53 protein-coding genes and 1 pseudogene (2 of these 54 only partly in view) are annotated in these 56,313 nt (G+C 70.2%); 12 read left to right on the top strand and 42 right to left on the bottom strand.

Annotated features, from left to right (window positions below; genetic code table 11):
* Both AC0KXF_RS12885 and AC0KXF_RS12880 read right to left on the bottom strand, forming a co-directional pair.
* Positions 1-696: the 5' portion of a hypothetical protein gene (locus tag AC0KXF_RS12885; protein WP_473109559.1), read on the bottom strand. The gene continues 477 nt to the left of window position 1, outside the view; the window shows 696 of its 1,173 coding nt (coding positions 1-696); it begins with the start codon at positions 694-696; the stop codon falls past the left edge of the window.
* Positions 697-754: 58 nt separating this feature from the next.
* The gene (locus tag AC0KXF_RS12880) at positions 755-1,492 is read right to left on the bottom strand and encodes a maleate cis-trans isomerase family protein (protein ID WP_473109558.1); all 738 of its coding nucleotides are present in this window, start codon (positions 1,490-1,492) and stop codon (positions 755-757) included.
* A gap of 76 nt (positions 1,493-1,568) precedes the next feature.
* Between AC0KXF_RS12880 and AC0KXF_RS12875 the strand changes: the two genes are divergently transcribed.
* Positions 1,569-2,042 (top strand): RidA family protein, encoded by a 474-nt coding sequence (locus AC0KXF_RS12875; RefSeq protein WP_473109557.1) that lies wholly within the window; start codon positions 1,569-1,571, stop codon positions 2,040-2,042.
* A 19-nt stretch (positions 2,043-2,061) separates the two neighbouring features.
* Here AC0KXF_RS12875 and AC0KXF_RS12870 read toward each other — a convergent pair whose 3' ends face one another.
* The 4 genes and pseudogenes from AC0KXF_RS12870 to AC0KXF_RS12855 form a co-directional block, all read right to left on the bottom strand.
* Positions 2,062-2,787: a GntR family transcriptional regulator gene (locus AC0KXF_RS12870; protein ID WP_473109556.1), complete on the bottom strand. Its 726-nt coding sequence runs from the start codon at positions 2,785-2,787 to the stop codon at positions 2,062-2,064.
* A 75-nt stretch (positions 2,788-2,862) separates the two neighbouring features.
* Positions 2,863-3,549, bottom strand: coding sequence for a GntR family transcriptional regulator (locus tag AC0KXF_RS12865; RefSeq protein WP_473109555.1), 687 nt, complete (start codon positions 3,547-3,549; stop codon positions 2,863-2,865).
* Between the two features lie 169 nt (positions 3,550-3,718).
* Positions 3,719-3,958 carry a hypothetical protein gene (locus AC0KXF_RS12860; protein WP_473109568.1) on the bottom strand — a complete coding sequence of 80 codons (240 nt, stop codon included), beginning with the start codon at positions 3,956-3,958 and terminating at the stop codon, positions 3,719-3,721.
* Positions 3,951-4,103, bottom strand: a pseudogene (locus tag AC0KXF_RS12855) (30S ribosomal protein S14); the annotation flags it as partial. The pseudogene AC0KXF_RS12855 and the gene AC0KXF_RS12860, both read right to left, overlap by 8 nt.
* A gap of 213 nt (positions 4,104-4,316) precedes the next feature.
* Between AC0KXF_RS12855 and AC0KXF_RS12850 the strand changes: the two are divergent.
* From AC0KXF_RS12850 to AC0KXF_RS12835, 4 genes are all read left to right on the top strand, one after another.
* Positions 4,317-4,529, top strand: coding sequence for a heavy-metal-associated domain-containing protein (locus AC0KXF_RS12850; protein ID WP_473109554.1), 213 nt, complete (start codon positions 4,317-4,319; stop codon positions 4,527-4,529).
* A 68-nt stretch (positions 4,530-4,597) separates the two neighbouring features.
* Positions 4,598-5,539 (top strand): heavy-metal-associated domain-containing protein, encoded by a 942-nt coding sequence (locus tag AC0KXF_RS12845; protein ID WP_473109553.1) that lies wholly within the window; start codon positions 4,598-4,600, stop codon positions 5,537-5,539.
* A gap of 35 nt (positions 5,540-5,574) precedes the next feature.
* A complete protein-coding gene (locus AC0KXF_RS12840) occupies positions 5,575-7,869 on the top strand; it encodes a heavy metal translocating P-type ATPase (protein ID WP_473109552.1) in 2,295 nt (764 codons plus the stop codon).
* Positions 7,866-8,885 (top strand): cation diffusion facilitator family transporter, encoded by a 1,020-nt coding sequence (locus AC0KXF_RS12835; protein WP_473109551.1) that lies wholly within the window; start codon positions 7,866-7,868, stop codon positions 8,883-8,885. Before AC0KXF_RS12840 ends, AC0KXF_RS12835 begins: the two co-directional genes overlap by 4 nt.
* Before the next feature lie 205 nt (positions 8,886-9,090).
* Here the strand turns inward: AC0KXF_RS12835 and rpsN are convergent, their stop codons facing one another.
* The 4 genes from rpsN to AC0KXF_RS12815 all read right to left on the bottom strand — a co-directional run bounded on the left by rpsN (position 9,091) and on the right by AC0KXF_RS12815 (position 11,321).
* On the bottom strand, positions 9,091-9,396 hold the full coding sequence (rpsN, locus tag AC0KXF_RS12830) for a 30S ribosomal protein S14 (protein ID WP_017884002.1): 306 nt from the start codon (positions 9,394-9,396) through the stop codon (positions 9,091-9,093).
* 2 nt (positions 9,397-9,398) lie between these two features.
* The gene (gene rpmG / locus AC0KXF_RS12825; RefSeq protein WP_017884003.1) at positions 9,399-9,566 is read right to left on the bottom strand and encodes a 50S ribosomal protein L33; all 168 of its coding nucleotides are present in this window, start codon (positions 9,564-9,566) and stop codon (positions 9,399-9,401) included.
* Positions 9,566-9,802, bottom strand: a complete 237-nt coding sequence (gene rpmB, locus AC0KXF_RS12820; RefSeq protein WP_105805590.1) for a 50S ribosomal protein L28 — start codon at positions 9,800-9,802, stop codon at positions 9,566-9,568. Before rpmB ends, rpmG begins: the two co-directional genes overlap by 1 nt.
* A 238-nt stretch (positions 9,803-10,040) precedes the next feature.
* Positions 10,041-11,321 carry a dicarboxylate/amino acid:cation symporter gene (locus AC0KXF_RS12815; protein ID WP_473109550.1) on the bottom strand — a complete coding sequence of 427 codons (1,281 nt, stop codon included), beginning with the start codon at positions 11,319-11,321 and terminating at the stop codon, positions 10,041-10,043.
* Positions 11,322-11,489: 168 nt separating this feature from the next.
* On the opposite strand from AC0KXF_RS12815, the gene AC0KXF_RS12810 reads away from it, so the two are divergent.
* From AC0KXF_RS12810 to AC0KXF_RS12800, 3 genes are all read left to right on the top strand, one after another.
* The gene (locus AC0KXF_RS12810) at positions 11,490-12,524 is read left to right on the top strand and encodes an Ldh family oxidoreductase (protein ID WP_473109549.1); all 1,035 of its coding nucleotides are present in this window, start codon (positions 11,490-11,492) and stop codon (positions 12,522-12,524) included.
* Between the two features lie 191 nt (positions 12,525-12,715).
* On the top strand, positions 12,716-13,540 hold the full coding sequence (locus AC0KXF_RS12805) for an SGNH/GDSL hydrolase family protein (protein ID WP_473109548.1): 825 nt from the start codon (positions 12,716-12,718) through the stop codon (positions 13,538-13,540).
* A gap of 242 nt (positions 13,541-13,782) precedes the next feature.
* The gene (locus tag AC0KXF_RS12800; protein ID WP_473109547.1) at positions 13,783-17,481 is read left to right on the top strand and encodes an efflux RND transporter permease subunit; all 3,699 of its coding nucleotides are present in this window, start codon (positions 13,783-13,785) and stop codon (positions 17,479-17,481) included.
* Between the two features lie 99 nt (positions 17,482-17,580).
* Here AC0KXF_RS12800 and AC0KXF_RS12795 read toward each other — a convergent pair whose 3' ends face one another.
* From AC0KXF_RS12795 to AC0KXF_RS12770, 6 genes are all read right to left on the bottom strand, one after another.
* Complete coding sequence (locus AC0KXF_RS12795) at positions 17,581-18,138, bottom strand: hypothetical protein (protein WP_473109546.1); 558 nt, start codon at positions 18,136-18,138, stop codon at positions 17,581-17,583.
* Positions 18,139-18,325: 187 nt separating this feature from the next.
* Entirely contained in the window at positions 18,326-18,721 is a 396-nt protein-coding gene (locus AC0KXF_RS12790; RefSeq protein ID WP_473109545.1) for a Fur family transcriptional regulator, read from the bottom strand.
* A gap of 64 nt (positions 18,722-18,785) precedes the next feature.
* Entirely contained in the window at positions 18,786-19,592 is an 807-nt protein-coding gene (locus AC0KXF_RS12785) for a metal ABC transporter permease (protein WP_473109544.1), read from the bottom strand.
* A complete protein-coding gene (locus AC0KXF_RS12780) occupies positions 19,589-20,611 on the bottom strand; it encodes a metal ABC transporter permease (RefSeq protein ID WP_473109543.1) in 1,023 nt (340 codons plus the stop codon). Before AC0KXF_RS12780 ends, AC0KXF_RS12785 begins: the two co-directional genes overlap by 4 nt.
* Positions 20,611-21,438, bottom strand: coding sequence for a metal ABC transporter ATP-binding protein (locus tag AC0KXF_RS12775; protein WP_473109542.1), 828 nt, complete (start codon positions 21,436-21,438; stop codon positions 20,611-20,613). The genes AC0KXF_RS12780 and AC0KXF_RS12775 overlap by 1 nt, the downstream gene beginning before the upstream one ends.
* Positions 21,435-22,598, bottom strand: coding sequence for a metal ABC transporter substrate-binding protein (locus AC0KXF_RS12770; protein WP_473109541.1), 1,164 nt, complete (start codon positions 22,596-22,598; stop codon positions 21,435-21,437). The genes AC0KXF_RS12775 and AC0KXF_RS12770 overlap by 4 nt, the downstream gene beginning before the upstream one ends.
* A 264-nt stretch (positions 22,599-22,862) precedes the next feature.
* Here AC0KXF_RS12770 and AC0KXF_RS12765 point away from each other — a divergent pair, with 264 nt between their 5' ends.
* The gene (locus AC0KXF_RS12765; RefSeq protein ID WP_473109540.1) at positions 22,863-24,269 is read left to right on the top strand and encodes an amidase; all 1,407 of its coding nucleotides are present in this window, start codon (positions 22,863-22,865) and stop codon (positions 24,267-24,269) included.
* 200 nt (positions 24,270-24,469) lie between these two features.
* On the opposite strand, the gene AC0KXF_RS12760 is transcribed toward AC0KXF_RS12765, so the two are convergent.
* From AC0KXF_RS12760 to AC0KXF_RS12670, 19 genes are all read right to left on the bottom strand, one after another.
* Entirely contained in the window at positions 24,470-25,504 is a 1,035-nt protein-coding gene (locus tag AC0KXF_RS12760; RefSeq protein WP_473109539.1) for a Gfo/Idh/MocA family protein, read from the bottom strand.
* Positions 25,501-26,565 carry a Gfo/Idh/MocA family protein gene (locus AC0KXF_RS12755; RefSeq protein ID WP_473109538.1) on the bottom strand — a complete coding sequence of 355 codons (1,065 nt, stop codon included), beginning with the start codon at positions 26,563-26,565 and terminating at the stop codon, positions 25,501-25,503. The genes AC0KXF_RS12760 and AC0KXF_RS12755 overlap by 4 nt, the downstream gene beginning before the upstream one ends.
* A 47-nt stretch (positions 26,566-26,612) precedes the next feature.
* Entirely contained in the window at positions 26,613-27,398 is a 786-nt protein-coding gene (locus tag AC0KXF_RS12750; RefSeq protein WP_473109537.1) for an SDR family oxidoreductase, read from the bottom strand.
* An 11-nt stretch (positions 27,399-27,409) separates the two neighbouring features.
* Positions 27,410-28,450 carry a Gfo/Idh/MocA family protein gene (locus AC0KXF_RS12745; protein WP_473109536.1) on the bottom strand — a complete coding sequence of 347 codons (1,041 nt, stop codon included), beginning with the start codon at positions 28,448-28,450 and terminating at the stop codon, positions 27,410-27,412.
* Positions 28,447-29,331 carry a sugar phosphate isomerase/epimerase family protein gene (locus AC0KXF_RS12740; RefSeq protein WP_473109535.1) on the bottom strand — a complete coding sequence of 295 codons (885 nt, stop codon included), beginning with the start codon at positions 29,329-29,331 and terminating at the stop codon, positions 28,447-28,449. Before AC0KXF_RS12740 ends, AC0KXF_RS12745 begins: the two co-directional genes overlap by 4 nt.
* Positions 29,332-29,399: 68 nt before the next feature.
* Positions 29,400-30,623, bottom strand: a complete 1,224-nt coding sequence (locus AC0KXF_RS12735; protein WP_473109534.1) for a Gfo/Idh/MocA family protein — start codon at positions 30,621-30,623, stop codon at positions 29,400-29,402.
* A 177-nt stretch (positions 30,624-30,800) separates the two neighbouring features.
* On the bottom strand, positions 30,801-31,601 hold the full coding sequence (locus AC0KXF_RS12730) for an SDR family NAD(P)-dependent oxidoreductase (protein ID WP_473109533.1): 801 nt from the start codon (positions 31,599-31,601) through the stop codon (positions 30,801-30,803).
* Positions 31,602-31,663: 62 nt separating this feature from the next.
* Entirely contained in the window at positions 31,664-32,596 is a 933-nt protein-coding gene (locus tag AC0KXF_RS12725; RefSeq protein WP_473109532.1) for an ATP-binding cassette domain-containing protein, read from the bottom strand.
* Positions 32,593-33,639, bottom strand: a complete 1,047-nt coding sequence (locus AC0KXF_RS12720; RefSeq protein WP_473109530.1) for an ABC transporter permease — start codon at positions 33,637-33,639, stop codon at positions 32,593-32,595. Before AC0KXF_RS12720 ends, AC0KXF_RS12725 begins: the two co-directional genes overlap by 4 nt.
* Positions 33,640-33,659: 20 nt before the next feature.
* Positions 33,660-34,676, bottom strand: coding sequence for a substrate-binding domain-containing protein (locus tag AC0KXF_RS12715; protein ID WP_473109529.1), 1,017 nt, complete (start codon positions 34,674-34,676; stop codon positions 33,660-33,662).
* A gap of 199 nt (positions 34,677-34,875) precedes the next feature.
* On the bottom strand, positions 34,876-35,841 hold the full coding sequence (locus AC0KXF_RS12710; protein WP_473109528.1) for an NAD(P)-dependent oxidoreductase: 966 nt from the start codon (positions 35,839-35,841) through the stop codon (positions 34,876-34,878).
* Positions 35,838-36,629: an HpcH/HpaI aldolase family protein gene (locus tag AC0KXF_RS12705; RefSeq protein ID WP_473109527.1), complete on the bottom strand. Its 792-nt coding sequence runs from the start codon at positions 36,627-36,629 to the stop codon at positions 35,838-35,840. The genes AC0KXF_RS12710 and AC0KXF_RS12705 overlap by 4 nt, the downstream gene beginning before the upstream one ends.
* Positions 36,626-38,575: a 3D-(3,5/4)-trihydroxycyclohexane-1,2-dione acylhydrolase (decyclizing) gene (gene iolD / locus AC0KXF_RS12700; protein WP_473109526.1), complete on the bottom strand. Its 1,950-nt coding sequence runs from the start codon at positions 38,573-38,575 to the stop codon at positions 36,626-36,628. The genes AC0KXF_RS12705 and iolD (AC0KXF_RS12700) overlap by 4 nt, the downstream gene beginning before the upstream one ends.
* A gap of 210 nt (positions 38,576-38,785) precedes the next feature.
* Entirely contained in the window at positions 38,786-40,237 is a 1,452-nt protein-coding gene (locus AC0KXF_RS12695; RefSeq protein ID WP_473109525.1) for an aldehyde dehydrogenase family protein, read from the bottom strand.
* A gap of 143 nt (positions 40,238-40,380) precedes the next feature.
* Positions 40,381-41,427: a LacI family DNA-binding transcriptional regulator gene (locus AC0KXF_RS12690; protein WP_473110103.1), complete on the bottom strand. Its 1,047-nt coding sequence runs from the start codon at positions 41,425-41,427 to the stop codon at positions 40,381-40,383.
* Positions 41,428-41,695: 268 nt separating this feature from the next.
* The gene (locus tag AC0KXF_RS12685) at positions 41,696-41,878 is read right to left on the bottom strand and encodes a hypothetical protein (protein WP_473109523.1); all 183 of its coding nucleotides are present in this window, start codon (positions 41,876-41,878) and stop codon (positions 41,696-41,698) included.
* Between the two features lie 9 nt (positions 41,879-41,887).
* On the bottom strand, positions 41,888-42,664 hold the full coding sequence (locus tag AC0KXF_RS12680) for a TIM barrel protein (RefSeq protein WP_473109522.1): 777 nt from the start codon (positions 42,662-42,664) through the stop codon (positions 41,888-41,890).
* Positions 42,665-42,707: 43 nt separating this feature from the next.
* Positions 42,708-43,724, bottom strand: a complete 1,017-nt coding sequence (gene iolG, locus AC0KXF_RS12675; protein ID WP_473109521.1) for an inositol 2-dehydrogenase — start codon at positions 43,722-43,724, stop codon at positions 42,708-42,710.
* A gap of 140 nt (positions 43,725-43,864) precedes the next feature.
* Complete coding sequence (locus AC0KXF_RS12670) at positions 43,865-44,923, bottom strand: LacI family DNA-binding transcriptional regulator (protein ID WP_473109520.1); 1,059 nt, start codon at positions 44,921-44,923, stop codon at positions 43,865-43,867.
* 171 nt (positions 44,924-45,094) lie between these two features.
* On the opposite strand from AC0KXF_RS12670, the gene AC0KXF_RS12665 reads away from it, so the two are divergent.
* Both AC0KXF_RS12665 and AC0KXF_RS12660 read left to right on the top strand, forming a co-directional pair.
* The gene (locus AC0KXF_RS12665) at positions 45,095-46,291 is read left to right on the top strand and encodes a Gfo/Idh/MocA family protein (protein ID WP_473109519.1); all 1,197 of its coding nucleotides are present in this window, start codon (positions 45,095-45,097) and stop codon (positions 46,289-46,291) included.
* Between the two features lie 2 nt (positions 46,292-46,293).
* On the top strand, positions 46,294-47,295 hold the full coding sequence (locus AC0KXF_RS12660) for a sugar phosphate isomerase/epimerase family protein (RefSeq protein WP_473109518.1): 1,002 nt from the start codon (positions 46,294-46,296) through the stop codon (positions 47,293-47,295).
* 51 nt (positions 47,296-47,346) lie between these two features.
* On the opposite strand, the gene AC0KXF_RS12655 is transcribed toward AC0KXF_RS12660, so the two are convergent.
* A complete protein-coding gene (locus tag AC0KXF_RS12655; protein ID WP_473109517.1) occupies positions 47,347-48,837 on the bottom strand; it encodes a sugar porter family MFS transporter in 1,491 nt (496 codons plus the stop codon).
* A 120-nt stretch (positions 48,838-48,957) separates the two neighbouring features.
* Here AC0KXF_RS12655 and AC0KXF_RS12650 point away from each other — a divergent pair, with 120 nt between their 5' ends.
* Positions 48,958-49,725, top strand: a complete 768-nt coding sequence (locus tag AC0KXF_RS12650) for a sulfite exporter TauE/SafE family protein (RefSeq protein WP_473109516.1) — start codon at positions 48,958-48,960, stop codon at positions 49,723-49,725.
* Positions 49,726-49,763: 38 nt separating this feature from the next.
* Here the strand turns inward: AC0KXF_RS12650 and AC0KXF_RS12645 are convergent, their stop codons facing one another.
* From AC0KXF_RS12645 to AC0KXF_RS12620, 6 genes are all read right to left on the bottom strand, one after another.
* Entirely contained in the window at positions 49,764-50,636 is an 873-nt protein-coding gene (locus AC0KXF_RS12645; RefSeq protein ID WP_473109515.1) for a sugar phosphate isomerase/epimerase family protein, read from the bottom strand.
* Positions 50,637-50,661: 25 nt separating this feature from the next.
* Positions 50,662-51,678: a Gfo/Idh/MocA family protein gene (locus AC0KXF_RS12640; RefSeq protein ID WP_473109514.1), complete on the bottom strand. Its 1,017-nt coding sequence runs from the start codon at positions 51,676-51,678 to the stop codon at positions 50,662-50,664.
* Between the two features lie 101 nt (positions 51,679-51,779).
* Positions 51,780-52,706, bottom strand: a complete 927-nt coding sequence (locus AC0KXF_RS12635) for a sugar phosphate isomerase/epimerase family protein (RefSeq protein WP_473109513.1) — start codon at positions 52,704-52,706, stop codon at positions 51,780-51,782.
* A gap of 106 nt (positions 52,707-52,812) precedes the next feature.
* Positions 52,813-54,753, bottom strand: a complete 1,941-nt coding sequence (iolD, locus tag AC0KXF_RS12630) for a 3D-(3,5/4)-trihydroxycyclohexane-1,2-dione acylhydrolase (decyclizing) (RefSeq protein WP_473109512.1) — start codon at positions 54,751-54,753, stop codon at positions 52,813-52,815.
* 100 nt (positions 54,754-54,853) lie between these two features.
* Entirely contained in the window at positions 54,854-55,774 is a 921-nt protein-coding gene (gene iolB, locus AC0KXF_RS12625) for a 5-deoxy-glucuronate isomerase (protein ID WP_473109511.1), read from the bottom strand.
* Positions 55,775-55,797: 23 nt separating this feature from the next.
* Positions 55,798-56,313, bottom strand: partial view of a CoA-acylating methylmalonate-semialdehyde dehydrogenase gene (locus tag AC0KXF_RS12620; protein ID WP_473109510.1) — the 3' portion only. It continues 993 nt past the right edge of the window; the window shows 516 of its 1,509 coding nt (coding positions 994-1,509); its start codon lies off the right edge, out of view; it ends in the stop codon at positions 55,798-55,800.

Raw genomic sequence — 56,313 nt, 5'->3', positions numbered from 1 at the left:
CGACAGCCCGTGCGACAGCAGCAGCACTCCGAGCATGAGCACGCACAGCACGAGCCACGGCACACTCGTGAGGCCCGGCCCGGTCTCGCGATACCGTCCGCCCCGCTCCCCTCCGGCCCCGCCGACCGCCGCCGCGGCACCGCGAGGCCTCCTCCCGGCCGCGGGAAGCCGCAGCGCGGCAGCCGCCGCGATCGCGCACAGCACGGCGGCGCATGCGCCGAACGTTCCCGGAGCGAAGGCGAGGGCCGCCTGCACCCCGATCGGCGATCCGACGGCGGAGGCGCTCATCGTGACGAGACCGTAGACGCCGAGAGAACGTGCAAGGCGGCGCTCCTCCACGATAAGCGCGACGCCCTGCGTGCCGACCACAATCATCACGCCGAAACCGATGCCGCCCAGCATCGCACCGAGCAGCAGGACGACCGGCTCCTGAGCGAGACCGGCGAGCAGCGCGCCCGCCCCGAGCACGAGCAGCGAACCGGAGAGCACGAAGCGCATCGACCAGCGCCGCACGAGGGCCGGGACGAAGACCTGCACACCCATCACGAAGCCCATGAGCACCCCCACGAACAGGCTGCCGAGCGCCGGTGCCTCGGGCCTGGTCACGGGCACGAGCGAGTACAGCGAGAAGAACACCGCCATCCCCGCCGACACGGCGGCCATGAGCAGCATGAACGCGCCACCGGAGCGCGGCACGCCGCTCCCCGCGCCTTCTCCACCTCCCGTGCTCACGGGCGCAGACCGCAGCCGGCGCTCAAGCCTCGATGAGCCGCTGCCCCGGGCCGACGGCGTCGACGCCGAGCCTCCGCAGGGCCGCCCACACCGTCGCTTGATTCGCCGACACGATCGGCTTGCCGAGCTCCCGTTCGAGCGGGGCGATGAGATCGTAGCTCGGCAGGTTCGTGCAGCTCACCACGATCGCCTCAGCGTCGGGGTGGTCGACCGAGCGCACGAGTTCGGCGATGCGGGAGTACGGCACGGTCCAGATCTCACGATCGAGTCCGAGCGCCTCGTGCCGCAGCACCTCGACGCCGTGCTCGCCGAGGAAGCCGTCGAGGCGCGCCGACAGCTCCGGGAGGTAGGGGGTCGCCACAGAGACCCTGCGCGCGCCGAGGGCCTCGAGCGCCTCGACGATCGCCCCCGAGGTGGTGACCGCGTGCGCGGCCCCCGCCTCCCGCATCGCCTCGCGGATCCTCCGCTCCCCCGCGCGGCCCCGCACGAAGCTCGCGGAGGTGCAGGCGTACGCGACCGTCTCCACCCGACCGGCGGTCACGCTCCGAACGCCGGCGACGAGGTCGGCCTCGTCGGAGATCTCGAGCGCGAACTCGATCGTCACGGCATCGTCGACGAAGGGCGTCCTGGTGAGCAGCAGGTCGACCTCGGGCGGCGCCCAGCGCCACAGTTCCGCGTCGAGTTCGAGGTCGAACGGCGCCACCACTCCGACCGCGAGCCGCGGGTCCGGCCCCGCCGGCATGTCCGATGTCCGCTGCACTGCGCCTCCTCGGCAAGTATTGTTAGATTGTCAACATTCTAAACATCCGATCCTCATGATGGAAGAGGAGAACTCCGTGCACCTCACCGATCGGCAACTCGAGCGGATCGCCGCCCTGCTCCCGCCACCCCCACCGCCCGCCGCGAACTACGTCCCCGTGCGCGAGGCGGGCGGCTTCCTCCACGTCGCGGGCCAGACCCCCCACGTGCGCGGAGAACTGCGACTCCGCGGCGCCGTCGGCGACGGCCCGCACCACGTCAGCCCCGAACAGGCTCGCGAGCTCGCGGGCGAGGCGGCGCTCAACGCGATCGCGGCGATCGCGGACCATCTCGGCGACCTGCGCCGCCTCTCACACCTGGTTTCGGCGACCGTCTTCGTCGCCTCGGACCCCGCGTTCGCCCGTCACCCCTGGGTCGCCGACGGCGCGTCGGAGACCCTCGTCGAACTGTTCGGCGAGGCCGGCCGGCACGCTCGGGCCGCCGTCGGCGTCGCCTCGCTGCCGGACGGGGCGCCCGTCGAGGTGAGCGTCGTGGCCTACGCGGAGCCGTAGGCGGGGCGGATGGAACGGGCTACGAGGCGGCGGGCGCCGCGTCGCCCGCGGCCTCGCCACCCGCGGCCTCGTCAAAGCCCTGAATGATCATCTCGACGGCGCGATCCATGTGCTCGGCGAGCAGTCGGTTCAGCACCGGTACGTCGCTCTCCCGGATCGCGCGGGCGATCGCGCGGTGATCCGCGAGGCGGTCGACCACCGGGTAGACGCGGCTCTCGAAGGCGGCGAGGCACATGCGCGCCTCCGTGGCGAGTGTGTCGTACATCCGGTTGAGCCTCGGGCTGTGTGCCTCGGCGACCATGCACTCGTGGAACTCCACGTCGAGGCGCACCAGTTCGTCGACGTCGGCGTTCGCCGCCGCCCGCGCCTCGAGCACATCGCTCAGGTGATCGAGCGCGTCCGCCATCTCGGCGGTGCGCCCCGTCACGTCGATCACCTTGAGGCAGGCGGTCCGCTCGATAGCGATGCGCGCCGTGTAGATGTCGAAGATGTCATCGGGTCCGAGCCGGGCGACGAAGACGCCGCGGTTCGGGCGGCTCACCAGCAGGCCCTCCTGCGTCAGCCGCTGCATGGCCTCGCGCAGCACGCCCCGGCTCACCTGCAGCCGCCGGGAGAGTTCCGCCTCGACGAGCTGCTGCCCCTGCTTGAAGTGACCGCGGGCGATCGCCTCGCGCAGACGCCGTGCGATCAGGCTGGCGGTCGACTCCGCGCGGATCGGCGCGATCTCCTCTGCTCCCTCTCTCACGCGGTCCCCCTTCTCGGCTCTTCGCGCTGGCGGCCGGCGCCCCAGCAGTCTACCCGCGTGCCGGGCTCTCGCGGTTCAGTCCACGTCGGCTTGGCGCTGCGTGAGGATGTCGCGGAGACGGTCCTCGTTCTCATCGATGTGACGCAGCACGAGCGCCTCGGCCTCCTCGGTGCGCCGATCGAGGATCGCATCGACGATCTCGCGATGCCGGTCGACGATCGGCCCCTGCGGGTGCAGATACTCCTCGTCGGCGTGCGAGAGCACCGCGAAGTAGAAGATCAGCTCTTTGCAGATCGAATCGTAGAACGCCGACAGCCGCTCGGAATCGAGCAGGCCCACGATCGCCTGGTGCAGCGCGAGGTCGGCCGCGATGATCTGATCGGGCTTCAGCTCGGCCGCCGAATCCTGCAGGCGGCTCCACGCCTGGGCGAGGGCCTCGAGCTGGGCATCGCTCGCCCGCGCGCGCACCGCCGCCAGCTCGATGTGCCGTCGCGAACGGAACACGTCGGCGAGATCCTTCAGCGACGGCGTGCTCACGATCGCTCCGCGGTGCAGCTCGTACTTCACCAGCCGGCTTTGCTCGAGCAGCCGGATGCCCTCGCGCAGCGAGTTGCGGGAGATCTCGAGACGCTTCGCGAGCTGCGTCTCGCGCAGCGGCTCCCCCGCCTCGAGCACGCCCGTGACGATTAGCCCGCGCAGCCGGTCGGCGACGAGCTCAGCAGCGCTGGTCATCTGTATCGGCTCCACGCTGTATTCCGCCATGGACACAGGGTAGCACCGTCCGATCGTCGACAATTCCAGGGTCCGGGGCTGATCAAGGGTCTCGGAGCCGTCGCGCTGCCACGGCACGCGGCCACCGCGCAGCGGGGCGGAGCGATCCGTATCGACCGGGACCGAATCGACGGGACCGAGGGGTGAAGCCGATCCCCGCTCAGCTCCCGACGAACTCCGGCAGCCGATCCCTGCCGCGCGTCATCAGCGGCTCGATGACAAAATCGGAGAAGTCCGGTTCCCGCAGTTCCTCCGCGAACTCCGCGATGGTGGTCTGATAGAGCACCGGCACCCCCTCTTTGTCGAGGTACCAGCTGGCACAGCCGCCGATCGCCCAGATGCTGCGCTTCGCGATATCGCGCACCTTCTCGAGCCAGCGATCGGCCGCTTCCTGCGACACCGCGGGGCAGCTTCTGCAGGCCCACGCGTGCGGCCTCGCGACTCTCGTCGGTCCCGTTGGGGTCGACGAGGGCCTTCTTCAGCTCGGCGCGCTTCTCCGCGTAGCGGTCGACGATCGCCTGGCGCTGCTTGTTCTTCGCAATCATGCTTTTCTTCGCCTCGAACCGGCACGACCTCGTTCAGCCCGTGGCGGCGAGGTCGGGATCCGCGACGACCAGAGCCGCCTCCGCGGCGACGCCATCGAAGTAGTGGCGTCCACCTCTCCGGAACGCCTTGCGGGAATACCCCCCCTGGGTATAGTGTTCTCACTGTAGCAGCGCCGGGCACGGGGCCGGGCGCACCATCTGGAGGAGACAGACATGGCAACCACGAAGTACCAGGTCAGCGGGATGAGCTGCGGCCACTGCGAGGTCGCGATCCGCGGCGAGGTGGAGCAGGTCCCGGACGTCACCGGCATCGAGGTCAGCTCAGCCACAGGCAACCTCGCAGTGACCACCGACGGCGCCCCCGTCGACGACGCCGCGGTGCTCGCGGCCGTCGAGGAAGCCGGGTACGAGGCGAGCGTCGCCTAGCGGCGACAGCACGGCGTCGGCACCGACGACCGCCGCTCCCACCCGCTCGATCCAGTGAGAAGGACCCGATGAACACTCCCGCCAAGCTCGGCCTCTACGGCGTCGGCCTCGTCGCCGCCTTCGGCGCAGCATTCCTCGTCGCCGGAGCGGTCGTGCCCGAATCCGCGGTCGAGGCCCGCGCCGAGGCGACCACCGGGGGCCACGGCGGCCACGGCGAAGCCCCCGCCGAGACCGAGGCGGCCACCGCCTCGCTGCCGGGCCTGTCGCTCGCCGAGGGCGGTTACCAGCTCGGTCCCGTCTCAACCCCGCACGAGCTCGGCGAGGAGGGGGAGCTCAGCTTCTCGATCCTCGACGAGCACGGGGAGGCCGTGACCGAGTTCACCGAGGAGCACGAGAAGGACCTCCACCTCATCGTCGTCAGGAACGACGGCGCCGAGTTCCGCCACGTGCACCCGACGCTCGACGCCGAGGGCACCTGGTCGCTGCCCTGGTCCTGGTCGGAGGCGGGCACCTACCGCGTCTTCGCCGACTTCATCCCGGCCGAGAGCGGCGAGAAGCTCACTCTCACGCGCAGCCTGAACATCGGCGGCGACTTCGAGCCGGCGCACGGCCACGACGACGTGCGCACCGCGAAGGCGGGCGAGTTCGATGTCGAGCTGCAGGGCGACCTCTTCGTGGGCGGCGGATCCACCCTCACCCTCGAGGTGACCCGTGACGGCGAGCAGATCACCGAACTGCAGCCCTACCTCGGCGCGTTCGGGCACCTGGTCGCGCTGCGCGAGGGCGACCTCGCCTACCTGCACGTGCACCCTGAGGGGGAGGAGCCGAAGCCCGGCGACCTCTCGGGGCCCACGGTCGACTTCGCGACGGAGGCCCCGACCGCGGGCCGCTACCTCCTCTACTTCGACTTCCAGGTCGGCGACGAGGTCTACTCCGCTCCGTTCGCACTCACCACCGCGGAGGGCGATGCCCCCGCAGACGGCCACGACGACGGCGAAGACTCCCACTGACCCGGCGCGCGGCGCCCCACCAGAAGGACAGCGACATGTCAGCACCCGAAATGACCAGCGATGCCCCGGTCGACAGCTACGAGCTCGCGATCGGGGGCATGACCTGCTCGTCGTGCGCGATGCGCATCGAGAAGAAGCTCAACCGACTCGACGGCGTGGAGGCCTCGGTCAACTACGCGACCGAGAAGGCCAGGGTCACCGCCCCGCGCGGCCTCGACCCCCAGGCGCTCATCGCGGAGGTGGAGAAGACCGGCTACACCGCCGAGCTGCCGAAGCCGAAGACCCGGTCGGCCGACGCGGCCGCCGACGGCGACGAGGATCCCGCCGAAGATCGCGAGCTGACCGTGCTGCGCCAGCGCCTCATCGGCTCGATCGTGCTGTCGGTTCCGGTGATCCTCATGGCGATGATCCCCGCACTGCAGTTCACCTACTGGCAGTGGGCGTCGCTCGCCCTGGCCGCGCCCGTCATCGTATGGGCCGCCTGGCCCTTCCACCGCGCCGCCTGGATGAACCTGCGCCACGGCGCCGCGACGATGGACACGCTCGTTTCAGTCGGCACGACGGCGGCCTTCCTCTGGTCGCTCTTCGCGCTCTTCTTCGGCACCGCCGGCGAGCCCGGCATGACCCACGCGTTCGAGCTGTCGATCGCACCGAGCGATGGCGCCGCGAACATCTACCTCGAGGTCGCGGCCGGCGTGACGATGTTCATCCTCGCGGGCCGCTACTTCGAGAAGCGCTCCAAGCGCCAGGCGGGCGCCGCGCTGCGGGCGCTGCTCGAGCTCGGTGCGAAGGACGTCGCCATCGTGCGCGGTGGCGAGGAGGTCAGGATCCCGATCGAGGATCTCGCCGTGGGCGACGAGTTCGTCGTCCGCCCGGGCGAGAAGATCGCGACCGACGGAGTGATCGTCTCGGGCATGTCGGCGATCGACGCCTCGATGCTCACCGGCGAGTCGGTGCCCGTCGAGGCCGGGCCGGGCGACGCCGTCGCGGGCGCGACGGTGAACGCGAGCGGGCGGCTCGTCGTACGGGCGACCCGCGTCGGCTCCGATACGCAGCTCGCCCAGATGGCGAAGCTCGTCGAGGACGCGCAGTCGGGCAAGGCCGAGGTGCAGCGCCTCGCGGATCGGGTCTCGGGCATCTTCGTACCGATCGCGATCGCGATCGCCGTGGTCGCGCTCGGCGCGTGGCTCGGCGCCGGCTTCCCCGCGGCGAGCGCGTTCACGGCGGCCGTCGCCGTGCTCATCATCGCCTGCCCCTGCGCCCTGGGTCTCGCGACCCCCACCGCGCTGCTCGTGGGGACCGGTCGCGGTGCCCAGCTCGGAATCCTGATCAAGGGCCCTGAGGTGCTCGAATCGACCCGCCGCGTGAACACGATCGTGCTCGACAAGACGGGCACCGTCACCACGGGACGCATGACTCTCGTGGACGCGATCACTGCGGGCGACACGGATCGCGCCGAGCTGCTGCGCCTCGCCGGCGCCATCGAGGACGCCTCCGAGCACCCCATCGCCCAGGCGATCGCGAAGGGCGCGATCGAAGAGCTCGACATCGTGCTGCCGCCCGTCGAGGACTTCCGCAACGTCGAGGGACGGGGTGTCACCGGTGTGGTCGAGGGCCGCGCGCTGCTCGTGGGCCGGCAGTCACTGCTCGACGACTGGTCCATCGCCGAGGATCCCGAGATCCTCCGCCGCAAGCAGGCCGCCGAGGCGGAGGGCAAGACGGCCGTGCTCGTCGCCTGGGACGGCGCGCTGCGCGGGCTGCTCGTGGTGGCCGACACGGTGAAGCCCACGAGCGGCGAGGCGATCGCCCAGTTCCGCGAGATCGGCCTGTCACCGATCCTCCTCACCGGCGACAACGAGACCGTGGCGCGGCGCATCGCGGCCGAGGTCGGCATCACCGACGTCGTCGCCGAGGTGCTGCCGGGAGACAAAGCCGACGTCGTCTCGCGGCTGCAGTCGGAGGGCCGCGTCGTCGCGATGGTCGGCGACGGGGTCAACGACGCCGCGGCCCTCGCGCAGGCCGACCTCGGGCTCGCGATGGGCACGGGCACGGACGCCGCGATCGAGGCGTCCGACATCACGCTCGTGCGCGGGGACCTGCGCAGCGCGGCCGACGCGATCCGGCTCGCCCGGCGCACCCTGGGCACGATCAAGGGCAACCTGTTCTGGGCCTTCGCGTATAACGTGCTCGCGATCCCGCTGGCCGCGTTCGGCCTGCTCAACCCCATGCTCGCCGGTGCGGCGATGGCGTTCTCGAGCGTCTTCGTCGTCGGCAACAGCCTCCGCCTGCGCTCCTTCAAGAGCCGCGCGGTGGATAGCGTAGAGGCATGACCTCGCCCCACGACCACCACAGCCGTGACCACGGCCACGCCTTCAGCACCGGGCACCCGGCACGGCCCGAGACGAGCGAGGCGGGCGGCCACGGGCACAATCACGACCACGGGTTGGAGGGACACGCGACCGCCGGCGGCAAGCACCGCAAGAAGCTGATCCTCGTGCTCAGCATCACCGCCACCGTCTTCCTGGTGCAGGTCGTGGGCGCCCTCATCTCGGGATCGCTCGCGCTGCTCGCCGACGCGGGCCACATGCTGACCGACGCCACCGGCGTGCTCATCGCGCTCATCGCCACCTTCATCGCGGCGCTGCCGGCGACCTCGAAGCGCACCTACGGGCTCATGCGCGTCGAGGTGCTCTCTGCGATGATCAACGGCATCGTGCTCAGCGTGATCTGCATCGTCATCGTGTACAGCGCGATCCAGCGCATCGGCAGCGAGGTCGAGATCGAGACCGGGCCGATGCTCGGCGCGGCGATCATCGGCGCCGTCGCGAACCTCGTCTCCCTGCTCATCCTGCAATCGGGGCAGAAGGAGAGCATCAACGTGCGCGGCGCCTACCTCGAGGTGCTCGGCGACCTCATCGGCTCCGGCGCAGTCATTAACGCCGGCTTCATCATCATGTTCACGGGTTGGAACTGGGTGGACCAGGTCGCGGCATTCGCGATCGCGCTGCTCATCGCCCCGCGGGCCTACAGCCTGCTGAAGGACGTCGTGCGGATCCTGCTCGAGAGCACGCCGAAGGACGTCGACCTCGATCAGACGCGCGAGCATATGCTGTCGGTGCCGGGCGTGGAGCAGGTGCACGATCTGCATGCGTGGACCATCACCTCGGGCGTCAACGCGATGTCCGCCCACGTGGTCGTGGCCGAGGAGACGCTGGACTGGGAGCGGTACGACCGCATCCTCGACGAGCTGCACGCCTGCCTCGGGGAGCACTTCGACACCGAGCACTGCACGATCCAGCTCGAGCCCTCGCACCACGCGAGCCACGAGAACGACACACACGACTGAGCGCCCGTAGAGCAGCAGGAGCGGATCGCCGATCAGCTCCTGCCGATCGCAGACCGGATGCACGGAGGTCTCGGCGAGGGCGACTGAAGCGCACTGGCGGCAGCCCGCGCGTAGCGACGCGATCGCACCCCCGGAAACGACGAAGCGGGCGCGGATCCCGGAGGATCCGCGCCCGCTGGCCAGCCCGTGAAACGGGCCGGGAGACTTACCAGCTCGACTTGGTGATGCCGGGCAGCTCGCCCCGGTGCGCCATGTCGCGGAAACGCACACGCGAGACGCCGTACTTCGACAGCACGCCGCGGGGGCGGCCGTCGATGACGTCGCGGCTGCGCACGCGCACCGGCGAAGCGTTGCGGGGCAGCTTCTGCAGGCCCACGCGAGCGGCCTCGCGGCTCTCGTCGGTGCCGTTGGGGTCAACGAGCGCCTTCTTCAGCTCGGCGCGCTTCTCCGCGTAGCGGTCGACGATCGCCTGGCGCTGCTTGTTCTTCGCAATCATGCTCTTCTTCGCCATGATTAACGCTCCTCTCGGAACTCGACGTGCTTGCGGATGACCGGGTCGTACTTCTTGAGCACGAGGCGATCGGGAGTGTTACGACGGTTCTTCTTCGTCACGTAGGTGAACCCGGTGCCCGCGGTCGAGCGGAGCTTGATGATCGGACGTACGTCCTTGTCCTTCGCCATTAGAACTTCACCCCACGCTTCTGCAGATCAGCCACGACGGCGTCGATGCCGCGGGCATCGATCACCTTGATGCCCTTGGCCGACAGGGTGAGGGTCACCTTGCGGCCGAGCGACGGCACGTAGTAGGTCTTCTTCTGGATGTTCGGATCGAACCGACGCTTGGTGCGACGGTGCGAGTGCGAGATGTTGTGACCGAAGCCGGGAACGGCGCCGGTCACCTGGCACACTGCTGCCATGGTGTTTCCTCTCATACCGTGAGACCGGACGGCCTCACCCAAGATTTCTTGTCTGCAGGAACCCCGGCCTGACGAATCATTCCGGTCTCGAGCCGAGCGGCTCCCGCGGTCTGTGCACTGGGACGGCGCACAGCCAAAGATCGATCTTAGACGACGATCGCCGACCGCGCAACAATCGGGCGTGTCGCGGGGTGGATCCGGTCTGTAGTCACACGGGTTCGAGGGCGAGCGCGGGCGCTCAGGCCAGCGAGTGGCGCTGATCCGGATCCGGATCCAGTGTCTCGACGACCTCGTCGGCCTCCTCCTGGGCCTGCGCCCCGAGGCGGCCGCGGGAGAGACGGTTCACGATCATGGCGATCGCGCCGTCGCCGGTCACGTTGGTGGCCGTGCCGAAGCTGTCGAGCGCGATGTAGGCGGCGAACATGAGCCCGACCTCCATATCGCCGAAGCCGAGCATCTGCACGAGCAGGCCCGCCGCGGCCGCGATCGCGCCTCCAGGCACGCCGGGCGCCGCCACCATCATCACGCCGAGCATGAGGATGAAGGGGAAGTAGGCGCCGAACGACACGTCACCGCCCGTGAGCAGCAGCACCGCGATCGAGAAGCAGGTGATCTTCACCATCGAGCCCGAGAGATGGATCGTGGCGCACAGCGGCACCACGAAGCCCGCGACCGAGTCGGAGACGCCGTTCTTCTTGGTCGACGCGAGCGTGACGGGGATCGTGGCGGCCGACGACGAGGTGCCGAGAGCGGTGAAGTAGGCATCGCGCATGTTCCAGAGCGCGCGAAGCGGGTTGGCTCCGGCCATCGCGCCCGCCGCCGTGTACTGCAGCAGGAGCACGACGAAGGTCAGGGCGAACGAGACGATCACCACGAGCAGGAACTTCGTGACGACCTCGATCGCAGCCCCGCTCGCCGAGAGATCCATGAAGATACCGAAGATGAAGAGCGGCAGGGCAGGCACGATGATGCGCCGGATCAGCGACTCGATGATCGTGCGGAACTCGACCGCGCCGCGGAAGATCACGCGGCTGCGGAACGCGGTCAGGCCGATCCCGATGACGAACGCGAGCACGAGAGCGCTCATCACGTCGATCACGGGAGCGAGCACGATCTCGGTGGCGGAGTCGCCCGGCGCGGAGACGACCGAGAAGTAGGGGGCGAACCCCGATCCGCTTCCCTCGTCCAGTGATTCCACGCCGCCGGCCGACATCGACGCGGTGAAGAGCCAGCGGCTCACGACGTAGGCGAGCAGGCCCGCGATGATCGTCGAGCCGTACGCGATGACCGCGGTGATCCCGAGCCACTTGCCCGCGCCCTTGCCGAGCTCCGCGATCGCGGGGGTCACGAGACCGAAGATGATGAGCGGCACGGCGAAGCCGAGGAACCCCGAGAAGATCGAGTTGTAGGTGAGGAACACGCCTCCCAGCCAGTCGGGCATGACCGGGCCGAGCAGAATGCCGAGCAGGATCGCGACGACGATCCATCCGAGAAGAGGGACGGAGCGGAACAGTTTCATGGGGATCCTTCGGGCCTGCGGCGGAGCGGCTCGCGCGGGCTCGGCGGCTCCGGCGAGGTCGCGCCCCGAACCGGGGCGCTCCCGACAGTGTATGCGGCGCGGGAAGCAGGCCCTCTCTTGTATCTTGCAATAGACGGTCCTGCTCTCCCACGCACCCAGGAGGCCACTATGCGGACGGGCTCTGCTCCACCCCACGAGAAGACCGGCGAACGCATCCCGTTCGAGCATCTCGTCGAAGCCATCGAGACGGCGCTCTCCGACGCCGGAGCCTCGCCCGAGGTCGCCGCGATCCTCGCCCGCAACCACGCGGGGTGCGAGCGCGACGGCGCCCTCAGCCACGGGGTCTTCCGAGTGCCGCAGCACGTGGAGACCCTGCGCAGCGGCTATCTCGACAGCGCGGCCGAACCGCGGGTCGAAGTCGTCAGCCCCGGCTACATCAGGGTGGATGCCGCGAACGGCATCGCGCAGCTCGCGCTCAAGCGCGCACGCGGCGACATCATGCGGGCGGTCGAGGATCAGGGCGTCGCGGTCGTCGCGATCCGCGATTCCCATCATCACAGCGCCCTGTGGCCCGATCTCGAGCCGTTCGCCGAGGCCGGCACCGTAGCACTCACCGCGGTGACCGGCGGAGAGCCGAACGTCGCACCCGCTGGGGTCCGCGAACCGGTCTTCGGCACCAATCCGTTCGCCTTCGCAATCCCGGTCGACGGTGCTCGCCCGCTCATCGCGGACTTCGCGACCTCTTCGATGTCGTTCGGCGACGTCACCCTGGCGGCAAGCGCGGGCGGTGAAGTGCCGCCCGGCACCGGGGTCGACTCGGCCGGCAACGCGACCACCGAGGCCCGCGCCATCGTCGAAGGCGGCTCGCTGCTGCCGTTCGGCGGGCACAAGGGCGCGATGCTCTCGATGCTGGTCGAACTGCTGGCGTCCGGCCTCACAGGCGGCGACTTCTCGTTCGAGACCGGCGGCGAGAAGCCGGCCGACGCGCATTCCACGCGCACCGGCCAGTTCCTCCTCGTGCTCGATCCGGATCGCGGCGGCTCCGGTAGCGGCTTCGCAGCGCGCGCCGCGCAGCTGGTGCGAACGCTCCGAGAAGCGGGCATGGATCGCATGCCCGCCGATCACCGTTACCGGGCGCGAGCAGAAGCCGAGAGGCTCGGGATCCCGGTCACCGCCGCGATCCGCGAGCTGCTGGAGCGTTGAGGCGGATCCGGATCCGAATCCGAATCCGGACTGCACCCCTTCGCAGCCCCTGATCCGGCTCGCCTCGCTCGAGATACGGATTTCGCACCCCCGCTCGCGATCGGAGATACGAAATCCGTATCTCGGCGGAGGCGGCCGAGGATCCAACGCCCCTCAGGGGCCTGCGCACCGCCACCCCGTAGGCTGGAGCGGTGAACGAGCAGACCGGAGGCGCGACGGGCGAGCGGGGCGCGACGGGCGAGCGGGCCGCGATCCGCTACGTGGCGATCGGCGACAGTTTCACCGAGGGCGTGGGAGACGAGCAGCCCGACGGTTCGGTGCGCGGGTGGGCCGACCTCGTCGCGCAGGGCCTCGCCGACGCGACGGGCGCGCCGATCCAGTACGCCAACCTCGCGATCCGCGGCCGCCTGCTCGGTCCGATCATCGCCGAGCAGCTCGAGCCGGCGCTCGCCCTCGGGCCGACCCTCGTCACCTTCAACGGCGGCGGCAACGACATGCTGCGCCCCGGCACCGACCTCGCGTGGATCAGCACCGAGACCGAGCGCGCGCTGCGACGTATCCGCGAGGCGGGCGCGGAACCGCTGCTGCTCGCCGGCGCGAACCCCACCGCGGGGCTGCCCGGCGGCGCCCGCGTGCGCGCGAAGGGCGACGAGCTGGTGCGGGAGGCGCGGGGCATCGCCGAGCGGCTCGGGATCCGCTTCGCCGACAACTGGAGCGACGCCGAACTCGCCGGACGGCAGTACTGGTCGCACGACCGTCTGCACCTCGCGCCCATCGGCCACCGCCGCGTGGCAGCCAACGTGCTGCGCGCGCTCGGACACCCGGCACCGAGCGACTGGGTGATCGAGGCGTCGCCGATCCCGAACCCCTCACGCCGCGAGCAGCTGCGCTACACCCGCGAGCACGTCGTGCCGTGGGTGAAGCGGCGCCTCACCGGTCGCTCGAGCGGCGACGGGCGGACCGCCAAGTACAGCGAGTGGACCTGGATCGCGCCGCGCACCCGGCCCCGGGGCTGAGCAGTTCTCGCTGAGCGGTCCTCGCCGAGCCCCTCCGCAGCCCCGCCCGCACGTTCGGGGTTTCCCGATTCATACTTCGGGATGAGCCGAAATAGTACCCCGGCACGATGCGCCGCTCCCCCGCGCCCGCCAAGCTGGAAGCATCGACCGAGCCGTGCGCCATGCAGCCGCGGCGATCCGCCCGCAGCAGGCCACACGACCGCAGCCACCGGCTGCCCGGCCGGCTCACACCGAAAGAGCGCATGTCCTTTCTCACTCGCACCAGCCTCAAGAACCGCCTGATCGTCGGGCTCGCCACCATCGCGGTGGCCGTGCTCGGTCTCATCTCGATGGGCTCGCTCAAGCAGGAGCTCATGCCCTCCATGCAGGTGCCCGCCGCCTTCGTATCGGTGCAGTCCCAGGGCCTCGCCCCCGAGGAGATGGCGCGCACGGTCACCGAGCCGGCCGAGCAGGCGCTGCGCGCGGTGCCCGGGGTGACCCGGGTGACGTCGAGCACCTCGAGCGGCACCGCCGACATCACCGTCGAGTGGACGTTTGACGAGAGCGACGAGGAGACGATCCGCACCATCCGCGCGGCCGCCGACGGCCTGAAGCCGACCTTCCCCAGCGGCACCGAGGTGCAGGTCTTCTCGGGGGGCGCCGACGACATGCCCGCGATGATGCTCAGCGCCGGAACCTCGGGCGACGCGACGGCCTTCGCCGACGAGCTCGCCCGCGAGGTGGTGCCGGCCCTGCAGGGGCTGAACGGCGTGCAGAAGGTCGAGCTGGCCGGCAGGGAGGAGCAGCGGATCCTCATCGCGCTCCGCCCCGCCGATGTCGAGCGGCTGAAGATCGACCCCGCCCAGATCGCGCCCGCCCTCGAGACGCGCGGAGCCGCGCTCCCCGCCGGGCAGGCGGAGTCCGAGCAGGGCCGGCTGGCAGTGACCGTCGGCTCCTCGCTCGGCTCGGTCGAGGAGATCGCCGCACTGCCCTTCACCGCGACCGACGCCGACGGCAACGTCAGCCTCGTGCACCTCTCCGACTTCGCCGACGTGAGCACCGAGTCGGTGCCCGCCGACAGCATCTCGCGCGTCAACGGCAAGCCCGCACTCACACTGCAGGTGTTCCCCGCGCAGGGCGCCAACGTGATCGACATCTCGCACGCGGTGTCGGCCGAGCTCGACCGCCTGGCCCCCGAGCTCGGCGGGGAATTCGTCACCATCTTCGATCAGGCGCCCTTCATCGAGCAGTCGATCCACGATCTCTCGGTCGAGGGCGGCCTCGGCCTGCTGTTCGCGGTGCTCGTGATCCTCGCCTTCCTCGGTTCATGGCGCTCGACCGTCATCGCGGCCCTCTCGATCCCGCTGTCGCTGCTCATCACTCTCGTCGGACTGTGGTGGAGCGGCAACACCCTCAACATCCTCACCCTCGGCGCGCTCACCATCGCCATCGGGCGCGTGGTCGACGACTCGATCGTGGTGATCGAGAACATCAGCCGACGCCGCGGATCCGGACCGCTCACTGTCGCGGGGGTCGTCGCCTCCGTGCGCCAGGTGGCCGGCGCGATCACGGCGTCGACGCTCACCACCGTCGCCGTCTTCCTGCCCGTCGCATTCGTCTCCGGCATCGCCGGCCAGCTCTTCCGACCGTTCGCCGTGACGGTGACCGTTGCGCTGCTCGCCTCGCTGCTCGTCGCGCTCACGATCGTGCCGGTGCTCGCGTACTGGTTCATGCGCGGGCGGACGCGACGGTCCGTCGCCGCGGTTGCCTCGGCAGATCGGGCGGATGGGGCGGACCCGGCGGCCGAACCGGCGGCGGCCGCGGAGGATCCGGATCCCGCACCGCCGCACCACGACGACGAACTCGCCGAGACCCGCTCCGCTCCCGACCGTCTGCAGCGGGCGCTCATGCCCGCCCTGGGAGCCACGCGACGTCACCCCGTCATCACGCTCATCGCCTCGACACTCGTGCTCGCAGCGACGCTCGCGATGACCCCGTTCCTGCAGAGCGATTTCCTCGGGTCGTCGGGCAACGAGAGCCTGCAACTCACGCAGACGCCCGAGCAGACCGGCGATCGAGAGCAGCTCGTCACGGCGGCGGAGCCCGTGGAACGCGCCCTCGCCCGAGTGTCCGGCGTCCGCGATGTGATGACCTCGATCCCCGTCGGCGGCACCGCCGGCATGCCCACCGCGATCTCCTACGACGTGCAGCTCGAAGACGGGGCCGACGTCGAGACCGTCGGCGACGCCGTCGAACGCGCGCTCGAGAAGGTTCCCGACGCGGGCGATGTACAGCTGCTCACCCAGGACGCCTTCGTGGGCGGCCCGGGCGGGGGCGGCATCGCCCTCCAGATCCGCGGCAACGATCCCGCTGCGCTGCGCGAAGCCAGCGACCTGCTGGAGAAGCAGCTCGCGGACTCGTCGAGCGTGCAGTCCGTGCGCAGCGAACTCACCGGGGAACAGCCCGTCATGCGTGTGACCCTCGACGAGGATCGCGCCGCGCTGCTGGGCTTCGACCGCGCCCTCGTCGCCGACGCCGTGCGCGGCGCGCTCGAGGGCACGACGGTGGGCAGCATGATGCTCGATGGCCAGGAGCGCGACATCCTGCTGCGCACGCCGGGCGCGGATCGCACCGCGGAGGCCCTCGGCGCGATCGTGCTGCCGGTCACGCCTCAGCAGACGGCGCAGGCGCAGAAGCTCGCCGCGGATCAGCTGCAGGAGAAGGCCGAAGCGGAGGCTGAGACGCAGCGCGCCAACGCCGCCGCGGAACTCGCGGATCAGCTGAACGAGGCGGGAGCCCAGAGGTCGCAGCTCGTCGCCCAGCTCGGCGAGCTGAACACCCAGCTCGCGCAGCTGCGAAGTCTGCCCGTCGTACCCGAATCACCGCGGGATCCGGCCGAAGAGGCCGTCGCCCGAGCGCAGCAGGAGCGCGCGGAGCAGCTCGCGGCGATCGAGGGGGCGATCGCCGGCGCTCAGAGCGGTATCGAGGGGCTCGACGAGCAGATCTCGGCGCTGCACCAGGCCCAGGCCGATGCAGACGAGCAGTTCGCCCAGCAGGAGCAGGCCGAGGCCGAGCAGAAGGCCGCTGCGGCGGCGACCGGCACGGCCATCACCCTCGCCGACATCGCCACCGTCGAGGAGGAGCTCACCGCGCCGACGATCACCCGCGCCGACGGCGAGCGCCAGGTCGCTCTCACCGTGACCCCGCGCTCCGGCCAGCTCGACGCGGCCAACGCGGCCGTCGAGCAGGCGATCGCCACCGCGGAGCTGCCGCCCGGCGTGAGCTTCGAGCTGGGCGGAGTGAGCGCCGAGCAGGACGACGCCTTCGCGCAGCTCGGTGCCGCGATGCTCGCCGCGATCATGCTGGTGCTGCTCGTGATGGTCGCGACGTTCCGCAGCTTCCGCGGGCCGCTCGTGCTGCTGATCTCGATCCCGTTCGCCGCGACGGGCGCGATCCTGGGTCTGCTGCTGACCAACACCCCGCTCGGACTGCCCGCGCTGATCGGACTGCTCATGCTCATCGGTATCGTCGTGACGAACGCGATCGTGCTCATGGATCTCGTGAACCGCCTGCGCGCGGCGGGGGCCTCACTCGAGGAGGCCGTCGAGCACGGCACCCGCTTGCGCCTGCGCCCGATCCTCATGACCGCGGCGGCGACGATCTTCGCCCTGGTACCCATGTCGCTCGGGCTCACGGGCGGAGGGGTGTTCATCTCGAAACCGCTCGCGATCGTGGTGATCGGCGGGCTCGTCTCATCGACGCTGCTCACGCTGGTGCTCGTGCCGATCCTCTACACCCTCGTCGAGCGCCGTCGCGAGCGGGTCTCCCTGCGCAGGGCCCGCCGCAGGGCGAGGCGGATCGTCGCGAAGCGGGCTCGGCTCGAGCGCGCTCGCGGTGCCGAGACCGGCAATGCGGGTGACGCCCCGCGGGCCGACGACATCGACACCCTGCTCGAGAACTGAGGCGCGGCCCGCGTCGCGGCATTCTAGGCCCGGGTTCACGGGGCCTCAATGGAGGCCCCGTGAACCCCACTTGTCCGCGCCGCGGTAGCCCGGCCAGCCTCAGCGCGCGAGAAGCAGCGGCGGTCGCTGCGGCCCTTCGAGCCGAGCAATCGCGACCTTGACGTCGGTCACATCGCTCCTCAGCTCGGTCACGTCGACCTTGAGTTCTTCCACATCCCCCTTCAGTTCGGTCACGCCGTTCTTCAGAACGGCAACGTCGCGCTTCAACTCGGTCACATCGCGGCCCACCGCGTCGATGCGCGACGTCGACTTCTCATCCAGCGCGTCGATCCGCGTGGAGAGCTTCTCATCCAGTGCAGCGAAGCGGTCGCCCGATTTCTCATCGACCGCAGCGAAGCGGGCACCCGTTTTCTCATCGAGCCGGTCGATGCGCCCACCGAGATTATGAGCGACCTCGTCGATACGCGTCGTGAGCTTCTCATCAACCTCACCGATGCGCGACGTGAGCTTTTCAGTGACCTCATCGATGCGCGACGTCAGCTTCTCATCGACCCCGTCGATGCGCTCGCCCAGTTTCTCGGCGATGACATCGGTGCGTCGCATGGTCCAGGCGAAGCCGACGGCCAGTGAGAAGAGCAGCCCGACGCCGGTCAGCATCGTGGTGATCGTCTCGGCTGACATCAGCGCCGCCTTTCTCCAGTCGGAAGGGTGGTTTCGCGTTCAGCTTACGACGGCTACAGCACAGAAACAGGCCGAAGTTCATATTTGTGGATAACTCCTCGCGGTCTCCGCATCCGCCTCGGTTGTGAGCGAAGTACCCGAGCACCGGGTCCCGTAAGGACCTCTAGGATTTTCCCCGACAGCGCTCGCAGAGTCCGAAGAGGTCGACCACGTGCTCGATCTCGGTGAAGCCGTGCTCGGCGCCGACCCTGCGCGTCCACTCCTCGACGACAGCGGCCGAGAGTTCGCGGGTATCCCCGCAGCTGCGGCAGATGAGGTGGTGATGGTGCCCCGTCATCGTGCACGAGCGGAACAGGTTCTCCCCCTCCGGCGACTGCAGCGAGTCCGCCTCACCGGTTTCGGAGAGGCTCCCGAGCGCGCGGTACACGGTTGCGAGGCCGATCGTCGACCCGCCCTCGCGCAGCTCCTGATGCAGCTGCTGAGCGCTCACGAACCCTCGCGCCTCGGCGAGCGCCGCTCGCACCGCCTCGCGCTGCCACGTGTTCCGTTTCGGCTGCATGGCGCGCCTCCTCTCCTGCACTGCCTCCACCGTAGCGAAGTTCGGCCCGCGGCGGCATCGCCGCTCACGCGGACTTCAGAACCTGCCTCGGCGCGATCGCACGGATCGCGAGGGACACGACGAAGATCGCCGTCATGACGAGCCCGACGGATCCGCCCGCCGCGATCCCGAACTCCCGAGACGCCCAGAGCCCGACGAGGCCGCCGGCCACCCCGAGCAGCGCCGCGATCGGCGGAATCCACTCGATGCGCGACGTCAGCGCGCGCGCCGCGGCTGCGGGCCCGATCAGCACCGCGACGCCCAGGATCGCCCCCACCGCGGGCATCGCCGCCACGACCGCGGCCGCGACCGCACCCGAGACCACGAGCTCGACCGGCCACGTGCGGAAGCCCGCCGCGGCGAATCCGACGGGGTCGAAGGTGTGGAACAGGATCCGACGCCGCATCACCGCGAGCACCGCCGCGGTGACGATGAGCACGATCGCGGTGGTGAGCACGTCTCCGGGGGACACCCCGAGCGGCGACCCCACGAGCAGTGCCTCGACCGGCACCCCGAGGCCGGAGTTGAGGCTGGCCAGCAGCGTCCCCAGCGCGAAGCCGAGCGAGAGCACCACACCGCTCGCCACCTGTCTGCCCTGCCCGGGGATGCGAGCGAGCAGCGTCATCACGAGCACGAGCAGCAGCGCGAACACAGCCTGGCCGAGCAGCAGGTTCCAGCCGAGCACCGCGAAGATCACGCCGCCGGGGAAGGTCGCGTGGCTCAGCGCGACCGCGAAGAACGAGCGCCGCCGCAGCACGATGAGCGTGCCGGCAAGCCCCGAGAGCAGACCGAGCAGCACGAGTTCGAGGGCCGCGAGCGCGAAGTAGGTCACGAGTCGGCCCCCTCTGCGGCGTCGACGCGGCGTCCCGAACTTCGCAGCTCACCCGTATCTCGGAGCGATTCCGGCGATCCGCTCCGAATGACGGGCCTGCTCCGAAGAACCGTCATCCGCAGCAGCGCCGCGAGCAGATACGCCGCGACGAGCAGCAGCACGACCACGGCGCCGGGCGACACCTTCGCCCCGGCCTCGACCGACCACTCGAACGACAGCCACAACCCCGCGATCCCCGCCGCCAGCGGCAGCAGGATCGCGATCGGCACCAGCAGTGCGAATCCGCGCGTCACGAGCCGCGCGGCCGCCATCGGCACCGTCAGCAGCGCCACCACCATGAGCACGCCGAGCGCCTGCACGCCCGCGACGGTGAGCAGCGCTACGGCGATGCCCAGGGCGAGGTCGGTGCGGAGGGTGCGGAACCCAGCAGCCTCGAAACCGGCCGGATCGAAGGCGCGGAAGAGCTGCGCCCGGCGCGTGCCGAGCACGATCAGGATCGCCGCGACGGCGACGACCAGGATCTGCCAGAGCTGGGTGGACGTCACCGTGAGCAGGCGCCCGAAGAGCAGCTCCTGCAGCTGCGACACGTAGCTCTCCTGCCGCGACACGAGCACGACGCCCAGGCTGAACAGGCCGGTCAGCACCACCGCGATCGCGGCGTCGGCGCCGATCCCGCGCCGCTCGATCACCGTGAACAGCACGGCCGCGAGCACCGCGGCCACGACCGCCCCGGGCAGCAGGCCAGCAGTGCCGCCGATCGCCGACCCCACCACCAGCCCCGGAAATACAGCGTGGACCAGACCGTCGCTCACGAACTCCATCTCGCGGAAGCTGATGAAGAGCCCCACCACTCCCGCGGCGACCGCGAGGATCGCGACGGTCACGAGCGCGCGCCACATGAACGGCAGCGCGAAGATCTCGAGGGGGGAGGCGGCGACGAGCGGGCCCGCTCCGATCAGCGTCTGGGCGAGGGGGGAGAATCCGGCGCCGGCGAGCACGCCCGCGAACGCGGCGAGCACTACTCGGTCTCCCGGGTCGTCGTCACGGTGTGCTGGTCGAGCTCGACCGTCGTGTCCTGGAAGGCGTGCTGCACGGCGTCGAGCGTGAGCGCCTCGCCGAGCGGCCCGAACGCCGCGGGGTGCCCCGGCTGGGAAGGGGTGTGGCCGCTCGCGAGCAGCAGCACATGCGTGCACGCCTGCTGCGCGATCTCGAGGTCGTGGGTCGAGACGATCACCGTGCGGCCCTCCTCGCGCAGCTCGCGCACGAGATCGAGCAGCTTGTCGCGGTTCTCGCGATCGAGGCCGTTGAAGGGCTCGTCGAGCAGCATAAGGCGCGGATCCGACACCAGTGCGCGCGCGAGGATCCCGCGCTGCTGCTGCCCGCCCGAGAGCTCGCCGAACCTGCGCCCGGCGAGCGTCGCGAGTCCCACGCGCTCGAGGGCATCGGTCACCGCCGCGCGTCCGTCGCGACCGATCGGTCGCAGGGGGCCCCGCGAGCGATACAGCCCCATCGTCACCACCTGACGCAGGCTCACCGGCAGCGCCGTGTCGCGAGTGTCCGCCTGCGGCAGCGTGCCGATGCTGCGCCGCGCCCGATCCGGAGAGGTGCCGAGCACGCGCACCCCGCCCGCGGTCAGCTCCGCGAGGCCGAGCACTCCGCGCAGCAGCGTCGACTTGCCCGAGCCGTTGGGCCCGATGAGGGCCACCGCCGATCCGGCGGGCACCACGAGACTCAGGCGCTCGACGCGCGTCTCGCCGGCATAACCGAACGCCGCGCCGTCGAGGACGAGCGCAGGCTCGACGGCGGTCTCGGGGTGCAAGGCGTCAGGGACGGAGCGCGCGGTCACTCTTGCAGACTAGCGGGAAGCGGTTCGGGCTCGACACCCCACGCCTCGAGGATCACCCGCGTGTTGTGCACGGTCGCGCCGATGTAGGTGTCGGGGCTGATGCCGTCGTCGACCGCACCCTCCGCGGAGTCCGGGGCGCCAAGCGAATCCGCGTACAGCGCCTCCGCGTCGACCACCTCGACCCCCGCTTCCTTGGCGATCGTCTGCGCGAGCTTGGGGCTCATCGACGATTCCACGAAGACGGCCTTCACCCCGCGCTCCTTGATAGACGCGACCAGAGCGTCCATCTCGGCGGCGCTCGGCTCGGCGTTGTCCTCGAAGCTCGGCAGGATCGACCCGGCGAACGCGATGCCGTAGTCGTGCAGGTAGTAGCGCAGCGAGTCGTGGCCGCTCACGAGCACGCGCTGCTCGGCGGGCACATTCTCGAACTGCGCGGCGACCCAGGCGTCGAGATCCTGCAGCTGCGCGACGTAGGCGTCGGCGCGCTCGGTGTAATCGTCGGCATGATCGGGATCGATGCGCGCGAGGTCGCCCGCGATCATCGAGACCATGCCCTCGGCGTTGCTGGGCGATGTCCAGATGTGCGGGTTCACATCGCCGTGGTCGTGGTCGTGCTCCTCCTCGGCGTGCTCGTCGTGGGCTTCAGCCTCGGCCTCGTGAGCATGCCCGTCGTGGGCATGCTCCGCATCGGCGTGATCCGCCGCCTCCCCCTCGTGCGCATGATCGTGCTCCTCGGCGCCGCCGCCCTCCGCGGTCACCTCGCGCAGCATCTCGGGATCGAGCCCGTCGGCCGCGGTGATGACCTCCCCGTCGAAGCCGGAGGCCTCGATCGCGCTGTCGACGAAGGTCTCGAGGCCGACGCCGTTGACGATGAGCACGTCGGCCTCGCCCAGAGCGAGCAGGTCGGCGGGAGACGGGTCGAAGTGGTGCGCCGAGCCGCCGGGAGCGAGCAGACCGGTGAGCTGTATATCATCGCCGCCGACCTGCGCGGCGAAGTCCGTGAGCTGCGTGGTGGTCGCCACGACCTTGAGCTCGTCGGAGGCGTCGCCGGATCCTGCTCCCCCTGCACCGCAGGAGGTCAGGGCGAGCACCGCGGCGAGCGCGGCGCCCCCCAGCGCGGCGAGGCGGAGCGGATGGCGTGAGCAGGAGGTTCGTGACATGAGTGAGCTTTCTAGATGAGAACGAATCTCAGCATACCGACCATGAGAACCATTCGCAACAAGAGCCGCCGCTTCCCCTTCCTGCTCCGCCCCCTGCTCCGCCCCGCCGTCGCGGAGTCCCAAACTGCTACTACTCCACAGTCGATACCAGCAGTTTGAGACTCCGCATCGTAGGACAACGCGAACGCGAGCGGGTGCGGGCGGGTGCGGGCGGGTGCGAGCGGTGCGGGTGCGGGGCGGTAGCGCCGCACGTAGAGTCGAGGCATGAGCGAATCCACTCTGACCGCCGTCGAACTGCACGCGGCGTTGCGCTCCGGCGAGATCTCGGCGCGCGAGACCGCAGAGCACTTCCTGAGCAGGATCGCGGAGCGCTCCGATCTCGGGGCCTTCGTCACCGTGACCGTGGATCAGGCCCTCGCCGAGGCCGCCGGGGCCGACGCGCGTCTCGCAGCGCTTCCGCCCGAGCAGCGCAGCAGACCAGGCGCTCTGCCCGCGCTGCACGGCCTGCCGATCGCCCACAAGGATCTCGTGGAGGTCGCCGGCGCGCCGACCACACGCGGCACCGCTGCCCTGCCACACGCGATCGCCGAGCACGACCACCCCGGCGTCGCGGTACTGCGCGCCGCCGGCACGATCTCGCTGGGCAAGACGCAGGTGCCCGAGTTCGGCCTCAACTCCTACTCGGAGAACCTGGTCGCGCCGCCCGCGCGCAACCCGCTCGATCCCAAGCGCACGCCGGGAGGGTCGTCGGGCGGCAGCGCAGCCGCGGTCGCCGCGGGGCTGCTGCCGGTCGCTCCGGGGAGCGACGGGGGCGGGTCGATCCGCATCCCGGCGCTCGCCTGCGGCCTCATCGGCCTGAAGCCCGGCCTCGGAACGGTTCCCACCGACGTGATCGGAGGACGCACCGACGACTTCGGAGCCCCCAGGCTCGCGGTCAGCGGCCCGCTGGCGCGCACGGCCGAGGACGCCGCGCTGCTGTTCGACGCGATGACCGGATCGCCGCGACCCGCCCTCGTCGCCGTGCACGAGGCCGATGCGGTGACGGGGCTTCGCATCGGCATGAGCACGGCGTCGCCGTTCGAGGCCGCGCACCCCACACCGCTCTCCCCCGAGGCGCTGGCCGCCTACGAAGCAGCCGCGGCCGGTCTCGCCGCCCGCGGGCATCACGTCGAAGAGGCGAGGATCGCGTACGACCCGCGCTACACCGAGGTCTTCACGAGCTGCTGGATGGCGGGGCTGTCGCTCCTCGACCTGACGCCCGAGGCCGAGGCACGCCTCACCCCCTTCACACGCACCCATCGCGAACGAGCGATCGCGACGCCGCGCGAGGCGCACCTCCGAGCGGCCGAGGAGCTGCAGGGCATCGCCGCCGGGCTGCGCGCCGAGTGGGGCCGCTACGACGTCGTGCTCACCCCGGGGCTGGCGACCCTGCCGCCGCACATCGGCGCGTTCATGGACCTCGACGCGGCCGCGGACTACCGCGCCCAGTGCGAGTGGACGCCCTTCACGTCGATGGTGAACGTCTCCGGGCTGCCCGCGATCGCGGTGCCCATGATCGAGGTGCCGAACCCCTCGGGCGGCGGACCGCTGCCGATGGGCGCCCAGTTGATCGGACGGCCGGGGTCGGAACCGCTGCTGCTGCAGCTCGCGGCGCAGCTCACGCGGGGGTGAGGGGCGGGGCGAGGATCCGCTCCCGAGCCCGGCGCGCCGCAGGCCCGCAAACCCACAGGAACTCCGCGCCTACCCCCACCGAGATACGGATTTCGCAACTCTGATCGCGGCCCAGCATGCGATACCCGTATCTCGAGCAGGGAGGCGAGCCGAAGCAGGACCTCAAGAAGACCCCGTGAGCGACTGAGGAGCAGAGGGACTCAGGCGGCCGGGTCGCCCATCAACTCGCGCGCCTGCTCCATGAGCGAGAGCGTGGCGAGCGTCTGCCCGAGCGGGCGCAGCGGCGACTCCGTGAGCCCCTCGGAGATGCAGCGGGCAACCTCGAGCGCCTCCCAGAACAGCTGGGTGTGCGCGAGCGCGGGTTCGTCGTAGCGCAGCTCCTCGCCGTCGTGGAAGCGCACGACGACCGGCCCCGGCTGGTAGAAGGGCGCCTCCAGCTCGAGCGTCGCCTCGGTGCCGGCGATGTAGGCGGCGGTCGGGGTGTCCGCCATCATCGAGGCGCTCACGGTGGCCAGCCGATCCCGCTCGTCCGCGAGCAGTGCGTGGAACTGCCCGATCGCACCCGGCCCCGCGATCCCCGGCACCGCGTGCCGCATGCCGTGCGCGACCGTGACCCGCAGGCCGGGCAGCACCTCGTTGGCGAACATCATGACGTAGGTGCCGATGTCGTTCATGGCGCCGCCGCCCTGCGCGGGGTCCATGGCGCGGTGATGGTCGACGAGACGCTCGCCGAGGTTCGCCGAGACCTCGACGATCTCGCCGAGCATGCCGCTGTCGACCACCTGTCGCACGACCGAGTAGCGGGGCAGCGCAAGCGACCACACGGCTTCCATGGCGAACAGCCCCTTCGCTCGGGCGAGTTCAACGAGCTCCCGGGCCTCGGCGACGGTCGGCGTCAGGGGCTTCTCGATCAGCACGGGCCGGCCTGCCTCGAGCGCGAGTCGCGCGTGCCCGAAGTGGTCGAGGTGACCGGTCGCCACGTAGACCACGTCGGCGTCGGCCGCGACGAGCTCCTCGTAGGAGCCGTAGGCCGATTCGATGCCGTGCTCAGCGGCGAACGCTTCAGCGCGGGCCCGCGTGCGCGACCCGACGGCGACGATCCGCTGGTTCGTCGAAGCCTGCAGTGCCTCGACGAAGCGGGCGGCGATCCACCCGGTGCCGAGGATCGCCCAGCGCAGCGAGGGGCCTGACCTCGGGTCGGGGACGTCGGGGAGGGGCAGGATCCGCTCACTCATCGGGGCTCCCCCGATCCCGCACCTGCGGCTGATCCCGATCCCGCAGCCAGCCCCGAGGCACCGGCCGAGCCTGCGCCCGCGACCGCGACGAATGCCCCGCCCGCCCGCATCGACGCCACCGCCGCCGCGGCCACGCGGGTCGCCGCCGCACCGTCTTCGACGCTCGCGAGCGCCGGCGCGCGCCCCTCGCGCAGCGCCGTCACCCACTCCTGCAGTTCGAGGCGGTAGGCCTCCGCGAAGCGCGGGCGGAAGTCCTCCGGGATGCCGGTGCGGCTCGTGAGCCCGGTCGCCATCGCGACCCGGTGCGGCTCGGTGATCGAGACCGCTCCCGTCTCGCAGACCACCTCGCAGCGCATATCGTATCCGTAGCGCGCGTTGAGGAACACCTCGACGGTCGAGAGGGCCCCGTCGGCGGTGCGGAGGAGGATCAGGAAGGGATCCCGCAGCCCGCCGCCCGTGCCGCTGGGGGCCTCCGGAGCATGCCAGCTCACCTCGGTGACGGGCGAGTCGAGCAGCCACGGCACGAGGTCGAGGTCGTGGATCGCCGAGTTGAAGATGACGGTCTCGTCGGTGGCACCGGGTCCGGACGCGACGCCGCGGCCGATCGAGTGCACCATCACGGGGCGGCCGTGCGCACCCGAGGCGACGACGCGCTTCTGCTCGACGTAGCCGGGATCGAAGCGACGCATGAAGCCCTGGTGCACGAGGGGGATCCCGTCGCCCACCGCGGCGCGGTGCGCGACGAGGACCCGATCCGCCTCCTCGACCGAGTACGAGAGCGGTTTCTCGCAGAGCGTCGGCTTGCCCGCGGCGATACAGGCGAGCGTCTGCTCGGCGTGCAGGAAGTCGGGCGAGGCGATGAGCACCGCGTCGACCTCGGGGTGGGCGATGAGCTCCCGGGGGTCGCTCAGCGCGATCGCGCCGACGGCGGCCGCCGCGGCGCCGGCGCGCTCGGGATCCGGATCCGCGACCGCGGTCACCGTCGCCCCCGAGACTTCTCCATGCAGCAATTGTGCATGGAAGGCGCCCATGACCCCGGTGCCGATGATGCCGATCCTCATGCGATGCTCCTCACGGTCTCACAAATCTGCTCTCGATGGCCGAGTGACTACTGGTCGTATGCCCCGGGCACGTTCTGATCCCAATCGATGATCGATCCCGTGACCACACCGCTGCGCTCGCTCAGCAGGAAGACGACCGCGTCGGCGATCTCGTCGGGCTGCCCCAGCTTGCCCATGGGCTGCGCCGCCTCAGCCCGCGAGAGCCAGTCGGCATCGGCGTCGTGGAACGTCTGCTGGGTCGCGTGCTCGCCGGGGGTGGCCGTCCAGCCGATGTTGAGGCCGTTGATGCGGATCCGGTCGAAGCGGTGCGCGAAGGCGGCGTTCTTCGTGAGCCCCGCGAGGCCCGCCTTCGAGGCCACGTACGGTGCGAGGTAGGGCTGGCCGCCGTGCATGGACATCGAGATGATGTTCAGGATCGTGCCGGGAGCGCGGCGGCGCCGCATGTCGCGCACAGCGGCCTGCATCGTCATGAACGGCGCCACGAGGTTCACAGCGAGGTGCTCGTCGAGCAGCTCGCGCGTCGTGTCGAGCAGGGTGCCGCGGCTCGTCGCGCCCGCGGCGTTCACGAGACTGTCGACGCGGCCGAAGCGCTCGACCGTCTCGGCGACCGCTCGCTCGGCCTCGCCCGGAACGGCCATGTCGGCCACGAGCGCGAGCACCTCGGCGCCGTGGCCGCGCAGGCGCTCAACGGCTCGCTCGGCCTTCTCAGCGCTGCGCCCCACGATCGCGATCCCCTCGGCGCCCTCCCGCGCCGCGGCCTCTGCGATCGCGAGGCCGAGGCCCTGCGTTCCGCCGGTCACGAGCAAGACCCTGCCCTCCATCAGCTGCTGCATGTCGCGCTCCTTCACTGCTCGTCATTCTGCGCGAGGCGCCCGGGCCGGAGCGGTAGACCGCTCGCCGTGTACACCTCGTCGATCAGTGCCATCGTGCGCCGCGAGCGGTCGAGCCCCTCGCGCGAGCGGTCGTCGCGCCGCACCGCCTCGCGGATCCTGCGCAGCTGGTATTCGTACGACGAGACCGAGCCGACGCGCTCCACGCGTTCCACGGCACCCGCCCCCGTCGTCGTGCGCACCATCAGGCGGTCGTCCTCCTGCGGCTTCACGTAGTTCGGCAGCAGCACCTCGCCCAGACTGCCCACAACGCGCAAGCTGAAGTCCCACGGATCGCCCATGCTCGCATGCATCGCTACGGGCGCATCCCCGAGCGCGAGCCGGGCACGCACGGTCGCGTCCACGCGCTCGTCGCCGGTCCACGGATCCGCCTCGGCCGAGATCAGCTCCAGGCTCGCCCCGACGGCGTCGCCGAGCAGCAACAGCCCGTGCAGCGCGTAGCAGCCCAGGTCCATCAGCGCGCCGCCGGCGAGGTCGAAACTCCAGCGGGGGTCGCTCGGAGCGGGGGCCGGCATATCCATGTGCACGTCCACCTCGCGGATCTCCCCGATTTCTCCGGAGCGCACGACGTCGAGCAGGCGCTGTACCGCGGGATGGTCGGCGTAGTGGAACGCCTCCCAGGCCCACCCCGCGGCGCCGTCCATGCGGGCGGCGACGGCGTCGAACTCGGCCAGGTTCGCCGCGAAGGGCTTCTCGACCAGCACCGAGCGCCCCGCCTCGAGCGCCTTCGCAGTCCACTCGGCGTGCAGGCCATTCGGCAGGCCGATGTAGATCAGGTCGAGCGAGTCGTCGTCGACGAGCGCCTCATAACTCTCGCGGATGCCGTCGTAGCCGTGCTCCGCGGCGTAGGCGCGGGCGCGCTCGGGATCCCTCGCCGCCACCGCGGCCCGCACGTCGCCGGTCTCGCGGCTCGCGTCGGTGACCGCGAGTTCGGCGATGCGCGAGGCGCCCAGCAGTCCGATCCTCAACGGTGCATCGACGGCCGCGGCGCTCATGCCGCCACCGCCTGGCGGATGAACTCGACGCTGCGGCGCGCGTTGTCGAGTGCGCGCGCCGCGTCGTCGTCGTTCTCCACCACGGTGTCCTGCTCGAGCACGTACCAGCCGTCGTAACCCGCGCGTCGCAGAGCGGTCAGAATCTCGCCGATGCGGGCGTCCCCGGCTCCGAGCGCCTGGTACATGCCCTGCCGCACGCCCTCGCGATAGTCGATCTCGCCGGCGCGCACGCGGGCAGCGACCTCGAGACTCACGTCCTTGAGGTGGGCGTGCACGATGCGGTCGGCGTACCGCATCACGAGGTCGACGGGGTCGCCGCCACCCAGCGTGTAGTGGCCGGTGTCGAGGCAGAGCCCGATGCGCGATCCCTCGATCACGCGCGCGACCGCCTCGGGCGTCTCCACGACCGTGCCGAGGTGCGGGTGCAGCGTGGCCACCACCCCCACCGCGGCCGCGGCATCGAGCGCTCGGTCGAGGTTCGCGAGCAGGGCGGCCCACTCCGTGTCGCTCAGCTCGGCCGCACCGTCGTAGCCCTCCTCGCCGGTCACTGCCGACAGCACCATGGTGCCGGCGCCGGCCGCCGCATAGGCCTCGAGTTCGCGCTCGATCGCAGGCAGTGGGTCCTCGTCGGCACCGGGTTCGGCAGTCCTGTGCAGCACCACCGGGAAGAACCCGCCGACTGCCTGCAGGCCGGCCTCGGCGAGCGCCGCGGCTCGCTCGGCCGGCGCGTCGGGCAGAAAACCCTCGGGTCCGAACTCGGTGGCCGCGATTCCGAGGCCCACCATCTCCGAGAGCACCCGCCCGCGGTCGAGCTGCACCCCCCAGTCGGGAACCTCGATGACACCCCAGCTGATGGGGGCGGAGGCGATGCGTGCGTTCATTGTGGCTCCTTCGTCTGGGAGGTGCGAGTGCTCCCGTTTTCCGGTCTATCGGGGCGGACTCGGGCGGATCAGGCCCGCTTGGAAGCGGTCGTGCCGGCAACGGGGGCGCTCTGCTCCCAGGCGCGCGACTCAGCCGAGCGCTCTGCGGCGGTGACGACCTGGGCCGCCGATAGCGCGTCCTGGATGTTCGAGTTCAGCGCCTCGCGGCCGAGCACGGCCTGCAGGAACTTCTTCGCCTCGATCACCTTGAGGTCGTCGTAGCCCATCGAGGTACCCGCACCGGGCTGGAAACGGCCGAAGTCGCCCATGCCGGGGCGGGCCATGACGCGCGTGTAGCCCTGGTTCTCGGCGCCGAGCCCGCCCGAGAGGTGCAGCTCGTTCATGCGCTCGAAGTCCCAGTGCGCAGAGCCCTCGGTGCCGTAGACCTCGATACCGTAGCTGGCGCGCGGGCCGACCGCGACGCGCGACGCCTCGAGCGTGCCGACCGCGCCCGAGGCCGAGGCGTCGTCGGAAAGGCGCACGAGCATTGCGGCGTAGTCCTCGTTCTCGACGGGCTTCATCTCACCGTCCTCGATGACGGCGAAGTGCGTGCCGGTGCCCATGGGCAGCTCGGGGCGCTCGGTGTAGACGGTCGAGGTGAGCGCGCTGACCTCGCGGATCGGGCCGAGCGCGTACTGCACGAGGTCGACGAGGTGCCCCATGAGGTCGCCGAGCACCCCGTTACCCGCGAGGTCGCGCACGAAGCGCCACGATAGTGCGCCGCGCGGGTCGGACGAGTAGTCGGCGAACATCTGGCCGCGCACGTTCGTGATACGGCCGAGCCTGCCTTCGGCGACGAGCTCGCGCAGATACTCGACGGCGGGCGCGTGCCGGTAGTTGAAACCGATCGATGAGACCACGCCGGCCTCGGTGGCGGCCGCGGCCACCTCGCGGGTCTCGTGCTCGCCGCGGCCGACGGGCTTCTCGATCCAGAAGTGCTTGCCCGCTTTCGCCGCCGCGATGCCGATCTCGGCGTGCAGGAAGTTGGGGGCGCAGATCGAGACGACGTCGACCTCGGGATCATTCAGTACGTCGCGGTAGTCGGCGGAGGCCCGCTCGTAGCCGAGCACCTCGACGGCCTCCTCGGCCCGGGCGGGGGCAGGATCTGCCGCGTGCACGAGACGGGGGCGGATCTTGAGGTCGGGGTAGGCGTAACGCAGGTTGGCGTAGGCCCGGCTGTGCAGCTGTCCCATCCAGCCGACGCTGATGAGCCCGACGCCGATCGTGGTGGTGCCGTCTTCGTTCGTCTGCATGATCGTGTGCTCTCTCGGTCGAGGTGCTGCGCACCGTGCTTCATCGCGATCCCGCGCCCTATTATGGACCGGTCCAAATTGTACGGACATAGTGCTGCGCCTGTCAACGCCCGCCCCTTGAGACCTGGCAGTCGCCTACCACACCGACACCGTGCCGCGACGCCGCGGAGGTGACACTCAGGCCCCCTTCTCGTCCTGAATGGCGTTGCCGCCGTCGACCACGAGCACTTGCCCGGTGACGTAGGAGGCGCCTGGCGAGGCCAGGAACTCGATCACTGCCGCCACTTCGTCGGGCGTGCCTGAGCGCCCCATCGGGGTCGCATCGCCCATCCGGTTCTCGTGCTCGGTCGCCGAGCCGGTCCTGATCCAGCCCGGGGCGACCGCGTTGGCCGTGGTGCCCTCCGCGGCCAGGTCGACGGCGAGGGACCGGGTGAGCCCGACGAGCCCGGCCTTCGCCGCGTGGTAGGCGACATCGCCGCGGTAGGCGAGCAGCGGACCCGACACCGACGACACGGTGATGATACGCCCGTGCTCCGCCGCCGTGAGATGGGGCAGGGCGCATCGGGAGACCAGGTAGGCCGTCGTGAGATTCCGGGCGATCGCGTGATCCCAACCTGCCCGGTCGAGCTCGGAGGCGGGAGCGGGATCCTGCGGATCGGAAACCGAGGTCATGCCCGCGTTGTTCACGAGCACATCGAGCCGTCCGAAGCCGTCGATCGCGGCGGCCACCAGGCGTTCGGCTCCCGCCTCCTCGGTGAGATCGGCGATGACGGGGATCACCAGAGGTACGTCATTCCGGCCACGCGATTCCGCGACGACGTGCCCCAGCTCTTCCGCACGGGCGAGAATGCGGTCGCTCGTGGCCCCCACGACCACGCGGTACCCCGCTCGCAGAAGTCGCATCGCCGTCGCGAACCCGATCCCATCAGGGGCACCCGCGCCCGAGACTACCGCGACTCGCTCCACCTCTGCCGTCATGAGTCAAGCTTAGAGGCACCGCACCTGAGCGGTGCGGTGCCTCTCGCATGGGCGACTGCCGGCTACTTGCCCTCAGCCTCCGGAAGATCTCGAATGTTGACGGCCTCCGTCACGGGCACGTGGCCGACACCGGCTGTCGCATCCTCTTCGATCTCGTTGCGGATGGTGCGCACGGTGTCGGTGTTCGTTCCGACCTGGCGCAGCTCGTGCACCAGCTGCTCGAGCTCGGCACCGCCCGCCATCAGCCCGGTGAGCTCCTCGAGCGAGATCTCCGACTTCTCGTGATAGCCGATGCTTTGACCGCGCTTCAGCAGCAGGAAGCGGTCGCCCACGGGGTAGGCGTGGTGCGGGTTGTGCGTGATGAAGATCACACCCAGGCCCCGGTCGCGCGCCTGAATGATGTAGCGCAGCACCACACCCGACTGCTTCACTCCGAGAGCGGCGGTCGGCTCGTCGAGGATCAGCACCTTCGCGCCGAAGTACACGGCGCGGGCGATGGCGACGCACTGGCGCTCGCCACCCGAGAGGGTGCCGATCGGCTGATCCACGTCGCGCAGATCGATCCCCATGTCGAGCAGCTCCTTCTTCGCGGTCTTCCGCATGAAGTCGACGTCGAGGCGCCGGAACGGCCCCCATCCCTTCGTCACCTCGGAGCCGAGGAAGAAGTTACGCCACACCGGCATGAGCGGCGCGACCGCGAGATCCTGGTAGACCGTTGCGATCCCCCGGTTGAGCGCCTCGCGGGGCGAGTTGAACTTCACCTCGTCGCCCTCGACGAGGTAGGCGCCCTCGGTGTTCTGGTGCAGGCCGGCGATGATCTTGATGAGCGTCGACTTGCCGGCGCCGTTGTCGCCGAGCACGCACATCACCTCGCCGGGACTCACCTTCAGGCTCACGTCGCGCAGCGCGATGATGTTGCCGTAGCGCTTGCCCGCGTCACGAAGCTCGACGAGCGGCGCGCCGGTCTGCGGCGCTGCCGTTGCGGTGGCGTTCATTTCTTGCCTCCCTTGCCCGCGCGGCGCTGCAGCGTGAAGTTGAGCACGGTCGCTCCGAGGAGCATCGCGCCGAGGAAGAACTTCAGCCAGTCGGGGTTCCACTCCGCGTACACGACGCCCTTGAGCGCCATGCCGTAGATGAGGGCGCCGATCGCGCCGCCGATCGCGCTGCCGTAACCGCCCGTCATGAGGCAGCCGCCGACCACAGCGGCGATGATGTAGAGGAACTCGTTGCCGATGCCCTCGCCGGACTGCACCGTCTTGAAGGCGAACAGCTGGTGCATGCCGAGCAGCCAGGCGCAGAAGCTCACACCCATGTAGAGGCCGATCTTGGTCCACACCACGGGCACGCCCACGGCGCGGGCCGCGTCGGGTGCACCGCCGCTCGAGAAGATCCAGTTGCCGGTCTTCGTGCGCTGCAGGATCCAGGTCGCGATGATCACGAGCAGGATCCAGTAGAACACCGTGATCTTGACCTTGACGCCGAAGACAGGGATGTCGGAGGCGAAGATCGCGGCGGCCGACTCGAAGCCCGGCCACTGCTCGATCGAGGGCGCAGCGACGCCCCCCGTGATCGCCCGGGTCACACCGAGGTTGAGGCCGGTGATCATGAAGAACGTCGCCAGCGTGATGATGAAGCTGGAGAGTTTCGTCTTCGTGAGCAACCAGCCGTTGATGAAGCCGAGCAGCAGCGACGTGATGAGTCCGATGATCACCCCGAACCACACGTTGCCGCCGAACCAGTAGAGGAAGAGAGAGGCCGAGAGCGCGGAGAAGACCACGCCGACGCCGGCAGACAGGTCGACCTCGCCGCCGATCATGAGCAGCGAGACGCCGACGGCCATGATGCCGACGGTCGAGGCGCCGTAGAGGATCGTGGCGATCGAGTCGGGCTTCGTGAACTGCGGCGCGACCGCCGCGAACATGATCACGAGGACCAGTGCCGCGGCGGTGGCACCGGCCTCCGGCTTGGTGAAGAACCTGGTGAACAGGTTGCCGGAGGCCAGCCGCTCATCAGCCTTGGGGGCTGTTGTCGTAGACATCGAGAGATCCCGCCGCCCGCTTACTCGCCGTCGGCGCTGTCGCCGCCCTCGAACTGCGCGGCGACGCTCTCGAGGTTGTCGGCGTTGACCACCGCGGGGCCGGTGAGCACGGCCTGTCCGCCGCCGAGCACGTAGCCGCCCTGCTTGTACAGGCGTACGGCCTCCACGCTGGAGTAGCCCTGCAGGAACGGCTGCTGGTCGATGCCGAAGAGGATCGAGCCGTCCTTGATCGCGTTGTATACGTCGCCGTTCAGGTCGGTCGTCGCGAGCACCGCGCTCGAACCGGCATCGGCGATCGCGTCCTGGGCGGTGAGCGCGAACGGAGCTCCCAGGGTGAGCACTCCGTCGACGTCGGAGTTGGTCTGCAGCTTCGACGTGATGGTCGAGGCGACGTTGGTCATGTCGGTGCCCTGCACGTACAGCACCTCGGAGGTGCCGGCGAAGGTATCGGCGAGGCCCTCGCAGCGGGACTCCAGGCCGACGTGGCCCTGTTCCTGGATGACGCACACGACGCGCTGCAGGCCGGCCTCGTTGAACTGCTCGCCGGCGGCCTGACCGGCGATGAACTCGTTCTGGCCGAAGTGGGCGAGCACGCCCATGTCCTTGTACTGCTCCTCACCGGCGTTGATGCTGAAAACGGGAATGCCGGCCTCGACGGCCTTCTGCACCTCGCCCGACATGGCATCGGCCTTGGCAAGAGTGACCACGATGCCGTCGACCCCCTGATCGACCGCCTGCTGCACGAGCTGCGCCTGGCGGGCGCCGTCGGGATCGGAGCTGTAGAGCAGTTCGACCGCATTCTTCTCGGCCGCGTCCTCCGCACCGGCGCGGATGGTATCCCAGAAGGTGTCGCCGGGGGCCGCGTGGGTGACGAGCGCGACCTTCAGCGGCTCGAGATCCGAGCCGCCGTCACCGCCGCCAGCCGCTCCGCCGCCTGCGCCCGCGGGGGATCCGCAAGCCGCGAGCAGCAGCGCACCGGCAGCCGCCGCACCCGCGAGTCCGAATCTGGTCCAACGACCCATACGTGACTTCAACATAGTTTCACTCCATCGTGCTTTTTGAACTAATGTCGTTACAAAGCTTACGCTCTGCTGTTACAGTACCGTAACTCCCGCGGTGCGGCGACTTTTCGAGTAAAGGTTCGATAACGACCCCATGAGAACAACTCGCCCACTCCGCAGAGCATTCCTCCGAGCCGGGTTTCGACCCGCGCGACAGCCACCTCCGACCCGGCCCTCACGCCGAGACCTCATGGGCCGGCGCCCCGCCCGACAACACTGCAGCGACGGCCTCCGCCGCCATGCGGAAGGTCGCCGCCATCGCTCCTTCCGAAAGCCCGGTGGTGTGCGGACTCAGCAGCACGCGCGGATCGTCCGCCAGGGGATGGTCCCGCGCAGGCTCCGCCTCGAACACGTCGAGGCCTACGCCCGCGAGCAGCCCCTCGTCGAGACCGGCGCGCAGCGTCGCCGTGCTCACGAGGTCGGCGCGTGCGCAGTTGACGAGCACGAGCCCCGGCCGCGCCGTGCGCAGCAGCTCGATCGGCAGCAGCTCCCCGCCACCACCGGGCAGGTGCAGCGTCACCGCATCGGCCTGCCCCACCGCCTCTTCGAGCGAGACGTTCTCATAATCCTCCGACCGCACGAACGGATCGTGCACGATCACTCGCATGCCGAACGCGACGCCGAAGCCCGCGACGATCCGCCCGATCCGCCCGAAGCCGAGCACCGCGAGGGTCTTGGCGAACAGGTCGCCCGGAACGGGAGCGGGCGCGCTCCCCCAGTTCCCCGAGGCGACGAAGGCGTGCGACTCCCCCACCCGCTTCACCAGGGAGCAGAGCATCGCGAACGCCCCCTCCGCCACCGCCCGGCTGTTGCTGCCCGGCGTCACTGCGACGGCGATCCCGCGCTCCGCCGCAGCGGCGACGTCGACGCGCTCCACTCCCACGCCCGTGCGCGCCACGACTCGCAGCGCCGGCATGCGCGCGAGCAGGTCCCGATCCACGTCGAACGCCGCGCGCACGATCGCCCCCTCGGCCGCCGCGAGATCGCCCGCCGAGGGCTCGGCCACGAAGATCGTGTCCTCGGGCAGGTACCGACGCACGAGCGCGGGATCGACCGGGCCGAGGCCGACGACGACCGCGGGGGTGGATCCTGCGATCCGCTCCGCGGCCGCAGGATGGCGGGGAGGGCTCGCAGCACTCACAGCCCCGCCCCCAGACCCCCGGGAATCGCCGCGCGCACGGTAGAGGCGAGCAGCGTCGCGTCCGATCCGATCGCCAGGAATCCGAAGCCGCGTTCCCGGTACTGCTCGATCGACACGCGGTCGTTCGCAAGGATGCCGGCGACCTTGCCGTGCCTGCGGCACGCCTCGACCACCCGATCGAGCACCTGCTGGAAGCCGGGATCATCGAACCGCCGGGGGACGCCGAGCGCGTAGCTCAGATCCTGCGGCCCCACGAACAGCACGTCGGCGCCGGATGTCGCCGCGATCTCATCCAGCTGCTCGACCGCGCCGAGCGTCTCGATCTGCACGATGCCGATCGTCTGCTCGTTCGCCCGGTCGAGGGCCGCGGTGTCGAGCGTCCAGCGCGCGGCACGGTTATAGCTGGCCACGCCGCGGTCGCCCTGCGGCGGGTACAGCTGGTGCCGACGCGCCTCCGCGGCCTCGGCGGCGCTCGAGATGCGCGGGAACATGATGCCGGCCGCACCGGCGTCGAGCGCGCGCCCGATGCGGATGCGCTCCGGCTGCTCCACCCGCACGAGGGTGGCGGTGCCGTAGGCACCGGCAGCCGCGACGATCGCGCCCACCTGGTCCTCGTCGCCCCCGCCGTGCTCAAGATCGACGAGCACCCAGTCGAGGCCCGCAGCCGCGCACACCTCAGCGGCGGTCACCGATCCGAGGCCCAGGAACGTGCCGATCGTCGGCTCGCCCGCCAGGAACCGCTCGCGCAGCGCGCGGCCCGCGGCGAGGGGACCGGATCCCGCGCTCACCCGTGCCACCGCTGCCTCGCGAAGCCCTCGCCGTACTCGGCCAGCTTCTCGGAGGTGTCGACTCGCTCCCAGACCTCAGCGGGCGACACGTCCCACCACACCTCCGACGACGGCAGGTCGGCGTGGGGGATCGTCGGCACCACGATGACCACGGGGCCGCGCACGTCGCGGGTTTCGTCGAGCGCGGCCCGCACCTCGTCGGCCGTGACGGGCCGGCGCACCTCGGCGCCGAGACCGGCGGCGATCTGCGCGAGGTCGATCTTCAGATAGTCGCCCTCGAGGCGCCCAGCGTCGGCGCCGGCCAGGGATCCCTCGCCCTGGCGGTAGCGGAACTCGTTGCCGAAGTGCTCGCCCGTGCGCCACATCTGCAGGCGTCGGATCACCTGGTAGCCGTGGTTCTCGGAGATGACGACGGTGAAGGGGATGCCCTCCTGAGCCGCAGTGACGATCTCGGTGGGCATCATCACGAAGGTGCCGTCGCCGATGAACGCGGTGACCCGGTGCTCGGGATCGGGGTCGGCCACCCGCACACCCATCGCCGCGGGCAGCTCGTACCCCATGCATGAGAAACCGAACTCGAGGTGGGCGTGGCGGCCGTCCGTCGCGTCCCACACCTTCTGCAGGTCGCCGGGAGGGCCGCCCGCCGCCGCCACGATCGTGTCGCCGGGCCGCGCGTGCTGCTGCATGAGGCCGATGAGCTGGCCCTGGGTGAGCACGGCATCGGTGCCTGGCAGCTCGGGGTGCTGATCCTTCGGGAAGAGTTGCGCGGGATCGAGCGCGGCATCGCGCACCGGGATCCATTCCGCCCGCGAGGCCTCTGCCTCGGCCGCCCACTCGGCGGGCACGCGGTAGTCTCCGAGCTCTGCGGCGAGCGCCTCGAGCGCGAGGCGGGCGTCGGCGATGGCCGCGGTGGCACCCTGCTTCACGGCGTCGTGCTCGACCACGTTGATCGAGGCGAAGCGCACGTCGGGGTTCACGAACAGCGACTGCGAGGCGGTGGCGAAGTCGGTGAGGCGGGTGCCGATGTGCACGATGAGGTCGGCGCGCTCGGCGAGCCGGTTGGTGGTCGGCGATCCCTCGAGGCCGATGCCGAACACGCTCCACGGCCCGTCCTCGGTGACTGCGCCCTTGCCGGCGAAGGTCTCGGCGATCGGCAGCAGGGTCTGCTTGCCGAGCTCGGTGAGCGTCTGCTGCGCGTCGGAGTAGACGACGCCGCCGCCGGCGATGACGAGCGGGCGCTCGGCGAGACGGATGAGCTCGGCCACCTGCGCCACCTCGGTCGCGTCGGGCACGCGGCGGCGGATCGCCCAGTCGCGCTCCTCGAAGAACTCGACCGGGAAGTCGTAGGCGTGCGACTGCACGTCCTGCGGCAGCGCGACCACCACGGCACCGGTCTCCTCGGGGTTCGCGAGCACGCGGAACGCCTGCGGCAGGGCGGTGAGCAGCTGCTCGGGGCGAGTGATGCGGTCGAAGAAGCGCGCGACAGGACGAAACGTATCGTTCGCCGTGACGTCGGGCGTGCCGGGCAGGTCGAGCTGCTGCAGCACCGGCCCCTGGCGACGGGTCGCGTAGGTGTCGCCGGGGAAGAGCAGCAGCGGGATGCGATTCACTGTGGCGAGGGCGGCCGCGGTGACGAGATTCGTGGCGCCGGGCCCGATCGATGCCGTGACGGCGAGGGTCTGGCGGCGCTTCGACGCCTTCGCGAAACCGGTGGCCATGTGTCCGAGCGCCTGCTCGTTGCGGCCCTGCACGAACGGCAGGCGATCCGCGTGCTCCGCGAGTGCCTGGCCCAGGCCGGCCACATTGCCGTGCCCGAAGATACCGAGCGCGGCGGGCACGAAGCGGCGCCGCTCGCCGTCGGCGACCGAGTGCTGGGCGGCGACGTAACGCACGATCGCCTGCGCGACGGTGAGTCGGACCGTCTCCCCCGATGTTCCCTGGACCATGTCAGATGCTCCCTTGCTGCTGTTTTTCTGAAGACTGTTGAGATGTGCGGGTGAACCCGGCGGACGGACGAGCGGCCGGCCGGGGAGTTCCGCGAGGAGCTTGGCCGGGCCTGGCGGGAGCGATCGGCTCCCGGAGCGGAGCGACGAGAGCCGATCGCGGATGGATGAGCTTCTCGCGGAACTCCCCGGTCGGCCGCGATCCCGAACCGACTACCCGTGCATGATGACGGTCTTCACCTCCGTCATCTCCTCGATCGTCGACCGCACGCCCTCCTTGCCGTACCCGCTGGCCTTGAAACCGCCGTACGGCATGAGGTCGGCTCGCCAGAGCGGGGTCCAGCCGAGGTGCACGCTGCCGGCGTCGATCTCGCGCATCGCGCGGATCCCCTCGGTCAGAGTGCCGCCGAACACGCCGGCGGCGAGACCGTATGGCGTGCCGTTCGCAGCCTCGATCGCGGCATCGAAGTCGTCGACCGCGGTGACCGCGACGGCCGGCCCGAAGAGCTCCTGCTGTGCGAGGTCCTGCCGGGTGTCGACACCCGTCACGATCGCGGGTGACACGAAGCTCCCGTCGCGCTCGCCTCCCGTGAGCAGAGTCGAACCGTCGGCGACGGCCCGCGCGAGACTGCGCTCGACTCGGCGCGCCTCGGTCTCGGTGATGAGCGGCCCGAGCGTCGTATCGGCGGCGAAGGGGTCGCCGCTACGGATCGCCGCGACCTTGGGGAGCACCGCATCGAGGAAGTCGGCCTCGACGTCGCGGTGCGCGATCACCCGCTGCACCGAGATGCACACCTGGCCCGCGTTGACGTACCCGCCGGCCGCCACGGCCGACGCGGCCTTCTCGATGTCGGCCCCCGGCAGGATGATCGTGGGTGACGAGGCGCCGAGCTCGAGCGAGAGCTTCTTCACACCGGCGATCGAGGCGATGCGCTCGCCCACGCCGGTCGAGCCGGTGAACGAGATCTTGCGCACGCGCGGATCCGACACCAGCGCATCGCCGAGGACTCCTCCCGATCCCGTCACCACCGAGATGACACCCTCGGGCACGCCGGCCTCGACAAAGAGCTGCGCGAGTGCGAGGGCGGTGAGCGGGGTGGCCGCCGCCGGCTTGAGAATGACCGCGTTGCCGGCGGCCAGGGCCGGGCCGACCTTGTGCAGCACGAGCAAGGCGGGGTAGTTGAACGGGGTGATGGCGACGACGATCCCGACAGGCTGGCGCAACGTGAAGCCCACCTTGTCCTGCCCCGTACCCGGGTTCGCGTCGAGGGGCAGGCTGTCGCCGTAAAGCTGGCTGCCCTCGTGCGCCGAGAGGCGGATGATGGATCCGGATCGGCGCGCCTCGCCGAGCGCTTCGGCGAGCGGCTTGCCGTTCTCGGCGGAGATGGTGGCTGCGATCTGCTCGGCATGGGCGTCGGCGAGGTCGGCGGCGCGGTTCAGGATCCCTGCGCGCTCGTGGGCGGGGGTGCGGCGCCACGCGGCGGCGCCACGTTCGGCGGCCGAGATGGCGGCGTCGACGTCGACCGCGGTGGCGACGGCCACCTCGCCCACTGTGCGGGCGTCATAGGGCGAACGCACCTCCGCGCGTGCGCCGCCGGCCGCCTCGCGCCACTCGCCGCCGATCAATAGGCCGAAACTGCCGTATTCACGTGCCTGCGCGCTCATCGCCGCCCTTTCACCCTCGAACTTGGACCGGTCCAAATTGTAAGCACATCATGATCCGGGAGTCAACCCGCGGGCCTCGCACCCCCGTCGCACGTCCTGACCATCCGCCGGGTGCGCGCTCCTCCGAGGCACAGGACGCTGGATCAGCCCGCCGTCGAGCCCCGCACCACCAGGCTCGGCGAGATCAGTACCTCGCGTCCGAGCCGGAACGGTCCCGAGGCGGCGAGCAGCGCCTCGGCCGCCTCGCGCCCGATACGGCGGTTGTGCGGATCGACGGTGGTGAGCGAGATGCGCGGGATCGCCGCGAGCGTCGAGTCGTCGTAGCCCGTCACCCGGCACCCCTCGGGCACTCGCACGCCACCCTCCTCGAGCGCGGCGATCACGCCGAGGGCGGTGAGGTCGTTGACCGCGACGATCGCCTCGGGCGGGGGGCCCGCCGCCAGGATCCGCCCCACTGCGCGCCGGGCGCCGGTCTCGGTGAAGTCGGCGCGCTCCACCCGGGTCGAGCCGTCGAGCCCGCGACGGGCCACGGCCGCCCGGAAGGCGCGCTCGCGTGACGCCGAGACGGTGCCGCCGTCGCCGCCGACGAAGACGATGCGCTCCAGCCCCTGATCGGCCAGGTGGTCCACCACGAGGCCGATACCGGCGTCGTCGTCCGTGCGCACAGCCGCCACCGTGTCGTCCGTCGCGTCGATGCCGCTCGCCACGACCGTGGGGATCGTAGCGGTGAGATCCGACAGCTCGGCGAACTCGGGGATGGTGCCGACCGCGAGGAGGCCGGCCGGGCGCAGGTCACGCAGCACGGCGAGGTTGTCGCGGTCGAGCACGGGCTCGCCGCTGCCGTCGTCGACCTGCGCGGTCACGATCATGGTGCGCTGGCCGGCCTCGCTGAGGCGGGCCTTCGCGGCGCCGACGATCTCGGCGAAGATCGGGTTCGAGAGATTGGAGACGAGGATCGCGACGAGATCGCGGCGTCCAGCCGAGAGCGACTGCGCGACCAGGTTGGGCCGGTAGCCGAGGCGCTCCGCCGCGCGCAGCACACGCAGCCTGCGCTCCTCGCTCACGTTCTCGCCGCCATTGAAGACGAGTGAGACGAGCGACTTGGAGACGCCGGCTTCGCGTGCCACATCACGGATCGTGGGCGGACGGGCACGAAGAGGGGCGCTCTCACCCGCTGCTCGTTCCGTCATCGTCAATCCGCCTCCGCTGATGCAGCCCGAGGCGCTTCCTGCCCGAGCCGCGGGACCTCCCCAATCCTACGGCCTCGCTCACCATCCCATCTCCGGCCCGAGGGCTCCTCGACGTCGCGTTCCGGTCCGTACTTCAGCTGTTCGCCGCTGCTCGAGAGACGGATTTCGCATGCGGATTCGCCGGCAGGCCTGCGAGATCCGTATCTCGCAGAGGAAAATATGGGTGAGGATCACTGTCGATTCACCCCTTTGCGCCGTCCGGCGGTCGCTACTCCCCTTTGCCGCCCTGATTATTCGGGTCGGGCAGATTCGAGAAGATCTCGAAGACGCCGTCCCCCTGCAGCCCCTCGCCGCCCTGGCTGAGGTACCAGATCAGGCCGATCGCGGCCCCGAGACCGAGCACGAGTACGATCGCGCGGTAGATGTTGCGCTCGTTTTTGTTCTCGCCCACGGAATGACTCTACGCGCCGAAGGCCGCCGCGAATGCGTCGAGCGCGGCGTCCGGGTCTCCGCTCGCCCAGGCCTCCATGCCGATCACGCCCTCGTAGCCGAGCTGCCTCAGCGCGGCGGCGACGGCCTCGTAGCGGATCTCGCCCGTGCCCGGCTCGCAACGGCCGGGCACGTCGGCGACCTGGATCTCCCCGATCCATGGCAGCGCCTCGGTGACGAGCGAGACGAGGTTCCCCTCGCCGATCTGCGCGTGGTACAGGTCGAGGTTGAGGCGCATGCCGGGCCGGTCGACCGCGCGCACGAGCGCGAGCGTGTCGGCTGCCCGCGCGAACGGGGTGCCCGGGTGATCGACCGCGAGATTGAGGTTCTCGAGCACGAACGTGCGCCCCGCCTCCTCGCCGAGCGTGGCGAGTTCGCGCAGGGTGTCGGCGGCACGGATCCAGTCGTCGCCGTTCACGCTCTCGCGGGGCACGACCGGCAGGCCGCCCTCGCCGAGACCGGTGCCGTGCAGGTTGAGGCGCGGCGAGTCGATGATCTCGGCCGCGCGCAGCGACTCCTTCGCGGTCGCGATGATCTCGGCACGGCCCTCATCGGTGGTGAGGTCGCCGCGCAGGTAACCGGTCATGGACGAGAACTCGGCGCCGGTCGCGGCGAGCACGTCGAGGTCCTTGGTGTTCCAGTCCCAGATCTCCACGAGGAAGCCGCGCTCGTGGATGCGGCGCACGCGCTCCTCGAACGGCAGCTCGAGGAAAAGCATCTCCGCGCAGGCGGCGAGGCGGTAGGTCATGTCGGGTCCTTTCGGGTGCTTCGGGATCGGCACTGGAAGCTGCTCAGACCTCGACGGCCACCGCCACACCCTCGACGGCCGAGCGCTGAGCGGCATCGGCGAGGATGAGCGCGGCGCGGCCGTCTTCGAACGTGGGGCTGCTCGACGCCTCGCCACGAACGAGCTTCACGAACTCCGCGAGTTCGTCGGCGTAGGCCTGCGCGTAGCGCTCGAGGAAGAACGCGCCGAAGGCTGGCTTCGCGTCGACGGCGACTGCGGTGGAGGCGCTCACGAGACTGGTGGGCGCGTTGGCGACCTGCAGCATGCCATTGGCACCGAAGGCTTCGAGGCGCTGGTCGTAGCCGATCGCGCTGTGCCGCGAGTTGATGATGGTGACCACCGCACCGGCGGCGGTGCGCAGCGTGGTCACCGCGGTGTCGAAGTCGCCGTGCCGGCGGGCACCCGGGTCGAAGGCCTGCGTGCCGGTGGCGCTGACGGAGACGATCTCGGGCAGGAAGAAGCGGGCCATGTCGAAGTCGTGGATCGTCATGTCGCGGAAGATGCCGCCGGACACGGCGACGTAATCGGCCGGCGGGGCGGCGGGGTCGCGGCTGATGATGAGGAGTTGCTCGAGATCGCCGATCTCACCCGCCGCGACCCGCGCCCGCACCGCGGCGAAGTCGCGGTCGAAGCGGCGGTTGAAGCCGAGCGCGACGGGCACGCCGCTCGACTGCACGAGCGGGCGCAGCGCGTCGACGCGGGCGATGTCGAGGTCGATGGGCTTCTCGCAGAGCACCGGCAGGCCCGCTTCGACCGACGCCTCGATGAGGTCGACGTGGGTCGGCGTGGGTGACGCGATGAGCACGGCGTCGATCTCTCCTGCAGCCCCGGCGGCGATGAGTTCTTCGGGAGAGTCGGTCGCGGTGCCGCCGAAGCGCTCGACGACGCCCCGGGCGCCGTCGACGAAGGGGTCGGCGACCCACGAGAGCGCGGCATCGGGCGCGGCGGCGATGCTGGCGGCGTGCACCTGGCCGATACGGCCGGTGCCGATCAAACCGAAACGGATCGGGTTCTGCGTCATCGCGGTCCTCGGGCTCGGGATCGGTTCGCGCGGCCGTGCGCCGGCGATTCCGATTTGTTCAGACAAATAGGGTTCCCAGTATAGGTCTTGGACCGGTCCGAAACTGGCCGCGGACTGGACGTGGAGCCCCGCTTTTTCCGCTATGCGCGAGGAGTGGGGACGCCCGTCGAGCGCCGCACGACGAGTCGCGGGGCGAAGAGCTGCGCGGGTGCGGGATCCGAGTCCCGCTCGAGCCGAGCCAGCAGGGCGCGGCCCGCCGCCTCGCCGAGTTCGGCGGTGTCGCCGCTCACCGAGGTCAGCGAGACGAGCTCGTAGGCGGCCAGGGGCGAGTCGTCGTAGCCGACCACCGACACGTCGCGCGGCACCTCGAAGCCGCACTCGCGCAGCGCGCCGATCACCCCCACGGCCATGGGGTCGTTCACCGCGAACACCGCGGTGAAGGGGGGCTCTGCCGAGGTGAGGGATCCCTCGCTCCCACGCCCTTCGCCGACATCCACGAGGCCGCACCGGCCTCCGAGACCGTCCCTGAGCGCGCGCCGCGCGGCCGCCTCGCTCGTCTGCTCCGCCGGGAAGACGACGGGCTCCAGCCCGCGGTCGATCATCTCGGCGCGGTACCCCGCCTCTCGGGCTGCGGCGCTCGGGCCGGGCGCCGACACGCAGACGATGCTGCGGTGACCGAGCTCGGCGAGGTGCGCCGTCGCCATCCGCCCGCCCGCCGTCTCGTCGCTCGCGATGACGGGCACGCCGGGCGCGGAGATGGAGCGCGTGCCGAGCACGACGGCAGGGACGGTGAGGCGCTGCGCGGCGTCGGCCGAGATCTCTCCGGCGAGCACGACGCCGTCGACGCGCAGCGAGCGGAAGACGTCGATCGGGTCGAGGCTGAGGTGGGCGTTGAGCGCGGCGTCGGCGACGCTCAGACTGTAGCCGTCGGCGGCCAGCGCGCTGCGCAGGCCCGCGAGTGCTGTCGCGAACCAGAGGTTCTCGAACTCATCGATGACCACGCCGACACTGCGGGTGCGGGTACCCGCGAGGCCCGCGGCGAGGCGGCTCGGCGTGTAGTCGAGTTCGGAGACGGCCGCGAGCACGGCCTCGCGCTTCTCGTCGCTCACGCGGGGCGAGCCGCGCAGCACGAGCGAGACGAGCGACTTCGAGACCCCCGCGCGCTCGGCGACATCGTAGATGGTCGGCGCCTTGCGCATCGGGCCCTCCTTTCGCTCGACACCCGCCGGTGTTTCGCGTTGACAGCGGGGACCAACCAAGGTTAGCGTGATCCGCGTTGGAGCGCTCCAACCCAATCTCGCGAGCACGGCGCCCGCCGCGCTCCACCTCCTCCGCAGTCCACCAGCACCACCTCGCCCGAAAGGATCCCCGTGACCGCATCACTCGGTGTCGCCGTTATCGGCGCAGGCATGGCCGGCAAGGCCCACGCCGCCGCCTACCGCGCGGCCTCCACCCTCTACAAGCCCACCCTGCCCGCGATCCGGCTCGTCTCCATCGCCGACATCAACGTCGAGCTCGGAGCCGAGGCGGCGGCCCGCTACGGCTTCGATCGGCACGACGCCGACTGGCGCGCGATCGTCGAGGATCCGTCGATCGACGTCGTGAGCGTGGTCGTCGCGAACTTCCTGCACCGCGAGATCGTCGAGGCCCTGCTCGCCGCGGGCAAGCACGTGCTCTGCGAGAAGCCGCTCAGCGACACGATCGACGGCGCACGCGCCATGGCCGAGGCCGCACGCGACGCCGCCGAGCGCGGCGTGCTCGCGCGCATCGGCTACAGCTACCTGCGCGCCCCCGGTCTCGCGTTCATCCGATCCCTCATCGACGACAGGCGGCTCGGCGAGGTGCTGCACTTCTCCGGCCGCTATTGGACCGACTACGGCTGCCGCCCCGACGCCCCCATGAGCTGGCGCTACCAGGGGCCGGCCGGCTCCGGCGCGCTCGGCGACGTGGGCAGCCACCTCAGCTACATCGCCGAGCACCTCTGCGGCGAGGTGCGCGAGGTCTCGGGCGGGCGCTTCTCGACCGCGATCACGGAGCGGCCTAAGCCGCTCGGCGCCGTGGTCGGCCACACCCGCGGCAACGTGAGCGACGAGCTCGCGCCCGTCGAGAACGACGACTACGCGACCTTCAACGCGCGCTTCGAGCGCTGCGTCGGCACGCTCGAAGTGTCGCGCGTCGCGGCCGGCCACCCGAACGATCTCGCGATCGAGGTCTTCGGCTCCCAGGGCGGAGCTCGCTGGTCGCAGACGAACCCGGGACAGGTCGAGGTGATCCTGCACGACGATCAGGACGACCTCGCCGGCTACCGCGTCGTGCCCCTCGGCCCTACCCACCCCGGGTACGCGGGCGGCTGGGCCATGGACGCCCCGGGCGTGGGCATCGGCCAGAACGACCTGTTCGTGCACCAGGCCCGCGCCTTCCTCGAGGAGGTCGCGGGCATCCCCGAGGCCGACTCCCTGCCCCGCTGCAAGAGCTTCGACGACGGCGTGCACAACATGGAGTTCCTGGCCGCCGTCGCCGAATCGGCCGCGCAGGGCGGATCCACCATCGCAGTGAAGGAGCACTGACCATGAAACTCGGCGTCTACAACGCGATCCTGCACGACCGCGGCCTCCCCGAGGCCATCGAGGTCGTGCGCGGCCTCGGCCTCACCGGCATCGAGATCAACTCGGGCGGCTTCCTGCCCCCGGCCCACATCCCGAACCGCGAGGCGATCCTCGAGTCCGACACCGCCCGCGACGAGTTCCTCGGCCTGTTCGAGGGCACGGACGTGCAGATCGCCGGGCTCAACTGCAACGGCAACCCGCTGCACCCGAAGCCGCTCATCGGCGACGCCCACGCGGCCGATGTGCGCCGCTCGATCGAGCTCGCCGCGCGCCTCGGCCAGGACCGCGTCGTCACGATGTCGGGTCTCCCCGGCGGCGAGCCCGGTTCGACGGTCGTCAACTGGGTCGTCAACGCCTGGAACTCGGCAGCGCTCGACGTGCTCGACTACCAGTGGGACGTCGCCGCGAAGTTCTGGCGCGAGATCGACCGCTTCGCCGCCGACCGCGGGGTCAAGGTCGCCCTCGAACTGCACCCGCAGAACCTCGTGTTCAACTCGGCCGACGTGCACAGACTCGTCGACCTCACGGGCGCCACCCACGTCGGCGTCGAGCTCGACGCCTCGCACCTGTTCTGGCAGCAGATGGACCCCGTCGCCGTGGTGCGTCACCTCGGCGAGCTCGTCTTCCACGCGGCGGCCAAGGACGTGCGGATCAACCCCGAGTTCGCGCAGCTCAACGGTGTGCTCGACAACTCGTTCCGCCGCCTCTCCCCCGACGAGCCCCGCACCAACCTCGGCGGCGACGAGTGGGCCAACGAGTGGCCGAAGCAGTCGGCATGGGACTTCGTGGCGCTGGGCAGGGGGCACGACACCGCGTTCTGGACGGAGTTCCTGCGCGCCCTGCGCGAGGTCGACCCCGGGATGTGGGTCAACATCGAGCACGAGGACGTCTCGCTGGGCCGCATCGAGGGCCTCGAGGTCGCAGCACGGGTGCTGCGCGAGGCCGACGCGGCGCTCCAGGCGTAACCGCCGCCGAGCGGCGATGGCGGGTGGCCCGGCGGGAGACAGCGCCTAGCGCTACTTCCGAGCAGACGGCAAGCGGATCGCACCCGTCGTGACATCCTCGTCGAGCTGCTCGAGCGTGCGGCCGCGCGTCTCGGGCACGAACTTCCAGAAGAACAGGAAGGAGAGGATGTTGACGACGGCGAAGACCGCGAACAGGCCCATGCTCACCGCACCCACGATCGCGGGGACCGAGAGGGCGAGCACGCCGTTGGCCATCCACAGCACGAAGATCGCGACGCCGGTGCCGATGCCGCGCATGCGCAGCGGGAAGATCTCGGAGAGATAGACCCAGGTGCAGATGTTGAGGAAGGTCTGCATCGAACCCACCATGATCACCACGAGCACCAGGAACACCCAGCCGCGCGTCAGGCTGGGATCCGGAAACACCCAGATCATGAAGATCGCGATGAGGATATGCGAGATGGAGACGAGACCGTAGCCGAGCAGGAAGTTGGTGCGGCGGTTGATGCGGTCCATCAGGTTCACGGCGACGACGCCGCCGACCACGGCGATCACACCGGGCGCGATGTTCACCCAGCCGATCATGTCCTCGCTGAAGCCGGACTCGGCGAGCATGCGCTGACCGTAGTACATGATGGCGTTGATGCCGGTGAACTGCTGGGCGATGCCGATGCCGCAGGCGATCAGCAGGATGATGAGCAGATTCTTGTTGGTGAGCACGGCCTTCAGGCCGACCTCGCGCTCGCCCATGGCACGCTCCTCCTCGGCCACGCGCTCGATGTCCTCGAGCTCGGCCTCGGCACGATCCTTCGAGCGGATGGTGTGCAGCACAGCGCGAGCGTCCTCCTCGCGCCCCTTCTCCAGCAGCCAGCGCGGCGACTCGGGCATGCGCAGCATGCCGAAGAACAGCACGATGGCGGGCAGCGCGCAGACCGCGAACATGTAGCGCCACACGCCGTCGTGATGGCCGAACATAGCGGCGAGGATCGCGTTGACGACGAAGGCGGCGAGCTGGCCGACGACGATCATCAGCTCGTTGCGGCCCGCGAGCGAACCACGGATCTCGAAGGGCGCCATCTCGGCGAGGTACACCGGCACGACCGACGACGCGCCGCCGACCGCGAGGCCGAGCATGATGCGCCCGAAGATGAGCACGCCGTAGCCGAGCGCCGAGAACTCGCCGTGCACGCCGCTGCCGGGCGAGAAGATGACGAACATGGTGCCGGTGAAGAACAGTACGGCAAGGAGGATGATGGTGGGGCGGCGGCCGATGCGGTCTGCGAGCCAGCCACCGATCATGGCCCCGAATGCGGCGGCGAAGACGAGCGAGCTGATCACGAAGCCCAGCTGGATGTCGTCGAGCCCGAGCTCGGCCTGCATGGGACGCTCGGCGCCGTTGGCGACACCGGTGTCGTACCCGAAGAGCAACCCGCCGAAGGTGGCGATGACCGCAACCAGTCCGAGCCGCTTCTTGTGAGGGCCGTCCGTGAGCGGCGGAAGCTGAACGCTCCCGGATGTTGAAGGGGCTGGGCCTCCGGACATGACTGACTCCTTCGTCTCTCGTTCGCCTTCGAGTACGCAACACATGGTTCATGAAGCGTCAACGCGAGCTTAACAATGTCGTTACATTTGCACAAACTTAACTTCGAGTAGGGTGGGCCCGTGACATCGTTGCTCTTCGAGATCGCGCCCCTCTCGTGGGCGCTCCTCGGCGTAGCCGCGGTGCTCGTCGGGGTGTCGAAGACAGCACTGCCCGGCATCAACACGCTCTCGATCGCGGCCTTCGCCGCGATCCTACCGGCCCGCGAATCGACGGGCGCGCTACTCCTTCTGCTCATCGTGGGCGACGCCTTCGCGCTGCTCAGCTACCGGCGACACGCCGACTGGGCCACGCTGCTCAAGCTCATCCCCGCCGTCGTCGCCGGCCTCGCAGTCGGCGCCGCGTTCCTCGCACTCGCCGACGACGCGTGGGTGCGCCGGGTGATCGGCGTGATCCTGCTGCTCATCATCGCATTCACCCTGTGGCAGCGCGCCAGGCGCAGCCCCCTCGGCGCCGAACCGAAGTCGGATCGCGCCGCCGCGCTCGCGCGCCTCGGCTACGGCTCGCTCGGCGGCTTCACCACGATGGTGGCGAACGCCGGCGGTCCCGTGATGTCGATGTACTTCCTCGCCGCCCGCTTCCCCGTCAAGGCGTTCCTCGGCACCGCGGCGTGGTTCTTCGCCGTGCTCAACCTCGCGAAGCTGCCTGTTTCGGTGGGCCTCGGCCTCATCACGCCGGGCACGCTGCTGCTCGATCTGCTGCTCGTGCCCGGCGTGATCGGAGGCGCGATCCTGGGGCGCTGGATCGCCAACCGCATCAGGCAGCAGGCCTTCGAATGGGCCGTGATCTTCTGCACCGTGCTCGGCGCGGCCTACCTGCTGCTGAGCTGAGCCGGCCGAGCGGCGTGACGCCGACCGCGGTCAGAGAATCACGTCGCGGCGATCAGCTCCTTGATCTTCGCGAGCTGGAACTTCGAGATCTCGTCGGCCCGCTCGTCCTCCGCGAAGACGTTCGACACGATCAGCGCGTCGGGGTCGTCGAGGAAGCCGCTGCTCTGCAGCGTGCCGAACAGCTCCGTCCAGTCGACGTCGCCGTCGCCGATCGCGAGGTGCTGGTGCACCCGCACGGCATTGCCGGGCGGGTTGGTGATGTAGCGCAGGCCGTTCGAGCGGGTGTGGTCGAAGGTGTCGGCCGTGTAGACAGCGCCGAGGCGGCCACCGATTTCGGGGATCAGGCTCGTCGCCCGGTCGCCGTAGTGGAAGGTGTGCGAGGCGACGTAGACGAAGCCGACCCGGTCGGTGTTGAGGCCGCGGATGATACGCCAGCCCTCCAGCCCGTCCTCGACGAAGTCGTCGGGGTGCGGATCGATGTTCATCGTGACGCCTTCCCGCTCGAGCACCGGGATCAGCTTCTCCATGGCGTCGTAGAAGCAGTTCTCCGACTCCTCCTCGCGCTCGGGGCGGCCCGAGTACTCAGTGTTGAGGATCGGCGCCTCAAGCTCGGCGGCGATCTCGATGTAGCGCGTGGTGTTGCGGATCGCCGCCTGCACCTGGTGCGGCTCGGGGCCGCCGAGACGCTGCACCGGCAGCACCGAGGTGATCGTCACCCCGGCGTCCGCCGCGCGCTTCTTCAGCGCCCCGATCATCGCGCTGTCGACCTTGGGGTAGTGGAAGTGCCGCCCGAAATCGGGATTCGGGGTCAGCTGCAGGTACTCGTAGCCGAGCCGCGCGACGAGGTCGGGAAAGTCGAGCAGATGCGTGGTGCCGTTGTAGGGCGTGGGATCGAGGGCGATGCGTGCCATCGGGAGCTCCTTTGCTGTCGGTCGGTCAGGCGTAGAAGGCGGGGCGCTCGGGCGCCCCGACGGGCACGATGCCGCCCTCGTTGAGGGCCTTGACGCCGGCCTCGCACGACAGCGACACGAGGTAGCCGTCCCACGCGTTCGGTCCGTCGATGAGGTCGCCGCGGCGCACCGCGTCGACCCAGCGCTGGATCTGCGCGTCATAGGCAGCCGCGAAACGCGTCACGAAACTCTCGTGCTCCTTCACGCGGAAGAACCCGGCGTCCCAGCGCTGCAGCCCCACCGGCTGGCCGATGCGGGCGATGCCCTTCTCGAACACGGCCTCGGTGGCGACCTGATAACCGAACTGCACGCTCACGTTCATCTCGACATCGACGAGCACGCCGTTCTCGAGCTCCATGATCACGAGGATCGGCTCGCTCAGCCGCTCGGGGGCGAGCGAGTTGCGGCGCGGGTGCTTCACCTCGACGCTCTTCACGGGCGAACCCGCGAGCCACGGCACCACGTCGAACTCGTGCACCACCGAGTCGGTGATGAGCATGTCGTTCGTGTAGGTCTCGGGCACGGAGGGGTTGCGGTGCAGAGCGCGCACCATGAGCAGCTCGCCGCTCTCACCCGAGACGACGAGGTCGCGCAACTGCTGGTACTCGGCGTCGAAGCGACGCATGAAGCCGAGCTGGATGTGCGGGCGGTCGAGGCGCTGCTCGAGCTCGATGATCTCGAGCGAGCTCTCCGAGTCCTGCGTGAGGGGCTTCTCGCACAGGATCGGCAGCTTCGCCGCGAGCGCGGGCTTCAGCACGGGCGCGTGGAACTGGCCCGGTGTCGCGATGAGCACCGCGTCCATGGCGTCGGCCTCGATCGCGTCCTCGAGGCGGGTGAAGGCGGCGGATCCCGGGGCGTTCTCGGCGGCCGCGGCCGCGCGGCCGGCGTCGGGCTCGACGATCGCCGAGACGCGCGCGCCGGCGATGCGGTGGGTGATTCGCTTGACATGGTCGGCACCCATCATGCCGGCGCCGACCACGGCGACGCGGAGTTCTTCGGTCATTGTTCGCTCCTTCTGAGAAGAGGCGTCCCCTGAGCCTGTCGAAGGGATCGCCGAGGTCTGTGTTTCGCTCGCTTCGACAAGCTCAGCGCGCGATATCCGGGTCAGCTGATACGCGCCAGGTGCGTGCAGCCGAAGATGTGCTCGCGGGTGCGCTTGGCGATCGGGAAGGGCCGGTCGACGTCGCAGCCGTACATGTCCTGCTCGACGATCGCGAAGATGTCGGGGTCGATCTTCGCGACGGCCTCGATGACGGGGGCGAGGTCGGGCACCCCGTGCGGCGGCTCGATCATGATGCCGTCGGCGACCGCGTCGACGAACGACGTGTCGTTCTTCAGCACGTCGAAGAGGAGCGTGGGATCGACCTGCTTGAGGTGCAGGTAGCCGATGCGCTCGGGGCGATCCTCGATGAGCTTCACGTTGTCGCCGCCGTAGTAGGCGAAGTGGCCGGTGTCGAGGCAGAGGTTGGTGTAGCGCGGGTCGGTCTCGTCGAGGAAGCGCAGCACCTCGCGGGTGGTGCCGACGTGGCTGTCGGCGTGCGAGTGGAACTGCTGCTTCATGCCGAACTCCTCGAGCAGCGCCTTGCCGAGGCGGTCGTGGCCGGCGGCGAGCTTCGCCCACTGCTCGTCGGTGAGGGTGCGCGGTTCGAGGTTCTCGCCCGTCACGTCGCTGCGCCACAGATCGGGGATGACGACGAGGTGCTCGGCGCCGAGCTTCGAGGCGAGCCCCGCCACCGCGAGGGCCTGATCCCAGGCCCGCTGCCACTGCTCGTCGCCCTTGTGGAAGCCCGTGAAGACGGTGCCGGCCGAGAGCTTGAGGCCGCGCTCGCCGAGTTCGTCCTCGAGCCGGTTCGGGTCGGTGGGCAGGTACCCGTACGGTCCCAGCTCGATCCACTGATAGCCCGCCTGCACCACCTCGTCGAGGAACCGCTCCCAGGGCACCTGCCCGGGGTCGTCGGCGTGCCAGACACCCCAGGAATCGGGGGCCGTGCCGATGCGCAGGCCGGGGTTGCCGTTTGCTTCGTTGCTCATTCGCTCACGCACTTTCTCGCGATGACTCGTTCCCGAAACATCCTAGCGCCGATTCCACTATTTGACAGGACAATATGCCAATTCACACATTGCGGGAACGACGCACCTAGCCCAGCAGGGGCTTCTGCGCCGCGACCTGCTGCTCGTACTCGGCGCGGGCGCGCTGGGTCGTCTCGAGCGTCGACACCTGCGGCACCGGCACGTCCCACCAGCCCTCGCCGTCGGGCGCGTAGATGAGCGGGTCGCTGTTGACGTGGATGAAGGTGGCTCGATCCGACGCCTTCGCCGCGGCGATCGCGGCCTGCAGCTCGTCGATGGCGCCGGCGCCCGGTTCGACCTCGATGACGTCCATGCCGTAGCTGCGGGCGTTCATCGCCAGGTCGACCGGCAGCACCCGATCGCCCTGGAAGTTCTTCGCCTCGGCATCGTACTCGCGATACCAGGTGCCGAAGCGCTCCGACCCCACGGTCTCCGAGAGGTGACCGATCGAGGCGTAGCCGTGATTCTGGATGAGGATCACGATGATCTTGATGCCCTCGGCCACGGCCGTGACGAGCTCGGTGTTGAGCATGAGGTAGGAGCCGTCGCCCACCATGACGATCACGTCGCGGTCATCGCCCGCCGCGACGAGGCCGCGCTTGGCGCCCAGCCCGCCCGCGATCTCGTAGCCCATGCACGAGTACGCGTACTCGACGTGATAGCCGAGCGGGTCGCGCACGCGCCACAGCTTGTGCAGGTCGCCGGGCAGAGACCCCGCGGCCTGCACGATGACGTCCTGGGGCGCAGAAGCCCGCTGCACGGCACCGATGATCTCGGGCTGGCCCGGCAGCTCGAGACCGGAGGGCGCGAACGCCTCGTCGACCATCGCGTCCCACTCCGCCTTCTCGTGCGCGATGCGCTCGGCGTAGGAGGGATCGACACGCAGATCCCCGCTCCCCGACGCGCCGTGGGCGTCGATCAGCTCGAGGAGCGTCTCGCGGGCGTCGGCGATGACGGGGATCTGCGTGCCGTGCTTGTAGGCGTCGAACGACGCCACGTTGATGTTCACGAATCGCACGTCGGGGTTCTGGAACGCCGTGCGCGAGGCCGTGGTGAAGTCGCTGTAGCGGGTGCCGATGCCGATGATCACATCGGCCTCGGCCGCAAGCCGGTTGGCCGCGAGCGTGCCGGTCGCGCCGACGCCGCCCAGGTACTGCGGATGATCCCAGTCGAGCACGCCGCCACCGGCCTGCGAGGAGCCGACGGGGATGCCGGTCGCCTCGACGAACTCCCGCAGCTGCTGCTCCGCGTCCGAGTAGAGCACGCCGCCACCTGCCACGATGAAGGGGCGCTCGGCCGCGCGGATCGCCTCGAGTGCGAGGGCGAGCGCGTCGCGCTCCGGGCGCGGACGGCGGATGCGCCACTCGCGAGGCTGCAGGAACTCGACGGGCACATCCATCGCCTCGGCCTGCACGTCCTCGGGCAGCGCGATCGTCACGGCCCCCGTCTCGGCCGGGTCGGTGAGCACGCGCATCGCGGCGAGCGCGATCGAGAACAGCTGCTCGGGGCGCTGCACGCGGTCGAAGAACTTCGAGACGGGGCGGAACGCGTCGTTGACGGTGAGCCCGATGTCGTGGGGCTGTTCGAGCTGCTGCAGCACCGGATCCGCCACGCGCGTGGCGAAGGTGTCGCTCGGCAGCAGGAGCGCCGGCAGACGGTTGGTGGTGGCGAGCGCCGCGCCGGTGAGCATGTTGCTCGCGCCCGGCCCGACCGAGGCGGCTGCGGCGTAGGTGCCGCGGCGCCGGTGCATGCGGGCGTACCCCACGGCCTGGTGCACCATGGCCTGCTCGTTGCGCGCTTGATAGTAGGGCATGAGGTCGGGGTTCAGGGCGTTGCACTGCTTGAGCGCCTGGCCCACGCCCGCGACGTTGCCGTGGCCGAAGATGCCGAACATGCCGGGGATGGTGCGCTCGCGGATCTCGGTGCCGTCTGCGGCGCGGTCGACCGTCCACTGGTTCGCCAGGAACTCGACGAGCGCCTGGCTGACGGTCATGCGGCGGGTGGTCATCGTGCGTTCTCCGTTTCGTTCGGGATCGATCCCTGAGCCTGTCGAAGGGGTGGATCCCGATCGCTTCGACAGGCTCAGCGAACGGGAGGGGTTGCGGGGCTCAGCGACCGGGTTCGAAGGGAAGGCGGGGATCCAGCTCCTGCCCCTCCCAGGTGTCGCGCACCCAGCCGTGGGCCGGGTCGTCGCTGATGAGCCAGCTGCGATCGGGATCGGGCCCGGCCATCACGTTGAGGTAGTACATGTCGTAGCCGGGGGCCGCGACCGCCGGGCCGTGGTAGCCGTGGGGCACGAGCGCCACGTCGCCGGTCTTCACCTGCGAATCGATCTCGAGGTGCCCCGCCGGAGACGAGTACGAGCTGAACATGCCGAAGGCGCGATCCGGATCGACGCCCTCGGGGGCGTCCTTCACGGGCGCCACCTCGAAGTAGTAGATCTCCTCGAGCTGCGACTCGTGGCCGGGGATGTGCTCGTCGTGCTTGTGGGGCGGGTACGACGACCAGTTCTCGGCGGGGGTGATCACCTCGACCACGATGAACCGGGCGGCGTCGAGCACCTCCTTGCGGCCGAAGTTGTGCACCTGGCGGCTCGAGGCCCCGGCGCCGCGCAGCTCGACGGGGATCTCGTCGACCGACAGGTATCGGGTGGGCCGCACGATACCGGTCGGCGAGGTGGCGACGAGGAAACGGCTCTCGCCCTCGGAGCGGGCGGTGACCCTACCGGTCGCCGCCGCCGAGAGGTAGAGCATGTCGGTGCGGCCGTCGAAGACGGAGGACCGGCCGGCGAGCTCGGTGACCGCCTGCTCACCGCCCTCCGTGTGCGCCACCCGGAACGAGCCGGAGAGGGGGACGATCAGGCGCTCGACGCCCGTACCGTCGAGGTCGAGCGACGCTCCCTGCTCGAGCCTGCCCACTCGAATGCCGGTGTGCTCCCATCCGGGCGTGCGCTCGTCGACCACGGTCTCCCAACCGCCCTCGGCGAGTTCACCGCGGCGGTGGAACCAGCGCGCTGCCTGCTGAGTCATGTTCGTGCCCCTCTCCGCTTCTCTCAGTCGTTCTGCGGGAAGCCGAGATTGATGCCGCCGTGCTTGGCGGGATCGAGCCAGCGGCTGGTAATCGCCTTCTCGCGGGTGAAGAAGTCGAAGCCGTGCACGCCGTAGGCCTTCGCGTCGCCGAACAGCGAGGCCTTCCATCCGCCGAAGGAGTGGTAGGCGACGGGCACGGGGATCGGCACGTTGATGCCGATCATGCCGACCTGGATCTCGTGCTGGAAGCGGCGGGCCGCCCCGCCGTCGTTGGTGAAGATCGCGGTGCCGTTGCCGAAGGCGCCCGAGTTGATCAGGTTCACGCCCTCCTCGAAGGTCTGCACGCGCACGACCTCGAGCACCGGGCCGAAGATCTCCTCGGTGTAGGCGCGCGAGGTAGTGGGCACGTTGTCGATGAGCGTCGGGCCGACGAAGAAGCCGTTCTCGTGACCGTCGACCGCGATGCCGCGGCCGTCGACCACGATCGTGGCGCCGTCCTGCTCGGCGATGTCGATGTAGCCGGTCACCTTGTCGCGGTG

Source organism: Leucobacter holotrichiae (genome assembly GCF_055791005.1).
The sequence above is the reverse complement of the archived record's forward strand: the minus strand, read 5'-3'. Positions and strand labels throughout refer to the sequence as shown.

Coding starts and splice junctions, on each gene's coding strand:
- AC0KXF_RS12810 (WP_473109549.1), top strand. CDS start 11,490: ATGCGGACGGGCTCTGCTCCACCCCACGAGAAGACCGGCGAACGCATC.
- iolG (WP_473109521.1), bottom strand. CDS start 43,724: ATGACGCAGAACCCGATCCGTTTCGGTTTGATCGGCACCGGCCGTATC.
- AC0KXF_RS12760 (WP_473109539.1), bottom strand. CDS start 25,504: ATGAGTGAGCGGATCCTGCCCCTCCCCGACGTCCCCGACCCGAGGTCA.
- AC0KXF_RS12800 (WP_473109547.1), top strand. CDS start 13,783: ATGTCCTTTCTCACTCGCACCAGCCTCAAGAACCGCCTGATCGTCGGG.
- AC0KXF_RS12865 (WP_473109555.1), bottom strand. CDS start 3,549: ATGGCGGAATACAGCGTGGAGCCGATACAGATGACCAGCGCTGCTGAG.
- iolB (WP_473109511.1), bottom strand. CDS start 55,774: ATGACTCAGCAGGCAGCGCGCTGGTTCCACCGCCGCGGTGAACTCGCC.
- rpsN (WP_017884002.1), bottom strand. CDS start 9,396: ATGGCGAAGAAGAGCATGATTGCGAAGAACAAGCAGCGCCAGGCGATC.
- AC0KXF_RS12645 (WP_473109515.1), bottom strand. CDS start 50,636: ATGGCACGCATCGCCCTCGATCCCACGCCCTACAACGGCACCACGCAT.
- AC0KXF_RS12670 (WP_473109520.1), bottom strand. CDS start 44,923: ATGCGCAAGGCGCCGACCATCTACGATGTCGCCGAGCGCGCGGGGGTC.
- AC0KXF_RS12695 (WP_473109525.1), bottom strand. CDS start 40,237: ATGAGCGCGCAGGCACGTGAATACGGCAGTTTCGGCCTATTGATCGGC.
- AC0KXF_RS12835 (WP_473109551.1), top strand. CDS start 7,866: ATGACCTCGCCCCACGACCACCACAGCCGTGACCACGGCCACGCCTTC.
- AC0KXF_RS12720 (WP_473109530.1), bottom strand. CDS start 33,639: ATGTCTACGACAACAGCCCCCAAGGCTGATGAGCGGCTGGCCTCCGGC.
- iolD (WP_473109526.1), bottom strand. CDS start 38,575: ATGGTCCAGGGAACATCGGGGGAGACGGTCCGACTCACCGTCGCGCAG.
- rpmG (WP_017884003.1), bottom strand. CDS start 9,566: ATGGCGAAGGACAAGGACGTACGTCCGATCATCAAGCTCCGCTCGACC.
- rpmB (WP_105805590.1), bottom strand. CDS start 9,802: ATGGCAGCAGTGTGCCAGGTGACCGGCGCCGTTCCCGGCTTCGGTCAC.
- AC0KXF_RS12635 (WP_473109513.1), bottom strand. CDS start 52,706: ATGAGCAACGAAGCAAACGGCAACCCCGGCCTGCGCATCGGCACGGCC.
- AC0KXF_RS12715 (WP_473109529.1), bottom strand. CDS start 34,676: ATGTTGAAGTCACGTATGGGTCGTTGGACCAGATTCGGACTCGCGGGT.
- AC0KXF_RS12690 (WP_473110103.1), bottom strand. CDS start 41,427: ATGACGGAACGAGCAGCGGGTGAGAGCGCCCCTCTTCGTGCCCGTCCG.
- AC0KXF_RS12725 (WP_473109532.1), bottom strand. CDS start 32,596: ATGAACGCCACCGCAACGGCAGCGCCGCAGACCGGCGCGCCGCTCGTC.
- AC0KXF_RS12850 (WP_473109554.1), top strand. CDS start 4,317: ATGGCAACCACGAAGTACCAGGTCAGCGGGATGAGCTGCGGCCACTGC.
- AC0KXF_RS12755 (WP_473109538.1), bottom strand. CDS start 26,565: ATGAGGATCGGCATCATCGGCACCGGGGTCATGGGCGCCTTCCATGCA.
- AC0KXF_RS12795 (WP_473109546.1), bottom strand. CDS start 18,138: ATGCTGACCGGCGTCGGGCTGCTCTTCTCACTGGCCGTCGGCTTCGCC.
- AC0KXF_RS12840 (WP_473109552.1), top strand. CDS start 5,575: ATGTCAGCACCCGAAATGACCAGCGATGCCCCGGTCGACAGCTACGAG.
- iolD (WP_473109512.1), bottom strand. CDS start 54,753: ATGACCACCCGCCGCATGACCGTCAGCCAGGCGCTCGTCGAGTTCCTG.
- AC0KXF_RS12730 (WP_473109533.1), bottom strand. CDS start 31,601: ATGACGGCAGAGGTGGAGCGAGTCGCGGTAGTCTCGGGCGCGGGTGCC.
- AC0KXF_RS12790 (WP_473109545.1), bottom strand. CDS start 18,721: ATGCAGCCGAAACGGAACACGTGGCAGCGCGAGGCGGTGCGAGCGGCG.
- AC0KXF_RS12750 (WP_473109537.1), bottom strand. CDS start 27,398: ATGCAGCAGCTGATGGAGGGCAGGGTCTTGCTCGTGACCGGCGGAACG.
- AC0KXF_RS12815 (WP_473109550.1), bottom strand. CDS start 11,321: ATGAAACTGTTCCGCTCCGTCCCTCTTCTCGGATGGATCGTCGTCGCG.
- AC0KXF_RS12765 (WP_473109540.1), top strand. CDS start 22,863: ATGAGCGAATCCACTCTGACCGCCGTCGAACTGCACGCGGCGTTGCGC.
- AC0KXF_RS12680 (WP_473109522.1), bottom strand. CDS start 42,664: ATGACCTACCGCCTCGCCGCCTGCGCGGAGATGCTTTTCCTCGAGCTG.
- AC0KXF_RS12745 (WP_473109536.1), bottom strand. CDS start 28,450: ATGAGCGCCGCGGCCGTCGATGCACCGTTGAGGATCGGACTGCTGGGC.
- AC0KXF_RS12655 (WP_473109517.1), bottom strand. CDS start 48,837: ATGTCCGGAGGCCCAGCCCCTTCAACATCCGGGAGCGTTCAGCTTCCG.
- AC0KXF_RS12735 (WP_473109534.1), bottom strand. CDS start 30,623: ATGCAGACGAACGAAGACGGCACCACCACGATCGGCGTCGGGCTCATC.
- AC0KXF_RS12640 (WP_473109514.1), bottom strand. CDS start 51,678: ATGACCGAAGAACTCCGCGTCGCCGTGGTCGGCGCCGGCATGATGGGT.
- AC0KXF_RS12770 (WP_473109541.1), bottom strand. CDS start 22,598: ATGTCACGAACCTCCTGCTCACGCCATCCGCTCCGCCTCGCCGCGCTG.
- AC0KXF_RS12660 (WP_473109518.1), top strand. CDS start 46,294: ATGAAACTCGGCGTCTACAACGCGATCCTGCACGACCGCGGCCTCCCC.
- AC0KXF_RS12845 (WP_473109553.1), top strand. CDS start 4,598: ATGAACACTCCCGCCAAGCTCGGCCTCTACGGCGTCGGCCTCGTCGCC.
- AC0KXF_RS12740 (WP_473109535.1), bottom strand. CDS start 29,331: ATGAACGCACGCATCGCCTCCGCCCCCATCAGCTGGGGTGTCATCGAG.